This is a genomic window from Saccharopolyspora sp. NPDC003752 (genome assembly GCF_053605825.1).
Map to the genome: position 1 here is coordinate 113,103 of NZ_JBSGJZ010000014.1, position 57,402 is coordinate 170,504.

General features: G+C 69.7%; 48 protein-coding genes and 2 pseudogenes (2 of these 50 running past the window's edge). 22 read left to right on the forward strand and 28 right to left on the reverse strand.

All coding sequences use genetic code 11. From position 1 onward, the window contains the following. A protein-coding gene (locus ACWEV3_RS20065; protein WP_452615337.1) for a toll/interleukin-1 receptor domain-containing protein crosses the window boundary here: on the forward strand, positions 1-351 show its 3' portion. Its footprint begins 2,400 nt before the window's first position; 351 of the gene's 2,751 nt are visible here — the last part of the coding sequence; its start codon lies beyond the left edge, outside the window; its stop codon occupies positions 349-351. 122 nt (positions 352-473) lie between these two features. Here ACWEV3_RS20065 and ACWEV3_RS20070 read toward each other — a convergent pair whose 3' ends face one another. Together ACWEV3_RS20070 and ACWEV3_RS20075 are read right to left on the reverse strand one after the other, a co-directional pair. After that, entirely contained in the window at positions 474-2,132 is a 1,659-nt protein-coding gene (locus ACWEV3_RS20070) for a pyridoxal-dependent decarboxylase (RefSeq protein WP_452615338.1), read from the reverse strand. 19 nt (positions 2,133-2,151) lie between these two features. Further along, a complete protein-coding gene (locus ACWEV3_RS20075; protein WP_452615339.1) occupies positions 2,152-3,510 on the reverse strand; it encodes a M20/M25/M40 family metallo-hydrolase in 1,359 nt (452 codons plus the stop codon). A 707-nt stretch (positions 3,511-4,217) separates the two neighbouring features. Here ACWEV3_RS20075 and ACWEV3_RS20080 point away from each other — a divergent pair. Further along, complete coding sequence (locus ACWEV3_RS20080) at positions 4,218-4,562, forward strand: hypothetical protein (RefSeq protein ID WP_452615340.1); 345 nt, start codon at positions 4,218-4,220, stop codon at positions 4,560-4,562. A gap of 136 nt (positions 4,563-4,698) precedes the next feature. On the opposite strand, the gene ACWEV3_RS20085 is transcribed toward ACWEV3_RS20080, so the two are convergent. The 11 genes from ACWEV3_RS20085 to ACWEV3_RS20135 all read right to left on the reverse strand — a co-directional run bounded on the left by ACWEV3_RS20085 (position 4,699) and on the right by ACWEV3_RS20135 (position 17,646). Continuing rightward, positions 4,699-5,916: a cytochrome P450 gene (locus ACWEV3_RS20085; RefSeq protein WP_452615341.1), complete on the reverse strand. Its 1,218-nt coding sequence runs from the start codon at positions 5,914-5,916 to the stop codon at positions 4,699-4,701. Between the two features lie 13 nt (positions 5,917-5,929). Then, on the reverse strand, positions 5,930-7,114 hold the full coding sequence (locus tag ACWEV3_RS20090; RefSeq protein WP_452615342.1) for a cytochrome P450: 1,185 nt from the start codon (positions 7,112-7,114) through the stop codon (positions 5,930-5,932). Beyond that, positions 7,111-7,950, reverse strand: a complete 840-nt coding sequence (locus ACWEV3_RS20095; RefSeq protein WP_452615343.1) for an SAM-dependent methyltransferase — start codon at positions 7,948-7,950, stop codon at positions 7,111-7,113. The genes ACWEV3_RS20090 and ACWEV3_RS20095 overlap by 4 nt, the downstream gene beginning before the upstream one ends. Before the next feature lie 196 nt (positions 7,951-8,146). Continuing rightward, on the reverse strand, positions 8,147-8,950 hold the full coding sequence (locus tag ACWEV3_RS20100) for an SAM-dependent methyltransferase (RefSeq protein WP_452615344.1): 804 nt from the start codon (positions 8,948-8,950) through the stop codon (positions 8,147-8,149). Next, entirely contained in the window at positions 8,947-10,353 is a 1,407-nt protein-coding gene (locus ACWEV3_RS20105; RefSeq protein WP_452615432.1) for an NAD(P)/FAD-dependent oxidoreductase, read from the reverse strand. The genes ACWEV3_RS20100 and ACWEV3_RS20105 overlap by 4 nt, the downstream gene beginning before the upstream one ends. Beyond that, positions 10,350-11,612: an FAD-dependent oxidoreductase gene (locus ACWEV3_RS20110; protein WP_452615345.1), complete on the reverse strand. Its 1,263-nt coding sequence runs from the start codon at positions 11,610-11,612 to the stop codon at positions 10,350-10,352. Before ACWEV3_RS20110 ends, ACWEV3_RS20105 begins: the two co-directional genes overlap by 4 nt. Beyond that, positions 11,605-13,290 (reverse strand): prenyltransferase/squalene oxidase repeat-containing protein, encoded by a 1,686-nt coding sequence (locus tag ACWEV3_RS20115; RefSeq protein ID WP_452615346.1) that lies wholly within the window; start codon positions 13,288-13,290, stop codon positions 11,605-11,607. The genes ACWEV3_RS20110 and ACWEV3_RS20115 overlap by 8 nt, the downstream gene beginning before the upstream one ends. Next, the gene (locus tag ACWEV3_RS20120) at positions 13,287-14,327 is read right to left on the reverse strand and encodes a polyprenyl synthetase family protein (protein WP_452615347.1); all 1,041 of its coding nucleotides are present in this window, start codon (positions 14,325-14,327) and stop codon (positions 13,287-13,289) included. The genes ACWEV3_RS20115 and ACWEV3_RS20120 overlap by 4 nt, the downstream gene beginning before the upstream one ends. A gap of 43 nt (positions 14,328-14,370) precedes the next feature. After that, positions 14,371-15,420, reverse strand: coding sequence for a prenyltransferase (locus ACWEV3_RS20125; protein WP_452615348.1), 1,050 nt, complete (start codon positions 15,418-15,420; stop codon positions 14,371-14,373). A gap of 28 nt (positions 15,421-15,448) precedes the next feature. Next, positions 15,449-16,576, reverse strand: coding sequence for a 4-hydroxyphenylpyruvate dioxygenase (gene hppD / locus ACWEV3_RS20130; protein WP_452615349.1), 1,128 nt, complete (start codon positions 16,574-16,576; stop codon positions 15,449-15,451). 446 nt (positions 16,577-17,022) lie between these two features. Continuing rightward, positions 17,023-17,646, reverse strand: a complete 624-nt coding sequence (locus ACWEV3_RS20135; RefSeq protein ID WP_452615350.1) for a TetR/AcrR family transcriptional regulator — start codon at positions 17,644-17,646, stop codon at positions 17,023-17,025. A gap of 313 nt (positions 17,647-17,959) precedes the next feature. Between ACWEV3_RS20135 and ACWEV3_RS20140 the strand changes: the two genes are divergently transcribed. The 3 genes from ACWEV3_RS20140 to ACWEV3_RS20150 all read left to right on the forward strand — a co-directional run bounded on the left by ACWEV3_RS20140 (position 17,960) and on the right by ACWEV3_RS20150 (position 21,439). Next, positions 17,960-19,822 carry an alkyl/aryl-sulfatase gene (locus ACWEV3_RS20140; RefSeq protein ID WP_452615351.1) on the forward strand — a complete coding sequence of 621 codons (1,863 nt, stop codon included), beginning with the start codon at positions 17,960-17,962 and terminating at the stop codon, positions 19,820-19,822. A 397-nt stretch (positions 19,823-20,219) separates the two neighbouring features. Then, positions 20,220-20,516 (forward strand): hypothetical protein, encoded by a 297-nt coding sequence (locus tag ACWEV3_RS20145; protein WP_452615352.1) that lies wholly within the window; start codon positions 20,220-20,222, stop codon positions 20,514-20,516. Positions 20,517-20,884: 368 nt separating this feature from the next. Beyond that, a complete protein-coding gene (locus ACWEV3_RS20150; protein ID WP_452615353.1) occupies positions 20,885-21,439 on the forward strand; it encodes a hypothetical protein in 555 nt (184 codons plus the stop codon). Positions 21,440-21,451: 12 nt separating this feature from the next. Here the strand turns inward: ACWEV3_RS20150 and ACWEV3_RS20155 are convergent, their stop codons facing one another. Then, entirely contained in the window at positions 21,452-21,694 is a 243-nt protein-coding gene (locus ACWEV3_RS20155; protein ID WP_452615354.1) for a hypothetical protein, read from the reverse strand. A gap of 576 nt (positions 21,695-22,270) precedes the next feature. Between ACWEV3_RS20155 and ACWEV3_RS20160 the strand changes: the two genes are divergently transcribed. Further along, positions 22,271-23,785, forward strand: a complete 1,515-nt coding sequence (locus tag ACWEV3_RS20160) for a sugar transferase (protein ID WP_452615355.1) — start codon at positions 22,271-22,273, stop codon at positions 23,783-23,785. 15 nt (positions 23,786-23,800) lie between these two features. Here ACWEV3_RS20160 and ACWEV3_RS20165 read toward each other — a convergent pair whose 3' ends face one another. Then, positions 23,801-24,943 carry a glycosyltransferase gene (locus ACWEV3_RS20165; protein ID WP_452615356.1) on the reverse strand — a complete coding sequence of 381 codons (1,143 nt, stop codon included), beginning with the start codon at positions 24,941-24,943 and terminating at the stop codon, positions 23,801-23,803. A 2-nt stretch (positions 24,944-24,945) separates the two neighbouring features. Further along, positions 24,946-26,247 carry an O-antigen ligase family protein gene (locus ACWEV3_RS20170; RefSeq protein ID WP_452615357.1) on the reverse strand — a complete coding sequence of 434 codons (1,302 nt, stop codon included), beginning with the start codon at positions 26,245-26,247 and terminating at the stop codon, positions 24,946-24,948. 208 nt (positions 26,248-26,455) lie between these two features. On the opposite strand from ACWEV3_RS20170, the gene ACWEV3_RS20175 reads away from it, so the two are divergent. Beyond that, a complete protein-coding gene (locus ACWEV3_RS20175) occupies positions 26,456-27,634 on the forward strand; it encodes a DUF1972 domain-containing protein (RefSeq protein ID WP_452615358.1) in 1,179 nt (392 codons plus the stop codon). After that, positions 27,631-29,289 (forward strand): hypothetical protein, encoded by a 1,659-nt coding sequence (locus ACWEV3_RS20180; RefSeq protein ID WP_452615359.1) that lies wholly within the window; start codon positions 27,631-27,633, stop codon positions 29,287-29,289. The genes ACWEV3_RS20175 and ACWEV3_RS20180 overlap by 4 nt, the downstream gene beginning before the upstream one ends. 291 nt (positions 29,290-29,580) lie before the next feature. On the opposite strand, the gene ACWEV3_RS20185 is transcribed toward ACWEV3_RS20180, so the two are convergent. Genes ACWEV3_RS20185 through ACWEV3_RS20195 form a run of 3 tightly spaced genes read right to left on the reverse strand, consistent with a single transcriptional unit; the run spans position 29,581 to position 32,548 of the window. Beyond that, positions 29,581-31,335 carry a right-handed parallel beta-helix repeat-containing protein gene (locus ACWEV3_RS20185; protein ID WP_452615360.1) on the reverse strand — a complete coding sequence of 585 codons (1,755 nt, stop codon included), beginning with the start codon at positions 31,333-31,335 and terminating at the stop codon, positions 29,581-29,583. After that, the gene (locus tag ACWEV3_RS20190; protein ID WP_452615361.1) at positions 31,332-31,784 is read right to left on the reverse strand and encodes an adenylyltransferase/cytidyltransferase family protein; all 453 of its coding nucleotides are present in this window, start codon (positions 31,782-31,784) and stop codon (positions 31,332-31,334) included. Before ACWEV3_RS20190 ends, ACWEV3_RS20185 begins: the two co-directional genes overlap by 4 nt. 2 nt (positions 31,785-31,786) lie before the next feature. Continuing rightward, complete coding sequence (locus ACWEV3_RS20195) at positions 31,787-32,548, reverse strand: CDP-alcohol phosphatidyltransferase family protein (RefSeq protein ID WP_452615362.1); 762 nt, start codon at positions 32,546-32,548, stop codon at positions 31,787-31,789. A 296-nt stretch (positions 32,549-32,844) separates the two neighbouring features. On the opposite strand from ACWEV3_RS20195, the gene ACWEV3_RS20200 reads away from it, so the two are divergent. Then, entirely contained in the window at positions 32,845-34,347 is a 1,503-nt protein-coding gene (locus ACWEV3_RS20200) for a cell shape-determining protein (protein ID WP_452615363.1), read from the forward strand. After that, positions 34,344-35,582: a hypothetical protein gene (locus tag ACWEV3_RS20205; RefSeq protein WP_452615364.1), complete on the forward strand. Its 1,239-nt coding sequence runs from the start codon at positions 34,344-34,346 to the stop codon at positions 35,580-35,582. Before ACWEV3_RS20200 ends, ACWEV3_RS20205 begins: the two co-directional genes overlap by 4 nt. Before the next feature lie 134 nt (positions 35,583-35,716). Here the strand turns inward: ACWEV3_RS20205 and ACWEV3_RS20210 are convergent, their stop codons facing one another. The 3 genes and pseudogenes from ACWEV3_RS20210 to ACWEV3_RS20220 all read right to left on the reverse strand — a co-directional run. Next, positions 35,717-36,679 (reverse strand): PDR/VanB family oxidoreductase, encoded by a 963-nt coding sequence (locus ACWEV3_RS20210; protein WP_452615365.1) that lies wholly within the window; start codon positions 36,677-36,679, stop codon positions 35,717-35,719. Positions 36,680-36,692: 13 nt separating this feature from the next. Then, the gene (locus tag ACWEV3_RS20215) at positions 36,693-37,319 is read right to left on the reverse strand and encodes a hypothetical protein (protein ID WP_452615366.1); all 627 of its coding nucleotides are present in this window, start codon (positions 37,317-37,319) and stop codon (positions 36,693-36,695) included. 130 nt (positions 37,320-37,449) lie between these two features. Beyond that, positions 37,450-37,616 (reverse strand): annotated as a pseudogene (locus ACWEV3_RS20220) (IS200/IS605 family transposase); the annotation flags it as partial. 11 nt (positions 37,617-37,627) lie between these two features. On the opposite strand from ACWEV3_RS20220, the gene ACWEV3_RS20225 reads away from it, so the two are divergent. Further along, positions 37,628-38,842, forward strand: coding sequence for an RNA-guided endonuclease InsQ/TnpB family protein (locus ACWEV3_RS20225; protein WP_452615367.1), 1,215 nt, complete (start codon positions 37,628-37,630; stop codon positions 38,840-38,842). A 69-nt stretch (positions 38,843-38,911) separates the two neighbouring features. On the opposite strand, the pseudogene ACWEV3_RS20230 reads toward ACWEV3_RS20225, so the two are convergent. Beyond that, positions 38,912-39,721, reverse strand: a pseudogene (locus ACWEV3_RS20230) (alcohol dehydrogenase catalytic domain-containing protein); the annotation flags it as partial. A gap of 6 nt (positions 39,722-39,727) precedes the next feature. Between ACWEV3_RS20230 and ACWEV3_RS20235 the strand changes: the two are divergent. Beyond that, positions 39,728-41,152, forward strand: a complete 1,425-nt coding sequence (locus tag ACWEV3_RS20235) for a helix-turn-helix transcriptional regulator (RefSeq protein ID WP_452615368.1) — start codon at positions 39,728-39,730, stop codon at positions 41,150-41,152. Positions 41,153-41,236: 84 nt separating this feature from the next. On the opposite strand, the gene ACWEV3_RS20240 is transcribed toward ACWEV3_RS20235, so the two are convergent. Beyond that, complete coding sequence (locus tag ACWEV3_RS20240) at positions 41,237-41,620, reverse strand: winged helix-turn-helix transcriptional regulator (protein ID WP_452615433.1); 384 nt, start codon at positions 41,618-41,620, stop codon at positions 41,237-41,239. A 176-nt stretch (positions 41,621-41,796) separates the two neighbouring features. Between ACWEV3_RS20240 and ACWEV3_RS20245 the strand changes: the two genes are divergently transcribed. Further along, positions 41,797-42,354: an SRPBCC domain-containing protein gene (locus tag ACWEV3_RS20245; RefSeq protein WP_452615369.1), complete on the forward strand. Its 558-nt coding sequence runs from the start codon at positions 41,797-41,799 to the stop codon at positions 42,352-42,354. Between the two features lie 41 nt (positions 42,355-42,395). Further along, the gene (locus tag ACWEV3_RS20250; protein ID WP_452615370.1) at positions 42,396-42,809 is read left to right on the forward strand and encodes a PPOX class F420-dependent oxidoreductase; all 414 of its coding nucleotides are present in this window, start codon (positions 42,396-42,398) and stop codon (positions 42,807-42,809) included. Positions 42,810-42,914: 105 nt separating this feature from the next. Here the strand turns inward: ACWEV3_RS20250 and ACWEV3_RS20255 are convergent, their stop codons facing one another. Then, the gene (locus ACWEV3_RS20255; protein WP_452615371.1) at positions 42,915-43,544 is read right to left on the reverse strand and encodes a TetR/AcrR family transcriptional regulator; all 630 of its coding nucleotides are present in this window, start codon (positions 43,542-43,544) and stop codon (positions 42,915-42,917) included. 12 nt (positions 43,545-43,556) lie between these two features. On the opposite strand from ACWEV3_RS20255, the gene ACWEV3_RS20260 reads away from it, so the two are divergent. Together ACWEV3_RS20260 and ACWEV3_RS20265 are read left to right on the forward strand one after the other, a co-directional pair. After that, positions 43,557-45,119 carry an MFS transporter gene (locus ACWEV3_RS20260; protein WP_452615372.1) on the forward strand — a complete coding sequence of 521 codons (1,563 nt, stop codon included), beginning with the start codon at positions 43,557-43,559 and terminating at the stop codon, positions 45,117-45,119. A gap of 21 nt (positions 45,120-45,140) precedes the next feature. Then, positions 45,141-45,818, forward strand: coding sequence for an SGNH/GDSL hydrolase family protein (locus ACWEV3_RS20265; RefSeq protein WP_452615373.1), 678 nt, complete (start codon positions 45,141-45,143; stop codon positions 45,816-45,818). Between the two features lie 72 nt (positions 45,819-45,890). On the opposite strand, the gene ACWEV3_RS20270 is transcribed toward ACWEV3_RS20265, so the two are convergent. Further along, positions 45,891-46,652 (reverse strand): SDR family NAD(P)-dependent oxidoreductase, encoded by a 762-nt coding sequence (locus ACWEV3_RS20270; protein WP_452615374.1) that lies wholly within the window; start codon positions 46,650-46,652, stop codon positions 45,891-45,893. Between the two features lie 46 nt (positions 46,653-46,698). Then, a complete protein-coding gene (locus tag ACWEV3_RS20275) occupies positions 46,699-47,391 on the reverse strand; it encodes a DUF4386 domain-containing protein (protein WP_452615375.1) in 693 nt (230 codons plus the stop codon). A 79-nt stretch (positions 47,392-47,470) separates the two neighbouring features. Between ACWEV3_RS20275 and ACWEV3_RS20280 the strand changes: the two genes are divergently transcribed. From ACWEV3_RS20280 to ACWEV3_RS20305, 6 genes are all read left to right on the forward strand, one after another. After that, positions 47,471-48,010: a MarR family winged helix-turn-helix transcriptional regulator gene (locus ACWEV3_RS20280; protein WP_452615376.1), complete on the forward strand. Its 540-nt coding sequence runs from the start codon at positions 47,471-47,473 to the stop codon at positions 48,008-48,010. 114 nt (positions 48,011-48,124) lie between these two features. After that, positions 48,125-49,609 (forward strand): NCS1 family nucleobase:cation symporter-1, encoded by a 1,485-nt coding sequence (locus ACWEV3_RS20285; RefSeq protein WP_452615377.1) that lies wholly within the window; start codon positions 48,125-48,127, stop codon positions 49,607-49,609. 127 nt (positions 49,610-49,736) lie between these two features. Then, positions 49,737-50,423: a GntR family transcriptional regulator gene (locus ACWEV3_RS20290; RefSeq protein ID WP_452615378.1), complete on the forward strand. Its 687-nt coding sequence runs from the start codon at positions 49,737-49,739 to the stop codon at positions 50,421-50,423. Then, positions 50,420-51,244, forward strand: coding sequence for an aspartate/glutamate racemase family protein (locus ACWEV3_RS20295; RefSeq protein WP_452615379.1), 825 nt, complete (start codon positions 50,420-50,422; stop codon positions 51,242-51,244). The genes ACWEV3_RS20290 and ACWEV3_RS20295 overlap by 4 nt, the downstream gene beginning before the upstream one ends. Further along, entirely contained in the window at positions 51,241-52,770 is a 1,530-nt protein-coding gene (locus tag ACWEV3_RS20300; RefSeq protein WP_452615380.1) for an amidohydrolase family protein, read from the forward strand. The genes ACWEV3_RS20295 and ACWEV3_RS20300 overlap by 4 nt, the downstream gene beginning before the upstream one ends. 219 nt (positions 52,771-52,989) lie before the next feature. Next, positions 52,990-56,841, forward strand: a complete 3,852-nt coding sequence (locus ACWEV3_RS20305) for an amino acid adenylation domain-containing protein (protein ID WP_452615381.1) — start codon at positions 52,990-52,992, stop codon at positions 56,839-56,841. A gap of 73 nt (positions 56,842-56,914) precedes the next feature. Here ACWEV3_RS20305 and ACWEV3_RS20310 read toward each other — a convergent pair whose 3' ends face one another. Next, positions 56,915-57,402 carry the end of an SUKH-4 family immunity protein gene (locus tag ACWEV3_RS20310; RefSeq protein ID WP_452615382.1) on the reverse strand. 508 nt of this gene lie beyond the right edge of the window, so the window shows 488 of its 996 coding nt (coding positions 509-996); the start codon falls outside the window, past its right edge — the gene reads right to left on this strand; the stop codon is at positions 56,915-56,917.

Sequence of the window (57,402 nt, forward strand, 5' to 3'; positions counted from 1 at the left end):
GCCCGCCCGCTCGCCTGGGTGCCCGGCACGCCGTTCATCGGTCGCCTCCGCAACGACGGCGCACTCGTGGTGATCGACATCGACGCCGGCACCATGCTCGGCGAGCTGCTCCTGCCGGACTCCAACGGCTCCATGGCCCGGTCACCGTGGGAAGCGACCGCCATCGCCGGGGCGGGCGCGACCGGCGAGCTGCTGACCGCGACGCCCAACGGCGAGCTGGCCAGCTGGGCGATCAACGAGAAGTCCTGGCTCGGGCTGGCCTGCGAGTTCGCGGGCCGGGACCTGCAGGGCGCCGAATGGCGCGAGGTGACCAGCTCGGAGCCGCCATCGGACCTCCGCTGCCGGCGGTGAACCCGGACGATCCGGTGGTTTGTGACGTGGCGTGCGTTCGTCCTCGAATTCCGTCGGCTGTCGGCCGCGGGTTTGCGGCCGGGGCGGTCGCAGCGCGGTCCGCCCCGGCCGGGGTCAGCGGGTCACATGAACCCGCGGTTGGTGCCCAGCAGGGCCTGCCAGTCGGCGGTGTCCGACGCCTGGTACTCCTCGGGCGGTGCGGCCTGGCCCCCGGCGCCGTCGTGCTCGAACGCCGTGCGGTCGGTCTCCAGGTCCTCCAGGAGGCTCTTCAGCGCGCCCTGCTCGGTGACGTGCGGCATGACGAACAGGTGGCACAGCGTGGTCGTCTTGTCGATCGGGACGCTCGCCAGCGAGTACTTGCGGACGATGTGCTTGTTCGGTTGCAGGAACTGCAGGCTGAGCGTTTCCGGCGTGTAGCCGGGGCGCAGGTCCTTGCCGAGCCGCTTCCCGAGTTCCTTGAGCTTCTGGTAGGTCTGCCGGGCGAGTTTGACACTCGCGGCGATGCGGCGGACCTGCTCCTCCTCGGAGTACCTGGCGAGCTGGTGCCACAGCACGATGGGTGAGAAACCGTTGCGCGATCCGCCGAACGTGGTGTCCGGCGAGGCCACGTAGGCGGCCATCGGCGGTGGCTGGATCTCGAACTCGCGGCGCGTCATGTAGACCCCGCACGGCCACGGCGATCCGGGATACTTGTGGCCGCTGGTGACGATGGAGCTGACCTGCGGGATGCGGAAGTCGAAGTCCGGGATGTCGACCTTCTCGTCGCCCAGCATCCCGGCGTCGTGCGCCTTCTTCAGGTACGGCAGGTAGGAGGCACCCAGCGCGCCGTCCACGTGTATCCAGAACGCCCGCCGTTTGTCCTTGACCGGCGTGCCTTTCTTGGTGTTGACGGCGAACTCCCGCTCGCCCATCGAGTAGCGGTCGAACACCTCCTTCTGGAGCCGCCGGGCGATCTTCCCCACGTTGTCGTAGGCGCCCTTGAACGTGGTGCCCAGGTTGCAGACCACCAGTACCGGGTGCCCCCTCCGGGCGAAGAAGTCCACAGTGGTCACGAGCCGGTCGATGTTGACGCTGCCGTCCGCGTTGGACGGGATCTCGGCGGGCCAGCCGTCGTGGTAGCCGCAGGTCTGGTACTCGTGGGACTTGCTGTAGTACTTGTTTCCGACCTCACCGAAGGTGGGGATGGCGAGCGTGTGCGCGGCCTTGGCGACCGAGTAGTGGCTGTCCTGCGAGAAGAACGCCACCGGCTGCAGTGCGTTGGCCCGCTTGGCCGGCGTGTCCAGGTAGGGTGCGCTGGCCGTGGCCTGCGACATGAGCAGACCCGGGTCGTCGCCGGGGTTGGCGAGCAGGATCTTGCCGGACAGGTAGTCCCGGGCGTTGAGCAGCCCGTAGACGTTGCCCTCGGAACTGCCCATGGACAGCACGTAGCCCCACGCGCTCTTCCACGCCTTTTCGCTGCTGGACCGGTCGTACGGGCTGATGCCCCACAGCTCCGCGTACCGCTTGAGCACCGCCTTCTCCAGCGGCTTGGTGTGCGTGGCGAGGTTGGAGTCGACGTAGGGGTCGCCGATGTTGTTGGTGTGCACGCCGAGGAAGTGCGACAGGTCCTCCCGGACCGAGTGCAGGTCCTGGTTCACCTGGTAGCCGAGGAAGCGCTCCTGGTAGTAGTCCAGATAGTTCTTCAGCTCCCCGAGCCGGGCCTTGCGCGCTTCGTCGCTGAGCCCCTTGCTGGTCAGCTCGAACGACTTATCGTCCAGTTCGGGTGGTTTCTGCTCGGTCATCTCATCCTCCTCGTGATCACTACTGGGACAGGGCTTTGAGGAACAGGGCCTGGGCGAGCGTCATCCGCTGCAGTTCGCCGAGGTGGACGCTCTCGCCGGGCGCGTGGATGCGGGCAGCGGGCTCCTCGCAGCCCCACAGGAGCACCGGCGCGTCAGGTTTGCGGGCCTGGAGCAGGTTGACGAGCGGGATCGAGCCGCCTTGGCCGAGCGTGGTGGGGGCCTGCCCGTACGCCTCCTGCAACGCCGCCTGGGCCTTGGCGAAGGTGGCCGAGCCGGTCTGGGCCTCGAAGCCCTCGCCACCGCCGGCGTAGGTCACCTCGACCGGCAGGGACCACGGGCGGTGCCGGTCGATGTGCCTGCGCAGCGCCGCGACCGCGTCGGTGGGCTTTTGCCCCGGCGCCAGCCGGATGCTCACGCGGGCGGTGGCCGCCGGCTGCAGCGCGTTGAGAGACCGGTGCACGGGTGGCGGAGCCCCGTCGAGCCCGGTCACGTTGATCGACGGTTTGAAGTAGAGCCGTTGCGCCACGGACCCGGTGCCGATCAGCGGCACGCCGCTGCGCACACCCGCGTTCTGCCGGTAGGTCGTCTCGTCGGGATAGCCGGCACCGGTCCACGGCTTGCTGAGCAGTCCTTCGACCGCCACGTCTCCCTTGTCGTCGTGCAGCGTCGCCAGGATGCGGGTCAACGCCATGAACGCGTCCGGGGCCGGACCGCCGTACATCCCCGAGTGCACGGGCGCGTTGAGCGTCCGCACCGCGACGTCGGCCTGGGCGATCCCGCGCAGCGTGGCGGTCAGCGCCGGCCGCCCGACCGCGATACCACCGGTGTCGGCGACGACGTAGGCGTCGGCCTTGAACCTGCCCTTGTTCTCCGGCTTCGCGAGGTACTCCTCCAGCGAGCCGGTGCCGCGCTCTTCCTCGCCCTCGATGAGGATCTCCAGGTTCACCGGCGGGTTGTTGTCGAATGCCCGCAGCGCGCCGACGTGCATCATGATCCCGGACTTGTCGTCGGCCGCGCCACGCCCCTGCAAGCGGTCGTTCACCTCCGTGGGCGTGAAGGCTTCCGTCTCGTTCCACGACCCGGCCGGTTGCACGTCGTAGTGCGCGTAGAGCAGGACCGTCGGCTTGCCCGTCCGGCCGGTGACGCTGCCGTGCACCAGTGGTGCCTTGCCGGACCCGAGGTCAACGGTCGTGGCGTTGCTGACCCCGGCCCCCTTCAGCAGCGACACGACCTTGTTGGCCGCTTCCGTGGTGGCGCCGTCCGCCGTGGACCTGATCCTGACCAGGTCGCACAGGTCGGACTTCAGGGTGCTCATGAGCGACGACACCTTCTGCTTCAGCGCGGCGTCGCCGGACGTCGTGGCGGTATCAGTGAGCATCGGACTCCTCGTGTCACACGCGCGGGACCACGCCGTCCGCGCACGGCGCGAACGACGGCGAACCCGTCTGTTCTGGGAAGATCCCCGGCCGGGGTGGTAATCGGGTCAGGTGCGCCGCACGGTCATCAATGCGATCATCCACAAAGGATTAGTCCTTGCCGTGCGCGGCGACGTTGGAAGACCGGCTTGCCATGGGGAGGATGTGGGCAACTCGCGCACCCTGACCTCTCGAACGTTGGCGAAGGGGACAACTCCTGTATCCCACAGCCGCGGAACCACTGGCGACCGGAATGGGACACCTTCACTCCCCGGCGGTCGAGAACCCGCGTTCGGCCCAGAGCTATTTCACGATCCGTGTCTCTCGACTCCGACGAATGGTTGATCATGCAGCGGCAGACCGGTGGTCAGTTCGAGGCGGTAGCCGCCGCAGGGCGAGGGAGATCAGGGCCTCGGGGTGTTCGAACCCGGAATGCCGGAGCTGGTGAGGTTTCCGTGAAGCTGGCCCGGGGGCGCGGCGGCGACGTTTCATCGGAATTCCGGGGAGCGTCAGCGGCGGCGTGGGCGCAGTGGCTGAAGTCGTAGGCGAAGGGGGACGATCGGGCAGCCGTACGTTCCCGAACGTCGTCGCATGGTGGCGTTTCTCTTTTTCGGTGGAAGTTCTCGGTTGAATCGGTGGTGCGATCGACATCCGATGAAGGGATTCGCCAATGAAGCAGTCAACCAAGCGTCGGGCCGGCCGCGGTCTCGTGCTGGTCGCAACCCTGGGTGCGGCGCTGGTCACGGCGACGGCCGGCACCGCCGCAGCCGCCACCCCGGGCCAGTTCACCTTGTGCTCAAAGGGAGGCTACGACTCCTACGCCGCCTTCCCGGATTCGCACTCGTCCACTGTGATCGTCCCCGACGGGCAGTGCATCACGCTCGGCATCAGCGGCACGGAGCGGTACGAGATCCGCATCGCGAGCAGCGATGAGACCATGGGAGGCGGCACGTACGACCCGCGCGAAGGGGTGACCGTCACCACCGTCGAAGGGCCCGGCTTCTTCTGGTCCTGACGGCTAGGCGGGGCAGTGCGGACATCGTGCGCGCGGTGTCCGCACTGCCCCGTTCGCGTCCGGCCTGGGCCAGGCGGGGATATCCCTGTACTGGTCGAGAACCCGGTTATCCGGCCTGGACCTTCATGCGGCGGGCTCAGTCCCAGGCCACCGGGAGCGACAGCACGCCGAAGATGCCTTCGTTGAGCTTGTAGCGGAGTTCTTCGGCGGGAACGGCCAGCCGCAGGCCCGGAATTCGCCGCAGCAGCGTGGGGAAGACGATCTGCAGTTCGGCCCGGGCCAGCGACTGGCCCACGCACTGGTGCGGTCCGAAGCCGAAGGCGACGTGCTGCCTGGACTTCCGGTGGATGTCCACTGTGTCCGGATCGGGGAAGGCCGTCGCGTCCCGGTTGGCCGACGGCGTCAGGGCCACGATCCCGTCACCGGCGCGGATGAGCCGGCCGCCCACTTCCAGGTCTTCGGTGGCGACCCGGGTGGTGGCGAACTCCGAGATCGACAGGTAGCGCAGCAGTTCCTCGACCGCGCGGGAGGCGAGACCTGCGTTCTCGCGCAGCGCGGCGGCCTGCTCCGGGTGCTGCAGGAGGGTGAGGACACCGAGCGAGATCATGTTGGCGGTGGTCTCGTGCCCCGCCACCAGCAGCAGCATCGAGGTGGTGAGCACGTCGGGCCGGGTGAGCTTGCCGGCCTCGTGCTGCCGGACGAGCCGGGAGACGATGTCGTCGGCCGGTTCGCGCTGCTTGATCGCGATCAGCTCGTCGAAGTAGCCCAGGATCGCCGCGTTGGCTTCCTGGGTCTGCTCGGGGGTCGTGTCGGCGTCGACCACGGCTCGGGTCCACTCGTTGAACTTGCCGATGTCGGCGACGGGCACCCCGAGCAGCCAGCAGATCACCGTGCTCGGCACCGGCAGCGCCAGCTCCGCGACCAGGTCCACCGGCTTCGGGCCGTCGATGATGCGGTCCACGCGCTCGTCGACCAGCCGTTGGATGGCCGGTCGCAACGCCTTCACGCGCCTGATGGTGAAGTCCGCCGAAACCATCCGGCGGAGCCGCCCGTGCTCGGGCGGGTCGGTCCGGATGAACCCGGGGTGGAAGCCGACGTCGACCAGGGTGCGCTCGGCCGCGGAGATGATCGGGAAGCCGGGTCTCCGCAGGTCGGCGCTGACCCGCGGGTCGCGCAGCACCGCGCGCACGTCGGCGTACCGGCTGATCAACCAGGTCCGGCTGCCGTCGGGCAGGACCGCCGGGGCCACCGGGGCCTCGGCCCGCATCCGTCCGTACTCCGCGGGTGGGTCCAGCGGGCAGCCCGGTGGCCGGGCCATCGGGAACGCCGGGGCCTCGTGCTGGACGTCGGTCATCGCGCCTCCCGTTTCACCACGCCACCGGCAGGGCGCGCACGCCGTGCACCAGGGACCGCGGCAGGTACTCGATCTCGTCGAACGGCACGTCCAACCGCAGCGCGGGGAACCGCTTCAGCAGCGCCGGGAAGGCGATCTGCATCTCCAGCCTCGCCAGCGGCGCGCCGAGGCAGTGGTGGATGCCGTGGCCGAAAGCCAGGTGCGCGCCGGGAGCGCGCCCGATGTCGAACTCGTCGGAGCGCTCGTGAACCGCGTCGTCCCGGTTGGCCGAGCCCAGCGAGACGAGCACGAACTCCCCAGCGCGGATGAGCTGCCCACCAACGGTGATGTCTTCCTTCGCCTGCCGCATCGCCGCGTTGTTGACGACCGTCAGGATCCGCAGCAGTTCTTCCACCGCGCGGTCGACCGCGGGCCCGTCGCCCGTGGCGTCGCGCAGCCGGGCGAGCTGTTCCGGATGGCGCAGGAGCAGCAACGTGCCCAGCCCGAGCATGTTGGCCGTGGTTTCGTAGCCCGCGCCGAGCAGGAAGACGCCGATACCGGCGAGCTCGGTATCGGAGAGCTCCTCGCCGTGCTCGGCGACGAGCCGCCCGAGCAGGTCGTCGGTGGGATGGGCGCGCTTGTCGACGACGAGCCGCGCCATGTACTCGGTCGACTCGGCCCACAACGCGGCGGCGTGTTCCTCGCCCATCGCCAGGTCCACCTGCGCGGCGGTGCGCCGCTGGAACTCGGCGCGGTCCGCGTACGGCACGCCGAGGAGTTCGCAGACCACCAGGGAAGGCACCGGTAGCGCGAACGAGCGCACGAAGTCGGCCGGCGAACCGGCTCGCGCCATCTCGTCGAGCTGGGCGGCGACGATCGACTCCACCATCGGCCGCAGCTGGTTCATCCGCCGACCGGTGAAGTTCCCCGCCAGCATGCGCCGGAGCCGGGTGTGCTCCGGCGGGTCGTGGAACAGCAGCACCCCGGGGCCGGGCGGCGCGACCTGGTCGTCGCCCGCGCCCGGCCGCATCAGCCGGGACGCGTCGACGCTGCTGAGCCGCTCGTCGGTGAGGACGTGGCGGGCATCGGCGTGCCGGGCGACGAACCACGCCGGTGTTCCGCTGGGCAGCTCGATGCGGGAGACCGGATCGTCCTCCCGGAGCCGCCGGAACTCCTCGCCCACGTCGAACGGGCAGAACCGCTGCTCGGCCGCGGTCATGCCGGCACCGCCTTGCGCGCGGTGAGCACGACGTAGCCGGTGTGCTCCTGGGCGTGTTCGACGATCAGCGGTATCGCCTGCTGGACCTGCTCGGCGATCCGCTTGCCCTGCACCGAATCCACCGCGGGCCGGTAGGAGCCGATCGCGGCCAGGATCGCCTCGCCGGAGCGCCGGGTCTGCTCGGTGATGTCGAGGACCTCGGTCACCTCGAACCCGGCCTCGCGCACCAGGCCGGTCATCTCGTCCAGGGGCGGTGGCACGTGGTTGGGCAGCACGTCGACCGCCGCGTCCGGCACCGTGCCCGGCGGCAGCGGCTTTGTCTCGAAGAAGTCGGCGATGACCAGGATCCCGCCGGGCCGCAACACCCGGTGCTCCTCGGCCAAGGCGCGCTTCTTGTCCGGCATGTGCAGCAGGGATTCCAGGGCCAGGACGGCGTCGAACTCGTCGTCGGCGAACGGCATTCCCATCGCGTCGGCGAACTGGAAGCGCACCCGGTCGGCGACCCCGGCGGCAGCGGCGCGCTGGTCGGCCGCCTCGATCTGGCGCTCGGCGATGGTGATGCCGGTGATGCCGCAGCCGAGGGCTTCCGCGAGCAGCGTGGCGGGGCGGCCGGTCCCGCAGCCGACGTCGAGCAGCCGGTGCTCGGGGCCGAGCGCCAGCTTCTCCCCGAGCAGCGCGGTCAACCGGTCCTGGGCGTCGGTCAGCGATGGCGAATCGATGCCATCGGGCCAGTACCCGTAGTGGATGCTCTCACCGAGCACGGCGGAGAAGAACTCCTCCAGCTGGTCGTAGAACATCGCGACCTCGTCCGCGGTGAACGTGCTCTGGTCGGTCAAGTCGCTTCTTCCTTCCATTCCGGTTTTTCCATGCTCGTTCTGCGTGGCGGTGCTGGTGGCGGCATGCGTGTGCGGCACCGGGGTCGTGAGTGGTGGTGGCCGTGATAACGACCATCGCCACTCACGACTGAGGTGGCGTGGCCTCGTGAGCGGTGGTGGTCGCTGGAACAGCCATCGCCGCTCACGACTGAGGCTTTCAGCTCCTGCGGAGGGTGAGAATCGCGTATCCGGTGTGCTCTTGGGCGTGTTCGACGATCAGCGGGATGGCCCGCTGGACCTGCTCCGCGATCCGGGCGTCCCGGATGGAGTCCAATGTGGATCGCTGTGCGCGCACCGCGGCGAGCAGCTCCGCGTAGGTCGGCCGGGTGGCTTCGGTGATGTCGAGGACGTCGATCACCTCGAATCCCGCAGTCCGGATCCGGTCGGTCAGCTCGTCCAGCGGCGGCGGCGGGTTGAACGGGATGCCACCCGGTGGCGCCGACGCCTTCGACACCTCGAAGAAGTCGGCGACGACGAAGCGGCCACCCGGTCGCAGCACGCGCCGCACTTCGGCCAGGGCCCGCTCCAGGTCGGGCATGTGCAGCAGCGATTCCAGCGCCATCGCGGCGTCGAATTCGCCGTCGGCATAAGGCATTTCCATCGCGTTGACGAGCTCGAAGCCGACCTTGTCCGCCAACCCGGCTGTGCGCTCCCGAGCGGTCTCGACCTGCCGTTGGCTGATGGTGATCCCGGTGACCGCGCAACCCGAGGACTGGGCGAGCAGCGTGGCGGGGCGGCCGGTTCCGCAGCCGACGTCGAGCAGCCGTTGCTCGGGGCGCAGCGCGAGGCGGTCGCCGAGGAGGTGGGTCAGCCGGTCCTGGGCCTCGGTGAACGAGCCACCGGCACCGCCGGGCCAGTAGCCGTAGTGGATGCTCTCGCCGAGCCAGGAGGAGAGGAACTTCTCCAGGCCGTCGTAGAACTGCGCGACTTCGTCCTCGGTGAACGCCATCTGATAGGTCAAGCCTTGCCTCCTTCGGGCGGGTCCTGCGGTGCCAACACGGCTCGTTCGGCGGGGGTGAACGGCGGGTCGCCGTGGTCCGGGCGGGCGCCGCCGCGGAGCAAGCCCCGGACGATCCGGGGGATGACCAGCGGAGACGGCACTCCGGAGAGCGTGTGGCCCTGCAACAGCGCGTCGAAGACGGTCGGGTCCTCGGCGGCGACCCGCTGCAGGCGGTCGGTCAGCCGTTTCTGCACGAGCAAGGTGCGGCTGGGCCCGCCGCCGACCACGTCCGGGTAGAGCCGGTCCTGGCTGGTCGCCATCATCCAGGACGCCTGCGCGGCGGCGGTGATCCCGCGCTGGATGCGGCGGCAGCTCCCCGGGCGCAGCTGATGCCGGTGCAGCCCCCGGTGCAGGGCAACGGCTGCGCCGGCCGCCACCGACATGCCGTGCCCGTAGGTCGGGTTCGTCGTCGCCACCGCGTCGCCGATCACCAGGAAGCCGTCCGGCCACCGGCGGAGCCGGTCGAAGCGGCGACGGCGGTTGGCGTTGTTGCGGTAACCGCGGGCGCGGCCAAGCGGCTCGGCGGCGGCGATGAGCTCGCTGATGACCCGGTGCGGCAACCCCCGGGCGAACTGCTCGAAACCCGCGTCGTCCACCGGAGGTTCCGCGCCCCTGGTGCCGGAAAGGGTCACCAACCACTGGTCGCCCTCGATGGGGAAGATCACCCCGGCCCGGCCGGGACGACCGTTGCCGGGTTCGGCCTGGATCGAGACGTTGGGGAAGTCCGCGGGTGCACCGGGCGGCACGCGGTAGAGGCGGGTGGCGTAGGCGAGCCCGGGATCGACCAGCTCCTCGCGCACCTCCGGTAGTCCCAGCAGCCGCAGCCACTCCGGGGCCTTCGAACCGCGCCCGGTCGCGTCGACGACGAGGTCCGCTTCGAGCAGCCGCGGCTGCCCGGACGCCCGGTCCCGTACCAGCACCCCGGTCACCCGCGCACCGTCGCCGCACAGCCGCAACGCGGTGGTGTCCTCCGCCACCCGGATCCGGCCGTCGCCGAGCACCCGCTTGCGGACGACCCAGTCCAGCAGGGCCCTGCTGCAGGACAGCGCGAAGCGCATCTCGCGGAACCGCGGCATCCAGCCCTGCGCGGTCAGCGACACCACGTCGCGGGGCAGCCCGAGCCGGCGCGCGCCGTGCCCGAGCAGCTCGTCGACGACGCCGGGCAGCAGCGCGTCCAGCCGCCGGGCCCCGCCGGTCAGCAGCAGATGCCCGTGCTGCGCCTGCGGAACGCCCTTGCGGACGACCGGACCGTCGGGGTACCGGTCGCGCTCGACCACGACGACCGAATCCAGGTGCCGGGCGAGCACGGACGCCGCCAGCACACCCGCCAGGCCACCGCCCAGCACCAATGCTCGTCCGTTCACGCCCAAGCCGGCGTCCTTCCCGATCGCGGATCTGGCAGCCCGAGCTGGTGCATGCGGTCCAGCACGGTGAACGGGCGGATGCCCAGCCCGGCCATGTTGTAGGTCGCCACGTAGCGCAAGCGGCTGTTCCGGCTGGTGTGGCGCAGCATCCGGCGGCCGATCACCTTGCCCGCCCACGACGTGTCGGTGATCATCCGGGTCGCATCGTGGCTCATCCGGTCGATGTGGCGGACCCAACCGGCGCGCGCCTTCTGGTAGCCCGCCAACGCCGTGTCCACCGCGGACTTCTGCAGCGGGCCGTCGCCGACCAGCCCGGCCAGGGCGTGCGCGTCGGCTATGGCGGTGTTCATGCCCTGCGCGGCCATCGGGTGCACGGCGTGCGCCGACTCGCCGACCATGGCCAGTCCGGGCACCGACATCCTGGATGCCGTGAACCGCCACAGCTTCAGCAACTGCCGGGTGTCGAGACTCGCCCGCAACGTTTCGAGCAGCGGCCGGAGCGACGGCGCATCGGCCGCCAGCCCGTCGCACCACGCGGTCAGCTCGTCCTTCTTGATGCCGCGCAGTTCGTCCGCCCCCACCTGCACGTAGAGCCGAATCCGGTTGCCGGGCAACGGGTAGAGCAGCCGCAGGCCGCGGTCGGTGAGGTAGGCGGACACCTCGCTGGGCAGCTCCGGTCCGCCGGAGAGCTCGAAGGACGCCAACCGGTGGGCGTATTCGACGGGGTCGGTGGTGATCCCGGCCAGCTTGCGCAGCCGGGAGGACAGGCCATCGGCGGCGACGACCAGCGGTGCGCGCACCTCGTAGGCCCGGTCGCCTTCGGCGACCACGACCCCGTCCACCCGCCCGCTCGCATCCCGGCTCAGGTCCTTGACCAGCGCACCGCGCCGCCACTCGACCTCGTCGGCGAGGCCGTCCGCGAGCACGCCGAGAATTTCCGGGTAGTCGTGGCTGAGCAGGTGGTGGCCTTGACCGGCGAGCGCGGCGTAGTCGAAGACCATCACCTCGCGGCCGTCGGCTTCGCGGATCACCAGCCGGTCCAACTGCACCGCGCCGCGGTCCCGCAACTCGGGCAGCACGCCCCATTCCCGCAGGATGCGGATCGAACTCGGTTGCAGCACTTCGCCTTTGGGGATCGCCACCGGATGCCGCTGCTTCTCCAACAACAGCACCCGCAAGCCCCGCGCGCCGAGCGCGTGCGCGGCCGCCAAGCCGCCGACACCGGCCCCGGCGACCACGACGTCGTAGGTCTCAGCCATTGCCCACCTCCCGATACGCCGCGAGCGCACCGATCGCCAACCCCTGCGCGATCAGCGGATCCGAGTAGTGCACGTAGTCCCGGATGTAGATGCAGGTCTGGCCCGGCTCCCACCGGCCGTCCGGCTGCTGGGCGGCGACCAGCCACTCGGCGCCGCGCCGCGCCGCTTCGTGCTCGCCGCAGGCCACCAGCGCGCGGGTCGCGTGCCCGGTCTCGTCCGGGGTGCCGTCCTGATCACCGCGCCCGGTGCTCCACGAACCGTCGTCGAGCTGCGCGGCCAGCAGCCAGTCCCGGGCCTTGGTCGCGACCGGATGCCCGCGCATGCCGAGCTCGGTCAGCGCGTGCACCACGGCGGCGGTGGCGGGCACGCCGCCGCGATGCCACCTGGCCTCGAACGACCCGTCAGGCGCCTGGTGCCGCTCGAGCCAGCGCAGGGCGCGGCGGATCGGCGGGTCCGAAGTGGCGACGCCGACGCCGTGCAGGATCTCGATCGCCAGCGCGGTGATGAACGGGCACGGACCGTCCAGCGGCACCAGGGTGTTTCGCACGAAAGTGCTCCACGAGCCGCGCTTGTCCTGCTGCGCGATCAGCCACGCGATGCCGCGCCGCATGATCCGCTCGGTGTCCGGATCGAGTTCCGCGCCGGCCACCAGGATCCGCAGCACCAGAACGGTTTCCAGTGCGTTCGGCCAGCCCTTGCGGCCGGTCCAGGCCCACGCGCCCGCCGGGCTCGCGTACACCTCGGACGGTTCGAGCTGCTGGCACCCGGCCAGCCAACTGCGGGCCCGGAGCAGCCGCGGATCGGCGGCGTGGCCCGCCAGCGCCAGCCCGTGGACGCTGAAGGCCATGCCGGTGACTTCCACCCGTTCGGCCTCGACGCCGTGGATCAGGTGCCAGGAACCGCCGGGCTGCGCCGTCATCCGCAGGTACTCCACCGAACGCCGGGCCGGCCCCGGGGCGGCGCCGGCCCGGGTCAGCGCCGTGCACACCAGGCCGGTGAGCCATGGATCGCCGCCATAGGAGCCGACGCGGCCCTCCTGCTGGTCGAACGCCTCCAGCAGTCGTGCCGCGACCGGTCGGGCGAGCCGGTCGACGGCCCGGGTCAGCGGATTGTGCTTGCGCTGCCGGGATTGCATGAACGACAGGGCCAGGAACGGCGGGGTCAGGTAGGACAGCAGCCGCCTGCGCAGCGCGGCGGGCAGCAGGACCAGCTCGACCGGAACCCGTCGCAACCGGTTCGCGTCCTGCAGGCCGGCGATGGACAGCACCAGGCCGCACAGCTGTCCCATCATCGGGTCGTCGAGTCCCGCCACGCCGCCCCGGCGGTCGATCCAGCCGCGTGCGCGGGAGACGCTGTCCGCGCCGTCCGGACCCGCCGCCAGGTGCAACGCCGCCGTGGCCATCGCGGTCGCGACGAAGTCGCTGGGGAAGCCTTCGAGGGTGCCCCAGCCGCCGTCGGGGTTCTGCACCCGCAGCAGCCACGCGACGCCGCCGGAGATCAGGTCCGCCGACCGGTCGGCGTCGGCGAAGTGCAGGGCCAGGACCGCGCCGGCGGCACCGGAGACCGCAGCTCGGCGCGGATTCGGCCAGGAGCCGATGCCCGCAGCGCCGAGCACAACCCGTTCGGCGGCGTGGATCGCCTGCTCCACCCGGTCCGTTGTGGACAGTTCCCGGGTCACCGCGTCCTTCCGATCAGCGTGTTCGCCAGTGCCTCGAAGGACTTTCGGACGGTGTCGGGCATGTCCAGCGAGTCCAGGCACTCGCCAACCCCGGTGAGGTGCCTCGCCGCCTCCTGCTCGGCGAACTTCCGGCCGCCGGCCTCTTCGACGAGCTCGGCGGCCAGCCGGAGCCCGGCGTCGTCGCGCAGGCCCTCGGTGAGCAGCGGCGCCAGCCGCGCTCCGGCGGGCGTGTCGGTGGTCAGCGCGGCGATGACCGGCAAGGTCTTCTTGCCCTCGCGCAGGTCGCCGAAGACCGGCTTCCCGGTGACCGCCGGATCACCCCAGATGCCCAGCACGTCGTCGGTGCATTGGAAGGCCAAGCCGAGGTGGCGGCCGAGGACGTCGAAGGTCCGCACGGCGCTGGGCGGAGCCTCGGCGAGTTGCGCGCCGCCCGCGGCGGCGAAGGCCAGCAACGCGCCGGTCTTCGCCTCGGCCATCCCCTGGTACTCGTCGAGCAGCACCGCCTGCGGGCCCGACCAGGGGCGCCCGGCGAACTCGATGTCCTGCACCTGCCCGATCACGATCTCGCGCATCGCCACCGCGAGCCGCTCCGCGACCGCCGCCGCGTTCGGCCGGCCGGTGCCGAGCAGCAGCTCGAACGCGGCGGCGTGCAGCGCGTCGCCGATCAGGATCGCCGCCGGCACGCCGTGGGCCTTCCACACCGAAGGCCGCCCACGCCGTTGCTCGTCGCTGTCGATGATGTCGTCGTGGATCAGGCTGAAGTTGTGCACCAGCTCGGCGGCGGCTGCGGCCGGCAGCGCGGCCGAAGGCGGGGCGCCGACGGCCTCCGCGGCGAGGATCGCCATGGTCGGCCGGATCGCCTTGCCCGCGGCGTAGGGCTCGTCAGCCTGCCAGCCGAAGTGGTAGGACCCGATCGCGGCCAGCGACGGGTCCAGCGCTTCGACGATGTTGCGCAGCAGCGGTTCGGTGAGTCCGCGTGCCCGGTTGGTCGCGCTCGCGATCAGGTCGTGATCGGCGGTGACCGGAGACGTCGTCATGGTCGACCTCGCTCCTCGTGGTTGGGCGGGTTCGGGTGGGGTCTCACCCAGCTGGACTCGGCGCGCTGGCGCGGTTGGTCTGCGCGGCGCGGACCAACCAGGTGCCGAAGATCAGGAAGGTCGCGCCGACCACCGCCAGCCACGGTTGCCACAGCCGTCCACCGTGGACACCCAGGTCCACGAGGAGGCCGACGATGATCGACGAGGAGGTCAGCGGCATGTGCATCGACGCCCAGAACGTCACCGCGTTGGCCCGCCGCGGCTCGGCGAGCGCACCCGTGGTCAGCTGCCGGGTCACCCAGATCGGCACCGGAGCGGTGGCCAGCATCAACAGCCCCGCCGACATCGGGATCACGCCGGTGACCAGCAGCAGCGCGATCGTCGCGTACCCGACGAGCTGGCCGACGGCGAACAGCCGGACCAGCCCGGCCGCGCCGAGCAGCACCGCGAGGGTGCGCTTGCCGGTGGCCCGGTCCCCTTCGATGTCGGAGAGGTTCATGATGGCCATCCGCAGGAACTGGAACACGAAAAGCACGCCGACGTAGCCCAGCCCGGCGGTGTCGATCGTCCCGGCCTGCACGACGCACGCCAGCAGCGGTCCCAGCCCGTACAGCACCAGCGCGCAGCTGACCTCGCCCAGGCCGTGGTAGTTCAGCCGCAGCGGGGGAGCGGTGTAGAGCCAGGCCAGCGCGATGATCGCCGTCGCCACCAGCCGGGTCTCCAGGCTCGGCAGCAGCGCGAGCAGCACCACCCCGACGAACAGCAGCACGAACGCTGCGCCGAGGCTCACCTCGGGCCGCAGGTGTCCGCCGACCAGGATCCGGCTGCCGCCGGTCCAGGACGTGGGTGCTGCGTTGGCGCGGTCGGCCTCCAGGTCGAAGTACTCGTTGCAGTAGTGCGTCATCAGGTGCGTGCACCACGCGAACAGCAGGGTCACCAGGTACCAGCCGAGGCTCGCCTGGTGGCCGCTGTGAACGGCGATCGTGACGCCGGCGGCGACCACCAGCATGCTCTGGAAGAGGAACTTCGGGCGCCCCAGGCGCACGAACGCCAGCAGCGGTCGCGGCGCGGTCTCAAGTGGGTTCGATGTCATCGGGTACGGGCCCTCCCGCCGAGGCCGATCAGAGGTTTCCGCGCCGGGCCTGCTCGCGCTCGACCGCCTCGAACAGGGCCTTGAAGTTGCCCTTGCCGAATCCCTGCGAGCCGTGGCGTTCGATCAGTTCGAAGAACAGCGTCGGCCGGTCCTGCACCGGCGCGGTGAAGATCTGCAGCAGGTAGCCGTCCTCGTCGCGGTCCGCGAGGATCTTGAGCTCCCGCAGTTCGTCCAGCCGCACCCGGGTTTCCCCGACCCACTCGTCCAACGTGTCGTAGTAGGCATCCGGCGTGTCCAGGAACTGCACCCCGGCCGCGCGCATCCGGCGCACCGCCGCGGTGATGTCGTCGGTGGCCAGCGCGATGTGCTGCACCCCGGGGCCGCCGTTGAACTCCAGGAACTCCTCGATCTGCGACTTCTTCTCGCCGGCGGCCGGCTCGTTGATGGGGAACTTGACCTTGCGCTCCCCGTCGGCGACCACTTTCGACATCAGCGCCGAGTACTCGGTGGCGATGTCGTCGCCGACGAACTCCTTCATGTTCGTGAAGCCCATCACCCGCCGGTAGAACTCCACCCACTCGTTCATCCGGCCGAGCTCGACGTTCCCGACCACGTGGTCGATCTCGCGGAAGGCGCCCTCGGCGGCACCGGTCGATTCCCGCGCCTCGAAGCCCGGCAGGAACACCGCGTCGTCGATCCGCTCGACGAGCGTGTGCCGGACGTCGCCGAAGGTCCCGATCGCCGCGAGCCGCACACCGTCGGCGCCTTCAGCGTCGTGCGGCGCCTCCAGCCCGGTCGCGCCGCGCAGCACTGCGTTCTCGTACGCGCGGTCCACATCGGCGACCCGCAGCGCGATGTCGACGACGCCGTCGCCGTGGACCGCTAGGTGGCGGTCGATCTCGGTGCCCGCACGCGCCGCGCCGGTGAGCAGGAACCGGGTTCGCCCGGCGACCATGAGGTACTCGGCCCGATCGCGATACCCGGTTTCCGGTCCCCGGTACGCGGCGCAGCGCATGCCGAAGGCCGTCGCGTAGAAGTGGGCGGCCTGCTTGGCGTTCCCCACGACGAATCGGAGGTGGTCGATGCCGAGGACCGGGAACGAATCGAGCGACCCGGGTGCCGCGGCGGTGGCGTCGAGGGCAGTGCTTTCGAGCAAGTCTTCGGAAGGCAACATGTTTGGCGAAGTCCCCTTTCCGGCCGTCGGTCGGGTCAGCGGCAGGAAGCCTCCACCACCGGAACAGGGCTCGACAATCCTTTCACCGCAGCGTGAAAGGTATCCCCGGAAACCGTATCAAATATCACAAAACGCCGGCTCCGCGCGCGGAGCTCTCACGCGGTCCGCGCTCCCGGCGTCGTGCCCGACCACAATGGACGTGTCAACTCCTCGTTTCGCACTGGCCGGCCAGGATTTGGCACGGCCATGAGCGAAACGTCGCGGTCGGCGTGACGAAGGGGCGTTCACGATGTGGATCTCGGGTGATCGTCCCGACGGGCGCCGTCTCGACTTTCGGCAATCCCGGGAGGATGGGTTTCGCGGGTGCGAAAATGGGGTCGCGTTCGAGCGCCGAGGAGGAAGGAAACGTCGGTGTCGAAGGCGATCCGCTACGTGGTGGTCCTGGCGGTGAGCAGGCCCTCGGCGGCGTCGACCAGTCCGGTCGCCCACTGCTCGTGGTGATCGTCGCCACTGGGTTCTCCGGCGCGTTCGTGGTCGGCGACGGTGTGCAGCACGAGGTGTTGGAGCATGCGCAGGCGGGCCTGCACGGTCGACTCCGGCAGGTGCGACAGGCAGCGGCGCAATCCGCTCCACACCAGTCGCAGGCTTGTCGCGGTCTCCCAATTCCATGACGGCTGGCAACGGGGGTCGGCGGCGAACTGCGCCAGGAAGCGTGCGTAGTAGCTCTCGGGCTCGGCGACGCTGGCGGCGAGCGGGAACACGAAGGCTTCCAGCAGTGAGCGCAATTCGCTGTTGCGCCCATCGACGTGCAGTGTGGCGAGGTGGTGCATGCGTCGCTCGTTGATCTTGTTCATGCGGTAGTCGAAGATCGCTTCGATCAGTGCGGCCTTGTCGCCGAAGTGGTACTGGGCGGCGGAGGTGTTGCGCTGGCCGGCGGCGGCGCCGACTTCGCGCAGTGACACCTCGCCGATGCCCCGCTGTGCGAAGAGCCGCTCGGCAGCGATGATCAGCCGCTCGCGCGTGCCTCGCTCCGGCGTGATCGAGCTGTCCATGCCGTCCTCCCCGGCTCTCCGGTCGTGGTCCCGTTGTCGCAGGGTCTTGTGTAATTAAAGCAGCTAACTTACTGTTTGGATCGTAAAAATTACAGCAGATCAGGATTCGATTCGTCCCCGATCTGGTCGCTGACGTATGAGTCCTGGTGAACCTGCCCGTCGGCCTGGTGTCGTCGCCGGAGGGGGCAACGAGCGATGGACCAGATCTCGGACTCCTGAACGTTCCCGCCTCGTCGCGTTGCCCGAGGTAGGACACCCACCCGCCCCCTGCTTTAACGCCCACATCCTCATCGTCTGCTGGAGGAAAGCTGCCATGGCTTCGAAGTCTGAGCTGGACCGCGATGACACCGCCGACATGCACGATGCTGTTCGGGGCCTGGTCGGGCGTCTTGAGCCCGGGATCATCCGCGACGCAGCGGGTCGCGTGGTGTGGGACAACGATCGGTGGTCGTTCCTGGGGGCGGATTGCCCGGAGACAGCGAATCCGAGTCTGTGGCGGCAGGGCCGGCTCAACGCGGTGGATGGGCTCTTCGAAGTGGTGCCGGGCGTGTACCAGGTCCGCGGTTTCGACGTATCCAACATGACCTTGGTGGAGGGGGAGCAGGGGGTCGTGGTCATCGATCCGCTGATCAGCGAGGAGTGCGCGGCTGCTGGTCTGGCGCTCTACCGCGGGCATCGCGGCCATCGGGCGGTGACCGGTGTGGTCTACACGCACAGCCACACCGACCACTTCGGTGGTGTGGGTGGGGTGGTGGACGAAGCTGATGTCTCCGCAGGCAGGGTTCCGGTGATCGCGCCCGCGGGCTTCATGGAGCACGCGGTCAGCGAGAACATCTTCGCCGGGCCGGCGATGCTGGCTCGGGCGCGCTACATGTACGGCAGCCACTTGGTGGCGGGACCGGGCGGGGCGATCGGTTTCGGTCTCGGTCAGGGGACTTCGACTGGTCGAGTCGGTCTGATCGCGCCGACCGAGGTGGTCGACCGGACTGGTGCGGAGCTGGTGGTCGACGAGGTTCGGATGGTCTTCCAGCTCACCCCGGGAACCGAGGCGCCGAGCGAGATGAACTTCCTGCTGCCCGAGCAGCGGGTGCTGCTGGTGGCCGAGAACGCCAGCCACACGTTGCACAACGTGTTGACGCTGCGCGGCGCCGAAGTTCGGGATGCACGTGCGTGGGCGGGATACCTGACCGAGACAATCCAGCTCTTCGCCGACCGGGCGGAGGTGCTGGTGGGCTCGCACCACTGGCCGACCTGGGGGCGTGCGGAGCTGACCAGGTTTCTGTCCGAACAACGCGACGCCTACGCCTACCTGCACGACCAGACCGTGCGGTTGATGAACCGCGGGCTGACCGGTGCCGAAATCGCCGAAGAGCTGCAGGAGTTCCCGCCGTCGCTGGCCGGTGCCTGGCACGCGCGCGGCTACTACGGTTCGCTCAGCCACAACAGCAAGGCCGTCTACCAGCGGTACATGGGATGGTTCGACGGCAATCCGGCCCATCTGTGGCAGCTGCCGCCGGTCGAAGCCGCGAAGCGGTACGTGGATTTCATGGGTGGCGCGGACCGCGTGGTCGAGAAGGCCCGGGAAGCCTTCGAATCCGGTGACTTGAGGTGGGTCGCGGAGGTGGTGAATCACGTGCTGTTCGCCGAACCCGACCACGCCGAGGCCAGGGAGTTGCAGGCCGCGACATTCGAGCGGCTCGGGTACGGGGCGGAGAACGGCACGTGGCGCAACTTCTACCTCTCCGGCGCGCGGGAGCTGCGCCAGCCCGCTGCGGAGCGGCGCACCACCACGGGCGGGGTCAACCGGGCGATGGTTCCGGCGTTGTCCACCGAGCAGCTCTTCCAGTCCTGGGCGGTCCGTCTGGACGGACCTACCGCGGCGGCGCACCGCATGCAGCTGCGTTGGGAGTTCGCGGAACCGGCGGAAGTGTGGACGCTGCAGCTGGCCAACGGTGTGCTCACGCCGATGCGCGGAGAGGCCGCTGGTGATGATCGGCCGAACGCGGTGCTGCGGCTCGAGCGCGCGGTGTTCGACCGGATCATGTCCGGCCGGACGGCCTTCCCGGACGCGATCGCGGCCGGCGAGGTGACCATCGAGGGCGACGTCGAAGCGTTGACCACGCTGCTCGGACTTTTGGAGGAACCCGCGCGCGCTTTCCCCATCGCACTGCCCTGAGCATGCTGTCGACTGCCTGCCAGGCACGCAGGTGGCCAAGTCCTGGGCGCTGTCTTCGAACGGTCCGATCCAGGGCAGGTGACGCCATCCTGGTAGGACTCGCGGGTCTCTTGGGGACCGGCGTCGGCCGGTCCGGGCAGGTGCGACGGTGGTTGGCCGTACGGACGGGTCGAGAAGGATGGATGTTCGGGCAGCGTTCCGCGCTGCGAATGGCTTTCGCCCTGGCGCACGTGAAATCTTCACCGTCAGTTGCGGTCGCTGGGCGGTGCGGGACTGCGCATCCGTCAAGCCATGGGGGAGTCGGGGCCGGTGCTGCTGCGTCATCGACATCGGCACCGATCAATCCCAGTCGGCACGACGGTTGGTGCGGCACTCCCGCTTTGCCCGCGAAAGAGAGATGACGGCCGATGAGGACGCGTCGTGCGTCTCGATTCGGCTGGAGCGCAACTGCATGATGGTCAACGGGAGGATTCTGGTGAAGAAGTTCGCAATCGGCGCCGTTCTCGGGCTCAGTGTGCTGGCGGCCACCGCAACGCCCGCGGCAGCGGAAGGTTGGACCTACACGGGGCATTGGTACTACACCGAGGGCCAGTGCGAGCAGGCCTGGGAAGACATGACCGGAGGGGGCCCGAATCTGCCGCACGAGTGCCGGCACAACAACGGCGTGTACGAGTTGTGGACGTACAGCCTGTGACGACCCGGCAGTAGTCGTGCGATTCGGCGAGGCCCTCTTCGGCGACGAACCGAGGGACTCGCCGAATTCCGTTGGGGCAGCGCATTCTTGCAACGCCACCGGCTGGGCTTCCTGTGCCGGGCCGACCAGACGCCACTGTGGACGGTCTGCGCTGATCTCGATGACAGCGCAACTGATCTGCGGATTTCTTCTTGCGGGAACTGGGTTCCGGGACCGCCGTTGGTATCGAGGGGATAACGGTTGGCTGGAACTCTGAACCGCCACCGGGTGGGCCGCATCTGAACAACAGCCGCACCGGCAGCTGGAACCGACTCCTCCGGCGCGCCGGCGGCACGCGGCACCGCACCCCAAGAGGAGAAACACCGATCATGACCTACGCCCCCACCACCGCGCCTGCGCACGCGCCGAAGCGACCGGTGACGCTGCTCATCCTGCAGATCTTCGCCGGACTGTCCGGACTGCTGCCGATCGCCGCCGGGATCCTGAACTTCGCCGGCGGCCGCCAGCTGGCGGAGGACGAGCTGGTCAACAACATCGACCGCCTCGAGCCCGGCCTGTTGGACGACGCGGGCCTCAGCGAGGACGCGTTCGTCGAGCTGATGCGCAGCACCGGCCAGTGGGACGGCTTCGTCGCCGAGTTCCAGGGCGCCATGGCCACCTGGGCGGGCATCGAGATCGGCTTCGGTGTCCTGGTGCTGGTGTGGACGATCTTCGCCCGCACGATCTGGGCCCGGGTGCTGCTCACCGTGTTCTCGGTGCTCGCCTTCATCGTCCACTTCGCCGCCATCGGCACCTCGGCCATGGGATCGGACGCGGTCGGCGGGACGCTCATGGCCGCTTGGCCCTGCTGCCTGCTGGCGCTCGTGTTCTGCTGGCTCCCGCCGATCAACCGCTACGCCAAAGCGGTGAAGCAGGCTCGCTGACCGCGGCCGCCGTCAGCGGAGATGGAGGCCCGTCGCGAAACCGGCGGGCCTCGCCGCCCGACGACCGGTGACCGTCGCGGTGGCGTGGAACAGCAGCACCGTGCCGTCGCGCAGCGCGTTCGCGAACCGAATCAGGTCCGGCGCGGTGGGAGGCGGTGCCAGCGGGGCCGAACCCGGCGCCCACCAGCGGCGCGCCGGCCGCCACGCCGGCGGCCGCCAACCCGCCCCATCCGAGCCGCCGCCGGTCGATGCCACGTGCGGAATCCGGGTCCACGATCATGGTCCTTTCCCGATCGACGAACCGACCCATGCGCCACCCAGGTACGGATGCGCTGTGGTCCATGCCCTCACTGAAGACGCACGACTGTTGCGGCGGTGTATGCGATTTTCGATACGCCCGCGATACACCCGACCGGCCTAACGGCGCGGTCGGTCGTCACCACAGCCCGCTACCGCGGATGAACCGCGGGCCGAGGTTCGTGTCCGGAACCCGTATGGTCCTTTTAGGACATTGGAGTTGTCTCGGCAGAGCACCACATCGACTGTCACGGTGATGGCTGGCGAGGCCGGGTCCTGGTAGGTGGCCACCCGCGCGAGGAGCACCACGCCGATGCCGCCCCGCCAACAGCGCCGCGTGCGAACTGGCCGGCATCGCGGCTACGGAGCGGGCCGTCGATGAGTCCGACGAAGCCGCAGCACGACGCTCTTCCAGTCCGCACGGCCGTTCACCTCTCGTCGGGGAACGTGTAACGGATTCGTGATGGCCCCGATAGCTCTGACGTCCGATCGCCTCCGCCGCGCGGACGTTTCTGCCAACTGGAGAGGGGTCCGATGCAGGAGCCGATGCGCGCACCGATGTCATTGCCGGACGGGGTGGGGTCGGCCGGATTCGTCCGGGCTCCGCGGTTGAACGCGACGGCGCCCCCAGTCCACCCGATCCCCGAACTTCCCGCGATGGTGTGGGAACGGCGATACCGGCTCGCCGTGATCGCCAGCGACGCCATCGCAACTGCGATGACTTCGGCAGCCGGGGCGGTCTGGGTGGCAGTGCTGGACATCGCGGTGCTGCCTCCGCCGGTGCTGGCGTTGCTCACCGCGGTGGCCGTGTTGTGGGCCCTGGGCGGTTCCTGGAACGTCAGGGTCCTGGGGCAAGGGCACGAGGAGTACCGGCGCCTGGGGCGAGGGATCTTCTCCGCCGGCGTCGTCCTGGCGGTCGCGGGGCTTGTGGTACCGCCGTTGGACGTGCGGCCGTGGGTTCTCGGTGTCCTACCCGCGCTTGCGCTTCTGGTGCTCGCGCAGCGGTACGTGCTGCGCCGCTACTTGCACAGCGCCCGCAGCGACGGCAGGTGCCTGCTACCGGTGATCGCGGCGGGCAGTACGCGCACGCTGCGCGACCTCATCGCCCGCACCCGTCAGCAGCCGCATGTCGGATGGCAGATCCAAGCGCTGTGCCTTCGTCCCGAGGCCGGTGAGGGACTGATCTGCGAGGTGGACGGCGTTCCGGTGATCGGTGATGTCGACGAGCTCGCGGAGCACGTCCGGCGCGGCGGGTACCGGGTGGTCGCCATCACCGCCGATTCCTACTGGACGCCACGTCGCCTGCAGGAACTGGCGTGGAAGATCGAGGACACCTCCGCCGAGATGGTCGTCGCCCCGGTGCTGATGGAGATCGCCGGGCCCCGGCTGCACGTGTCGTCGGTGCTGGGGATGCCGATGCTGAAGGTGAGCGAACCCTCCTTCACCGGTGGTCGCCGGGTCGTGAAGGCTCTCGCCGACCGGGTGAGCGCGCTGCTCCTGCTGGGCCTGATCGGGCCGGCGATGCTGGTGATCGCCCTCGCCGTCAAGTTGTCCGACGGTGGACCGGTGATCTACCGGCAGCGCCGGACCGGGCGAGGCGGCACCACGTTCACGATGCTGAAGTTCCGCACGATGGTGGTGGGTGCGGACGCGATGCGAACCGCGTTGCGCCCGGCCAACGATGCCGAAGGGCCGTTGTTCAAACTGCGCCGCGATCCGCGGGTGACCAAGGTCGGTGGACTGCTGCGCCGGTACTCGCTCGACGAGCTGCCGCAGCTGTTCAACGTCCTCGCCGGGCACATGTCGCTGGTCGGTCCGAGGCCGCCGCTGCCGGAGGAGACCGAGACCTACGACTACGAGGTGGGGCGCCGCTTGCTGGTCAAGCCGGGGCTCACCGGGCTCTGGCAGGTCAGTGGCCGCAGCGACCTGTCGTGGGCCGAAAGCGTCCGGCTCGACCTGCGGTACGTGGAGAACTGGTCGCTGGCGATGGACGCCGTGATCCTCTGGAAGACCGTGCGCGCGGTGCTGACCAAGCAGGGCGCGTACTGACGGCCGTTGGCTCCGTCAGCGGCAGCGGGCGATGTCGGTTGCGATCGCGGCGATGTCGTCGCGGTAGCGCTGCGGTGAGAACACCGCCTGGGCGTGCTCGCGAGCCTGCGCCGCGGTGTCGAGAGTTCCTTGCCATTCGGCAAGTGCATCGCTGATCGCTTCGGCGAGCGCGTCGGGGTCGTCGGCAGGCACGACGCGGCCGTAGCGCCCCTGCGCGACGGTCTCGGGCAAGCCCTGCACATCGGTCACGATCACCGGGGTTCCGGCCAGCTGCGCCTCCACAGCGGTGTTGCCGAAAGGCTCGAACCGCGACGGGACCAGCGCGATGTCGGCGTCCCGGTAGGCATCCCACACGTCCGCGCGGAAACCGCGGATGGCGACCACCCCGGCCAGGCCGTGACGCCGCACGAGGTCCTCCAGTTGCCGCTCGTACCACTCGTAGCCGGTGAACGCGGACCCCAGCAATTCGAGGACGACGTCGTGCCCATCGGCGCGCAAGCGGGCGATCGAGCGCACCGCGACGTCGGTGCCCTTGCGCGGTGACAGTCGACCGACCAGCACGATCCGGACCGGATCGGGTCGCTCGCCGCCACGGGCCGCGGCATGCGCCGGCCCGGCAACACCGTTGTAGACCAAGCGGATCCGGCGACGCAGCCAGGGCAGCGGTCGCGTGATCGCGCGAGCCGTGGCCTCGCTGTTCACCACGACCGAGGCAGCGCACAGCAGGGGAGCGGCGAGTGCGGTCCTGACCAGGCGTGGTGCGCTTTCTTCAGCCTCGTGGACGTGGGCGATCACCGATCGCCGGGTCGAGCGGGCGAGCAGGAGCCACAACGGCACGGTCACGGTGTTGACGTACACGACGTCGGGGCGGGTCCGCCGCAGCATGCGCAAAGTCGGTGCCACCGCTCGCAGGCCTTCCAGCAGTAGCCGCAGGAACCCGGCCGGGCGCAACGCCGCCTTCCGCAGCACCGGGGTCGGGCACCGGACCACGTCCGCGCCCCGGTCGCGCAGGCGGTCGGCGAGCGGCCCGCGCTCCGGCAGCGCGACCACCACCCGCCAGCCCGCCTCGGTCAACGCGATGACCGATTCCAGGAATATGCGGTCGGATCCGTACAGCTCGGCACCGGGATGGACCATCAGCGCGGTTCGTCGGGCCAAGGTCACTCCAGCTCTTCGACGGGGATGTGGGACGGCGGCATCGATGCCGAGTTCCGCGTGCTCGCCATGCTCGTCCACGCGGCCAGCAGGAAGAGCCAGACGCAGGCGACGTTGGCCGGAGCGCCGAGCCCTTCGGTGAACATCGAGTTGGCGAGCAAGCCCGCCAACGTCGCGAGGATCAAAATGCGATCCAGTCGCGGCTCGGGCCGGAGGTTCCGCAGCGCGACCGCGGCGGCGAAGGTGCAGCCGAGCAGCACGAGCCACACCACCGCGCCGAGCAGTCCGGCGTCGACGAGCAGGTTCACCAGCCCGTTGTGCCCGCCGCCCAACCCGATCTCGTCGAGGAACAAACCCTGCGAGGCGGTGAGACCGTGGCCGTACAGCGGGCGTTCGAGGAACGCGTCGAACGCGTAAGCCCACAGGTCCGTTCGCGAGTTCAAGGACGCGAGCCGCTCGGCGGACTCACCGCGGACGAAGAAGGCCTCGACCAGCGGCCCCGCGGCGAGCCACGCGGTGATCAGGAAGAGCGCCAACGCCACCGCGATCTCCAGCCGCCGGCGGCCGCGCCATCGCAAACCCGCGATCACCAGGCAACCCACGATCGCCCCGAACGCGGCCCCCCGGGTGTTGCTCCCGATCAACCCGGCGGCGCAGATCGCCAGCAGCACGAGGTAGACGGGCAACGGCCAGTGCGGGCCGGGCCGGGCCAACCGGTGGCCGAAGGCGTACGCCACCAGGATCACCACCGCGAGCGCGAGGAACTGGCCCGCGTCCACCGGATGCAGGTGCAGCCAGGTGAACCTGTCGGGCTGTGACGGAAGCCGGGGGAACGGCACGACCACGCCGAAGACGACCGAGACGCTGACCAGGACCGCGAAAGCGTGGGCGATGCGGTGCAACGCATCCCGGGCGCAATGGCGGGCGATCGAACGGCTCAGCGCCAGCACGACCACGACCTGGCAGGCCCGCACGAGGGCGAGTTCGCGGTACGGCGAGTACAGCGCCGAAAGCACCAGGACCGCCGCGTAGGCATAGGCCGAACAGGTGATCCAGTCGGCACGCCGCACCTGGGACGTGGGGCGGAAGCGCAGGAACAGGAAGCACGCCACGGCCGCGTAGACGGCGATTTCGGCCAGCACGAACAGGTCCGGCGAGCCGGACACCGACTGGTCGTCGGAGCGAACGCGGAACTTGTATTCGCTGGCCACGATCAGTGCGAGCACGCACACGACGGGCCAGCGCTCGGCGTCGAAGGCCCGGCGACGCGCGACGCCGTAGCGGCGTCGAAGGGCATTCCAGCTCACGGCCGGTCCTCGGATCAGGTGGGTTCGGGCGCGAATGCGCCGAAGACGGGTTGCGGAATCGGTGTAACGACTGCCCGCCGTCGACATATTACAAGCTGGGCGCCGAATCGAGTGAGCCGCACGAAAACAGCTGTGCGGCTCCAGGGCCGCCCGTCGTGATCCGATGCCGCCCCTCGACGAAACGGTAGAACGAAACATGCGGATTTCGATGATCGGAACCCGCGGCGTGCCCGCGCGCTACGGCGGCTTCGAGACGTGCGTCGAGGAGGTGGGGAGCCGACTCGTCCAGCGCGGGCACGAAATCACGGTGTACTGCCGCAACCTCGACGCGCACGGCCCCCGCCCCGAGCGCCACCTCGGGATGCGCCTGGTGCATCTTCCCGCACTGCGCCGCAAGACACTGGAAACGCTGAGCCACACGGCCCTTTCGGCGTTGCACGCGGCGGTGCGGCCATCGGAGGTTGCGGTGGTGTTCAACGCCGCCAATGCGCCGCTGCTGCCCCTGCTGGGGATCCGCGGAATTCCCACGATCACCCACGTCGACGGCCTGGAGTGGAAGCGGTCCAAGTGGGGACCTGCGGGATCGGCCTACTACCGCCGGGCCGAAGCGCTCGCCGTCCGCTGGTCCGACGCGCTGATCGCCGACGCCCGGGGAATCCAGGACTACTACCGCGATCGCTTCAACACCGAGACCGACTACATCCCTTACGGGGCACCGGTTCTCAGCGAGGTCGGGACCGACGGCATCACCGGACTCGGGCTCGGCCCCCGCCGCTACCACCTGGTCGTGGCCAGGTTCGAACCGGAGAACCACGTGCACGTGGCAGTCGAGGGCTACCTCCGCAGCAACGCCCGCCACCCGCTGGTCGTGGTGGGATCGGCGCCCTACGCCGACGAATACACCGCGACCATCGCGCGCGCGGCGAAGGGCGATCCCCGCGTGCGGCTGCTCGGCGCGGTGTGGGACCAGCGGCTGCTGGACCAGCTCTACGGCAACGCCTTGACCTACATCCACGGTCATTCCGTCGGCGGCACCAACCCCTCGCTGCTGCGCGCGATGGGCGCCGCCGCCCCGACTTCCGCGTTCGACGTGCGGTTCAACCGCGAAGTCCTCGGCTCGTTCGGCCGCTACTTCCGCGATCCCGGCGATCTCGCGGCGTTGTGCGACGCGGCGGAAGCCGACCCATCGGGCACCTTGCTGCGCGGGCGAGAGCAGGTGGCCTCGCTCGACCGCTACACGTGGGACGGGGTAGCGCAGAAGTACGAAGAACTGGCCGCCCGGGTCCTGCTCGTGGGCAGGCGCAGACCCGCGCCGCGCGGGCTGCCCGGCGCGCGGGCTGCCGTCACAGCGGCCGTGTCCATGCCGGAAACCAAGGAGGTCCGATGAATCGCGCGCGGAAGCTGTCGTGCGTCGCCGCAGTGGCCGTCGCCGCGTTGTCGGCATCGGTGGTGCCGGGGCCGGCGGCGGTCGCCGCGGAGTTGCCGCAGCCGGTCACCGCCGGGGCGCTGCCGACGCCGCAGACCGACGGTGTCGTCTTCGCGGTAGCCATCGCGGGCAACACCGCCGTCGCCGGCGGGAGGTTCAGCAAGGCGCGCCCGGCCGGCGTGGCGCCGGGGGGACCGGGTGAGGTCACCCGCAACAACCTGCTGGCCTTCGACGTGACCACCGGCGAACTCCTGCCGTGGGCACCGGTGGTCAGCGGCAGCGTCTTCTCCGGCGCGGACCCGGGACCGTTCTGCAAGCCCGCCGACGCCGGGCGTTGGATCTGCGACACCGTGTTCCGGATCGAGGTTTCGCCGGACGGCAAGAAGGTCTACGTCGGCGGCGACTTCGACAAGATCGACGGTCAGTGGCGCTCGCGCGTGGCCGCCTTCGACGCCGCGACCGGCGTGCTGGATCCGGATTTCAAGCCCCGCGTGGCCGGCCGGGTCCGTGGCCTGTCGATCACCGCCGACACCGTCTACCTCGGCGGCGGCTTCAACGCCGTCGACGGCGTGCCGCGCACCCGGCTCGCCGCGGTGTCCACCGGCAATGGTGCGCTGCTGCCCTGGGCGCCGACCGCGGACCGGGAGGTCTTCGCGGTCCTGGCCGCCCCGGCCCAGGGGCGCACGGTGATCGGGGGAGCCTTCGACAACATCAACGGCACCTACCGGCACGGACTCACCGCGGTCGACGCGGCCAGCGGTGCCCTCGTGCCGTGGGAATGGGTCACGCCCTCGCCCGATGACACGATCACGGACCTGGCCACCGATGGCACGGGAACGGTCTACCTCGGCTCCTACAACTGGCGCGGTGGCGATCCCCGGCTGGAGGGCAGAGGCGCCATCGACATCGCCACCGGCAAGCCGCGCTGGTTGGACGGCTGCTACGGCGACACCCAAAGCGTCGCGGTGGCAGGGGGTGTGCTCTACAGCGCCTCGCACACCCACAACTGCGCGGCCATCAACGCCGTCCCCGAGAACGGACCGATCGACTACCACCGGCTGCTCGCCGAAACGACGACCGCCACCCGGACGGCCCAGCGCAACGTCAACCACGTGCGCTTCGGCGACCCGGTTCCGGAATTGCTGCCGTGGCTGCCCAACACCAACGGCGGCCCCGCCGGCAGCCCGTGGTTGAACGGCCCGTGGGCGGTGGACGCCGACGGCCGTTACGTGGTGGTCGGCGGCGAGTTCACGATGGTCAACGGCAGCGCCCAGCAGTCGCTGACCCGGTTCGCCGCCCGGGGCGTGCCCGGCGCCGTCAACAACGGGCCGCAGGTGCCCTTCCCCGCCCCGGGGCTCAACCGGCGCCTGTTCGGCGGAATCTCCATCAGCTGGACGGGAACTTGGGACGCGCAGAACCGGGAGATCCGCTACGAGGTGATGCGCGCCGGAACCGCGAACCCGATCTACACCACCACCAGCAGCGCCTGGCCGTGGTCGGTGACGACGATGAACTTCACCGACGACCAAGCGCCCCAGGGCAGGGTCGAGTACTGGATCAGGGCGGTCGACGCCGACGGCGCGGTGCTCAGCACCCCGCGCAGCAGCATCGGCTGATCCAGCGGGGATTGATTCCGAACTCGTTTTGGGTGGCGGTGCGGGTAGCGGAACCTGAGCGGCCTTCTCGGCTGTGGGAGCCCCTCCTTATGTATGTCCAATACGCGGCGGAGGGGCTGTCCTCGCGAGAAGACCGCTCAGAACCCGCGGCGGTGCACGCTGCGAGGGTGGGTTAAGCGCTGCGCGCTTGCGGCAGCTCACCTCGTCGTCGCGTGGAGTACCGCGGCTGCGGCCCAATTAGGAATCAAGCATCCAGGGGACGCGGGGACGTCGGTGCAGGCGTCCCCGCGCTCACCCGCGTGGGCCGGTGAGCACGCCGATGTCGGGGTGGTCGCGCGGTGGAACACCGACGATCCGGGCGACATCGCGCGGCAGGGCCTGACCGGCGCGGACACCCGGCGCGGACGGGCGGAGCGAGTAATCGCCCCGGTCCGGATCGCGGAACGGGGCGGGCGGCGGTGCCACCGCCAGGCTGTGCAGGTCGAGTCCCGTCCGTTCCCGCAGCTGAGCCAGCGTGTGGATCGAGACGACCCCACCCGAGCCGAGCGACCACGTGCCCAGCGGTGCCGAGCCCGCCGCCCGCAGGAAGGCGTTGCCATCGCTGGCGGAGAGGAACGGCGACGCCGGTTTGGGGTGCGGTTTGTAGTCGGCGGACTCGATGAACGGCTCGGTGTCGTGCTGCCTGATCAGGAGGTTGTTCACCAGCTCGGTGCCGGACGTGATCCAGGACAGGCCCAGTTCCGCGCTGTAGGGGTCCGAACTCGCAGACCGCTTGTCGTTGTACAGCCCGAGCTCGATCGCGTTGTCGGCGAAGGTGTTGTGCACGAGCCGGACGTGGTCGGAACTGGAGACCTTGATGCCGCGCCCGCCGTTGGAAACCACGACGTTCGACGCGATCAGCGCCCTCGCCGAAACCTCGTAGTACAGGCCGTTGACGGCGTTGCCCCGCGCGATGTTGCGGACCACCACGGCGTCGGTGCACCCCAGGTCGCACCACCAGCCGGTGCCGATGTTGTCCGCGAACGTGTTGTCGGACACCCACGCCCGCTTCGTGCGCGTCACCTTCGCGCCCGCCGCACCGATGGCCTCGCCGGTCAAGGCGAAGTGCTCGTTGTTGTTGCGCGCGAAGGTGTTGGCGGTCAACCGGAGCCCGTCGGCCCGGTTGGCCATCAAGCCGACCAGACCGTTGTCGAGGAACTGGTTGCCGGTCACGTTCGCATCGGGTTGGAAGACCGCTGCGCCGCTGGAGGCGGAGGCGGCGAAGGTGTTGTTCTCCAGCACCACCGATGGCGCGTTCACCACGACCATCGCGCCGCGCCGACCGTACTTCTGGTTCGAGCCGTAGTGCGCGATCCCGATCCCGCGCAGTGAACTGCCCGCGGCTCCCGCGCCGTCGAACTGCAGCAGCCAGTCGGACTCGGTCGCCTCGACGAACCGCCCGGCCGGGTCCTCGCCGATCACCAATTCCTCGCGCGCGACGTCGACGTAGAACGTGCCGTCGGTGACCGAGCTCCGCTCGCCCACCTGCCGAAGTGGCCTGCCGTCGACGAAAACCATGTCCGGAAGCCCGGCCAGCGGATGCGCCGGGTCGATGATCTCAGGCAGGAAGCAGGTCCGGCACAGCGGTGCGTTCCAGCCCGCGTGCCGCCACACATCGCCGTCGCGGGACCACTGCGCGACCACCCGGCTGCCCTTGAGCCAGGCGCGCTCACGCGGATACGGCTGGATGGACAACTTCTTGCCGATGATGCCGACCGTCTCCCGGTACGTCCCTTCTCGCAGGACGATCGTGGCGCCGGGCTGCGCTCGGCGCACCGCCTCGCCGAGACTGCGCAGCGGTCGCGCTTCGTCGCCCTGCGCGGAGTCTTTCCCGTTGGTGGCGACGAAGAGCGCGCCAGCGGGCACCGGGTAATCCGTCGTGGTGATCGTCGCTTCGACGTGATGCGCTGCGGTTCTGTCGTCGGTGTTCGCGGTGCAGGCCGCCAGCAGCGCGGTCACGATGGCGATCGCGGGCACGAGCCGGTTGCTCCGACGCGGTCGGCTCATGTCGGCCCGGGCTCCAGCTCGCCGAGCATGCTGGGCGAGGGGAGCGAGATCCGTTGCCGCAGCAGGGTGCTGGACGTGTGGGTGGTGTAGCTGAAGTAGCGGATCCGCGCCCCGACGGCGGACAGCTTGCGCTCCAACGCGTCGGCGCGTGCCGTGCCGCGCCAGTCGCTGCCCTTGAACAGCACGTCGAACCGGAGGTGTTCCCACATGCGGAACTTGTCCTCGTGCTGGTCGGCGATGGCCTCGGCGACGCACCGGATGTTGCGCACGATCTCCAACCGCTCCTCGAAGGGGATGACCGGCTTGCGGCCCTTCACCTTCAGCAGGACGTCGTCGGTCACCACACCCGCCACCAGGTGGTCGCATTCCCCGCTGGCCCGCCGCAGGATGTTGAGGTGTCCTATGTGGAACATGTCGAAGGCGCCGGGCGCGTACCCGATGGTGGGCATCGTCACCGCACCCGTTCCGCGGCAGCGCCGTCGAGGCGCGCCATGTCGCCGAACCACTTCGGCAGCGCCGCGGCGAGGAAGACGGTGTTGAGCAGGAAGAGCGCGCCGTAGACCGCGGCGAAGGCCACCGGGGATCCCAGCAGCAGGAAAGCCAGGCACAACACCCCGTAGTCGGTCGGCAGGACCAGCAACGACCGCAGGACCGAAGGCGGCGTACCGGCGGGCGCCGGTGCGCCGGAATGACGGCCGCGGCGCAACTGGTCGTTGAGGATCATCGCGAAGAACATGACGGTCTCGACGGCGGCGTAGCCGAGCGGAACCAGCAGGAAACCGCTGGGGAGGCCGAAGAACCGGAACGCGCAGACGAGCACGGCCAGGTGCAGGGTGGCGATCTTCGCGCTGTCGATCACGTGGTCCAGCCACTCGCCCGCGATGCTGCTGGTGCCCCGCAACCGGGCGAGTTGCCCATCGGCCGAGTCCAGCGCGTACCCGACGACCAGCGCCAGGCCCACCGCGATGCCCAGCGGCCACGACGGCGCGGCGGTGGCGACGGCGGTGATGCCGGCGAAGGTGAACAGCGCGCTGACGGCGGTGACCTGGTTCGGAGTTGCCTTGAGCAGGTAGGCGGCCGCCGCGAGGTAGCCACCCGCTCTGCGGTTGACGAACCGCGAGTAGGCCGGCGCCCCCTTGGCCGACTTCTGCGCGGACGGCAACCGGCGCAACGCCGCCGCGAAGCCGGATTTCGGCATGTCGGTGGTGGTCATCGAAGCCTTTCGTTCCTGCGCAACACGCGCGGAAATCACTGGGTGGGCCAACGGGCGGCGCCGCCGGGAGGGGGAACTTGACAGGCGATCACCATCGTCTGAATACTGAAAAATATCGGTAGTTCTCCTCCCGGGTGGCCAGACCGGTTGATTTGCCTCATCAACCGCGATCTTCCTAGCGGTTTCCGATCACTGCGCTCACGCGGTATTCGCCGCAGGGGCCCGGTGCGTTACCGATGAGCGCCGGACTGCCCGGAGGAATCCCCCTTTTGGCACAGAGAGCGGAATGACGGTCGATGGACGACGCCCACCCGGCACCGACGATCTTCGGTTCGTTGTGGCGGTATCGCTGGATCTCGTTGGGGATCGTGGCAGCAGCGGTGCTGATGAGCCTGTTGGTCCCGCTGGTGGCGGGCGACGGCCGCAGCGCCCACGCGCGCATCGTGCTCAAGGCACCCGACCAGACCGGCGTGCTCGGGATCGAGATGGCCAGCGAGTCGAGCTTCCTCCGATACGTGAAGCAGCGGGCCTTGTTCGTCACCTCCGACGAAGTGCTCGACGACGCGCGTGCCCGGCTCGGCGGCGACGAGACCGTGCTGCAGCTGCGCGCCGCCATCACCGCGGACGCCTCGTCGAGCGGTGAGTCCATCGAGATCAACGTCGACGGGCCGGGATTCGAGCGTTCCGTGCTGATCGCCAACGCCGTCATCGCCGCCTACCAGGACCGGTCCAGGGCAGAGGTGGTCGCCACCACGGACAAGGCGTTGGAGACGCTGAACGCGCAACGCGCGGCGATCGTGGCCGATGCCGGCACGGTCCCGCCGGGCAGCCCCGTCGGCTCGGCCGCCGGCCCGACGCTCAGCGATCTGGACAAGCAGATCACCCGGATCCGGGTGGTGGCGGCCCAGTTCGCCGACGGGGTGTCGTTCGTGGATGTCGCGTCGCCGGACGGCACGAGCCCTTGGCGCGGGGTCCTGCGCGATTTCGCCATCGGCACGGCTGTCGGCCTGATGCTCGCGGCCGCGCTGGCCTGGTTCCGCGCCGATCGCGATCACCGGGTGCGAGATGCCGACGAGCTCACCCGCGTCGTCGACGAACCGGTGCTCGGCGAGATCGAGACGCTGCCCGCCCAGGCCATCCTGGCGCTGCGCAGACCGGGCGTCCCGCCGCTGCGCTCCTACCAGCTGGTGGCCTCAGGTCTGCGGTCGACGGTGGGCAGGGGAGTCGTACTCGTCACTGGCCCGTCCGGAGGCGAGGGAGCGACGACGACCACGCTGCAGATCGCCGGCGCCGCCGCCCGGGACGGCCTGCAGGTGCTGGTGGTCGACGCCGCGTTCCGCTCCCGCGACCTGTCGCAGATGCTGGGGCTGGCCGACTGGCCCGGGCTGACGTCGATCGCCACCGGCACCGCGTCGCTGGCCCAGTCGGCGCACCCGGTGCACCTGGGCAACGGGGTCGGGTTCAGCGTGGTGCCCGCGGGGCACGGACAGCCCTACTCCAGGGAGCAGCTGCGTTCCGGACTGCTGCAGCAGGTGATCGCGGAGATGCGGTCGCGCTACGACCTGGTGCTGGTGGACCTGCCCCCGCTGATCTCCCAGCCGGAGACGACGTCGCTGATCAGCGCGTCCGACGGGGTCGTGGTGACGGTGCGGCGAGACGGTGATCTCGGTTCGCTGCGCAGGTTGCGCGAGCAGCTGCAGCTGTTCGGCGGGACGATCACCGGGTACGTGCTGACGTTCGCCGGGGCGGCCCCGGCCTGGCGCGCCGGCGAATCTCCCGCCCCGCAACCATCCCGATGACCACGACCGGCGCGCGAGCGCCGAAACGGCGCCTCGTCGCGAAGGTCGCCGCCCCGGTGTTGTCGCAGGGAATCACCGCGGGCACGAGCCTGGTGCTCCAAGTGCTGGCCGCCCGCACGCTGGGGCTCGCCGAGTTCGGATCCTTCGTGCTGCTGCTGGCGTTGCTGGTGACGGCGATCGCGCTGTACACGGGCTGGGTGGGTGACTCGCTAGCGGTCCTCGACCGCCACGAACCCCGCACCCGGGCCGGCATCGTCACCAGCGCGCTCGCGGGCTGGGTGCTGTGCTTCGCCGCCGCAGTCGGCACGGCCCTGCTGCTGCGCGACGGCGAGCCGGCTACCGCACTGGCCTTCGGGACGATGGTAGTGCTGCGACTGGCCGCGGAAGCGGTGCGGCGGTTGCTCATGGCCAGATTGCAGTTCTGGCACCTCGTGGGGAACGACATCGTGCACGTCACCGGGACGCTGCTCGCGCTCGCACCAGCCGCGATGGCCGGAGTCTCGCTGCCGGCGCTGTTCCTGTCGATGGCCGTCGGTGCGGCGGCAGCGGTGTTCGTGGGCGTTGTGCAGCTGCCCGCAGCGGAATTGCGGCAGCTGCGGGCCGGAACCGCCGGTCTGCCCGCGGTGATGTCGTTCGCGGCCTGGAGATCCTTGCAGGCCGCGTTGCGTCCGGCCGCGCTCCTCGGTTCACGCGCCCTGGTCGCGCTGCTGGTGTCCACGGCCGCGGTGGGAATGCTCGAAGCCGGTCGCCTCGTCGTCGCACCGCTGCAGGTCGTGATCAACGGTGCGGGCAGTTTCCTGCTGTCGAACTTCGTCGCCAAGATGAGGCGGGACGCCGTCGCCGCACAGCGGCTCGTCCACCGCGCGACGTGGCTGCTGATCACCGGCACCGGAGTCGGCGGCGTCGCGCTGACGTTGCTCGCCAACCCCCTGGGCATCTTGCTGACCGGTCAGGCCGTGGACCCCCTGCTGGTGCTCGGGTGGGTCGCGTACTTGATGATCTGGGCAGCGGGACTGCCCCATGTCACCGAGCTGGTCGCCCGGCAAATGTCGCGCCACGTCTTCCTCGTCCGGCTTGCGGATTCGGCGCTGGGCCTCGTGCTGGTCGCGATCGCAACGGTCCGGTCGGGCTCGGTGATCGCCGTCCCGTGGCTCATGGCATGCGCAGGAATCTACTCGGCATGGCACGTGCGACGCCTGGCGATCCGCTCACGACGCGAGGCACGAACCGCCTGACCGGACTGGAGCGCGGGACGACCCGGGGCCGGGGGCAAGAGTTCGAAGCCGGTGCGCGTGGAAGGAGAAGTGACCGGATGAAGGCGGCGTTCAGCGCCGTACCTGCTGTGGCGCTGAACGCCGCACGGGAGAGGTCAGAGGTCGAGCACCAGCACGCGGCCCCGTGACCGGGACACGCACGGCAGCATGATCTCGCCGCTTTCCCGCTCCTCGTCGGTCAGCACGTCGTCGCGATGGTCCGGCTCGCCCGAGACCACCCCGACGGCGCAGGTGCCGCAGATCCCCGCCCGGCACGAGTTGTCGAGTTCGACGCCCGAGGCCTCGAGAACGTCGAGCAACGGCTCGTGCTCGGGGACCGCCAGCCGTAGGCCACTGCGCTTGAGCACCACCTCGAACGACCCGGAATCCGCGTCGAGCGGAGGAACCTCCGCCGAGAAGCGCTCCCGGTGCAGCGACCCCGCGGGCCACGCCCCGCAGGCCCGTTCCACAGCTGACAGCATGGGCCCGGGGCCGCAGCAGTAGACCACCGTTCCGTCCGCAGGCACCGCCAGGTGGCGGTCGAGATCGGGAAGGCCGAACTCGTCCTGCGGCACGATGATCAGCTGGCCTCCCGGAAGGGCGGTCAGCTCGTCGAGGAACGCCATCGAGGATCGCGTCCGCCCGCCGTAGAGCAAGGTCCACGGCCGGCCGAGCGCGGCCACCTCCGTCGCCATGGCGAGGATCGGGGTGATCCCGATTCCGCCGGCGACGAAGAAGTACCTCTCGGCGTCGGCGAGCGGGAACCGGTTGCGCGGCCCGCGGACCCGGAGCCGGTCGCCCTCGCGGACGTGGCCGTGGACCCGGGCGGATCCACCGCGCCCGCGTGGTTCCCGGAGGACGGCGATCCGCCACCGGTCGGCGGTCCGCGGATCGCCGCACAGCGAATACTGCCGGATCAGCCCCGGGCCGAGATCCACCTCGATGTGCGCTCCCGGCTCCCAGGCCGGAAGGTGCTGCCCGTCGGGGTCGCGCAGGGTCAGCGCGACCACGTCATCGGCGCGGCTGTCCGTGGCCTCGACCACGACGGTGCGCCAGACGTCGATTTCCTGAGCGATCATCTCCGGCGGCCGATCAGGTGTCGCGGCCGGCCGCGACGGACTCGGGGCTGAACGTGCGCCAGGCGATGTCGCGCATGCCGCGCATGGCCCGCAGGATCTCATCGCGGTCCTCGTCGGTGTGCACGTAGGTCGCCATCATCTGCAGGCCCAGGCCGACGTGGAACTTCTCGTCCTTCTCGATCTGCTTGTAGATCCGGGTGACCTCGTCGAGGCCGTGCCGTTCCGCGCCGCGGAAGGTCGGTTCGAAGCTTCCCGACGCCGACGTCTCCGACAGGTTCCACGCCGCGACCGCGGACAGCGGGTGGCGGTCGAGGCATTCCCAGAGGAACCGGCTCCACGGCTCGGCTTCGGCGGGAACGGTCGTGGGCACCTCGCCGCCGAGGGACTCGATCGCCTTGCCGACCATGTCGTAGTGCTCGGCCTCCTGGAAGGACTGCTTGGCCAGCAACGTGATGTGCCGCCGCTCGAACTGCATCCCGTAACGCCGGATCTCCTCGTTGAGGAGATGGACGTAGTCGATCTCGCGCCAGCAGCGGGGGATCAGCCACGAGGCCAGCCGGGCCGGGTCCGGGTCCTCGTCGTAGCTGGCGAAGAAGGCTTCGGTCGCCTGGGCCGTGGCCACCTGGACCGAGTCGAGCAACTCGTCGAGTTCGGCCCTGATCGGATCCGCAGGTTCACAGGAAGAACGTAGCGCGGATGCCCCGTCCTTTAGGGCGGGGAGGAAGCGCGTCAACTCCTGCTCGGGGTGACCCATTAGACGATGGTTCGGATTGCCGTTCGATGTACTGGCGCACCACGGAGATCGGCGCACCTCCAACCGATCCCGCAAAGTACGCCCCCGACCAGAGGCGAGCACCTTGCCGGTATGCGAACCGTGGGGTCTTCGAACTCCTTGTGCAGCAGCCGAGACGAGACGCCCCTTGAGGCTGTTGACCAGACCAACACTCTATGGTGATCTTCGTGGGAGCGGGTGGCGAGGTGGCGGGTTCAGGGCACGCAAGGTACACCTATCGTCTCCGTCTTTCCCGCACTGCGTTGCGATCTCTGCTTGGTGAGTGGGATCGGTGCCGGTGGGTGTGGAACCAGTGCGTGGCCACCTCCCGGCAGGCGCACCGTGACGGCGAGAAGTGCGGGCCCGCGCACCTGGACAAGCTCCTGACGGGGTGGCGTGGCGAACACGAGTGGCTTCGTGCGGGTGCGTCGGTGCCGCAGCAGCAGATCATCCGGGACTTCGCGAAATCCCGGGCCAAAGCGCTCAAGGACATCGAGGCACGGTTGCCGGTGCGGCGACGCGCCGGGATGCCCCACTTCAAGAAGAAGAGCGTGGCGCGGCCGAGCTTGAACTACACGCTGCGCGGATTCCGGTTCAAGGACGGTCGTTTGCGCCTCGCGGGCGGGATCGTGGCCACCGTGGTGTGGTCTCGTGAACTTCCCGCTGACCCGTCGTCGGCGCGGGTGTACCAAGACGCTCTGGGGCACTGGTATGTGTCGTTCGTGGTCGCTACCGAGGTGCAGCCGCTGCCCGGAACGGGCAAGGTGATCGGGATTGATTGGGGTGTGGCAGAGTCCGCTACCACCACCAGCGATGACCATGACCTACCCCACGCCGAGCACGGCAAGAAAGCAGCTGCGAAGCTGGCGCGTTATCAGCGGATGATGGCCCGACGCAGGCCACCCAAGGGAAAACGGTCGTCCAAGGGCTACCGCCAGGCTCGCAAGCAGGCCGCGAAGGCCCACGCCAAGATAGCCCGGCAACGCCAGGACACGGCCCGCGTCTGGGCCAAGCGGGTCGTGACCGATCACGATGCGATCGCGGTCGAGGACTTCCGGCCGAAGTTCCTGGCCAGGACCACGATGGCTCGCAAGGCCGCCGATGCCGCGATCTCGGTGACGAAGAACGAACTTGTGATGATGGGGCGCAAGCACGGCCGAACGGTTGTGCTGGTGGACCCGAAGAACACGACGAAGGACTGCGCGGTGTGCGGGGCGAGAGCCAAGCACGCACTCCCGTTGTCAGAACGTACCTATGCCTGTACTGCGTGCGGAACGGTCTCCCCGAGAGACAAGAACTCCGCGCACGTGATGCTGGTCCGGGCTGGGCTGTACCCGGCTGGCGCTGAGAGCAGAAGACCTGACCAGGCGAAGCCTGGTCAGGCAGCTTGAGCCAGGAATCCCCTGCATGCCCTGAAGGGAACGGGACCAAGAATCCCCTTTCCTTCAGGGAGGGGAGCAGTCAAGTGCGTAGAAGGCCTGCTTCCAGGTCTCGGGACGGCCCACCGCGTCGATCACGACGTCGGCGCCGAACCCGCCGGTCAGTTCCGCGATCGCTTCGACCGGGTCGATGCCGGAGGCGTTGATCACGTGCGTGGCGCCCAGTTCGCGGGCCCAGTCGAGCTTCCTCTCGTCCCGGTCGACCGCGATGATCGTGCCCGCGCCGGCCAAGCGGGCGCCGGCGATGGCGGCGTCGCCGACACCGCCGCAGCCGATGACCGCGACCGAATCGCCACGGCCGACCATGCCGGTGTTGACCGCCGCGCCCAGTCCGGCCATGACCCCGCAGCCGAGCAGCCCTGCGACGGCCGGATCGGCGGCGGGATCGACCTTGGTGCATTGCCCGGCGTGCACGAGCGTCTTGTCGGCGAACGCGCCGATCCCGAGCGCCGGGGTGAGCTCGGTGCCGTCGGTCAGCGTCATCGGCTGTTCGGCGTTGCAGGTGTCGAAGCAGTACTGCGGTCGCCCGCGTTTGCAGGCGCGGCACTGGCCGCAGACCGCCCGCCAGTTCAGGATCACGAAGTCACCCGGCTGCACGGATTCGACACCTTCACCGACCATCTCGACGGTGCCCGCGGCCTCGTGCCCGAGCAGGAAGGGGAACTCGTCGTTGATCCCGCCCTCGCGGTAGGTCAGGTCCGTGTGGCACACGCCGCACGCCGCGATGTCGACCACGACCTCGCCGGGACCGGGATCGGGGATCACGATGTCGGTCAGCTCGACCGGGGCCTGCTTCGAACGGGCGATCACCCCGCGCACCTGCTGTGGCATGTGGGCTTGCTTCCTTGTCTGTCGGCGGAAAAGCATGCGCTTCGGCGCATACCGTTCGCGACCCTAACCGCGCCGCGCCGCTGGACGACCTGGTCGAAAGGCGGGCAAAACCTCGACTTCCGGCTAGCCGACCCGCAGCCTAGACTCGCTGGAATGGTCGATCCGAAGTCCCCGCGCCCGGACCGGCTGCGCGGTTTGCGAGAGGTCGTCGACGGCCCGCTGCACGGGATCGCCGGCCGGTTCTCCCGTTTCCTGTCCGCCCGGTGGCCGCACAGCGCCCTCGTCATCTTCACCCGGGAATGCACGGGCCGTCCACGCAAGGTCGCGGGGGACGCCGAGATGATCAACCGCGTCACCATCGACGAACTCGACCAGCTCAAAGCCCGGGTCGACCCCGGCGCCCCTGTCGCCGCGAACGCCATGATCGGCGGCGTGACACGCGCGGTGTGGGTGGTGCTGGATCCGGTCGGCACGCTGCTCGTGCTGGTGCCCCGCACGCCACGGAAGCGATTGCCGGAAGCCGAGGAGCTGGTGGGGTTCTTCGGCATCGTCGCGACCTCGATCAGGCAGCAGGTAGCTCAGGCCAGCCCGGACTACCTCGCCGAATCACGGGCCGCCTCGAGCGAGCGGGCGCGCACGATCACGGAGATGGTCGCCGCGCACGAAAGCGCGTTGCTGTCCATTCTGAACACCCTGCGCTCCTCCGGGCTCGATGACCGGCGTGCCCGGCTCACCGCGACCGAGACGGCCTCGGCGGCGCTGGTCGTCTTGCGGTCCGCGCAGGAATCGGATCTGTCGTTGTCGGAAGAACCCGCATCGGCCGCGTTCAGCAAGCTGCGCAAGAACATCCGGCAGCTGCTGAAGCACCACGAGGTGTGCCTGGAGTTCATCGCGCCCGGCAAGACTGCGCGATCGTTGCCGGGGGAAGTCGCCTATGCGGCGCGCGCGATGACGAGGACGATCGTGTTGGCCTTCGCCGCGCAGCCCAGGTTGGCCCGGCTGCGCATCGCGTGGAGTTGCGACGGTGGCTCGCTGCTGATCGACGTGCGTGATCAGGAAGCCGGAGAGCTGGGCGTGAGCACGTTGTCGCGAGAGCTGGAAGGCCGGGCGCGGACGCTGGGCGCCGCTGTCGACTTGGACGCCGTCCCGGGCTGGGGCAGCCGGGTCAGCATCGCTGTCCCGCTCGACTCGCCCGCCACGCGCTCCGGTGAGCCGCGACTGGCCAGCCTCAACGCCAGGGAGCACGAAGTCCTGCGCCTGCTCGCCGAGGGCAAGCGCAACAAAGCCATCGCCGACGAGCTCGGCGTCGCGGAAAGCACCGTCAAATTCCACGTCACCGGTGTGCTCCGCAAACTCGACGTCGGCTCGCGGGGCGAGGCGGCCGCGCTGGCCCGCAACGCCGAACTCACCCCGCCGGCACCGGCGCGGTGACCGAGATTCCGCGTGGCCTCCGCCTCGATCACACTGCGCCGAATCGCAATGGTGGATGTCTCTTGTGGACGGAGCTGGGTCGCCCTACGATGCCGCGGGTTCGGTCCCCCCGAACACCTCGCGGTTGCGGGCGATCTCGACCTGGTGTTCCTGAACCCAGCGCACCACGTGCGCGACCGTGTCGCTGAGCGATCGCCCCAGCGGGGTCAGCGCGTACTCGACGCGAGGCGGTACCTCGGCGTAGGCCGTTCGCGTGATCAGACCGTCGCGGGTCAGCGCACGGAGCGTCTGGCTCAGCATCCGCTGCGACACCCCGGCGATCCGCTCGTGCAAGGCGGTGAAGCGCAGCGGTCCGTCCGCGAGCGTCGTGACGACCAGGACGGTCCACTTGTCCCCGACGCGGGCGAGCACGTCGCGCACGAGCTCGATCGTCGCCGTGCACTCCGGGCTGACCCCGGCGGCCGCCAGCTGGGAACGCAGTGCGGAATCCAAGAGCCTGTTCCCCCCGAGTGCGTAGCTGACTTGAAAGTGCGTAAGCGCGAGACCTTGATCGCAGCGGCCGCGCCCCGTTACATACAGATCGTAACCAACGGGCGCTGCGCCCCGAACCGCTGCAAAACCACGTGAGGGAAAACATGGCCACCATGGGAGCCACTGCGCCGGAATCGGCCGCCGATGAGCACGTCGGCAGCTCGGTCCCGGGGGTGCGGCACGAGACCTTCACGGTCGGATTCCACCTGGCCGCGCCCCCGAGCGCGGTATTCGAGGCGTTCGCCGACACTCCGGTCCGGCACCGCTGGTTCAAGCTGCCGGGCCGTCACGTGTCGTACCACCACGACTTCGCGGTGAACGGCGGAGAAACGGCGTCCAGCGTCTTCACCGTCCCAGGCGCACACCCGGAACGGCTCGCGTACGAATCCCGGTACCTCGACATCACGCCGGACTCGCGGATCGTCTACGCGTACACGTCTCGCGTGGACGACGTCCCGCGATGGACCTCGCTGGTGACCGTCGAACTGCACCCGGAAGCCAACGGCACCCGCCTGCGGTGGACCGAGCAGGCAGCCTTCCTGACCCCTTCCGCGGAGCCGGACCACGACTTCCCCCACCTGCGCGGCGCCACCCGCCTGCGGTTGACCGGACTTGAGGTGGCCTTGACGACCGCGGGCCGCGAAGACGCCCGTCCGCAAGCGAACGGCTGAACCGTCGGACGCACCCACCGCCAAAGGATTGATCGACGTCAATGTCAAGCTCGCATGCTCGCCGCGCGGTCTTCACGCAGGCAGAACTCGAATACCTGACCGGACAGCACCTCGGTCGCCTGGCCACGGCCTCTCCGTCCGGCCAAGTCCAGAACAACCCAGTGGGTTTCTTCGTGGATGCCACCTCGGGCACGATCACCATCGGCGGGCACGCACTGGGAGCGTCCAAGAAGTTCAGGAACGTCCAGCAGGGCAGCACCGTGTCGTTCGTCGTCGACGACCTGGCCTCGGTGGACCCATGGGTGGTGCGCGGCATCGAGATCCGAGGCTCGGCCGTGGCCCTGACCGACCACGAGCCGCCGGTGCCGTACTTCTCGCGGGAGATCATCAGGATCACTCCCGCCAAGATCATCTCCTGGGGGATCGACGGGCCACGGTCGAGCCGCGAGGTGTGAAGGCTTGATCCGCAAAGCCGGCAGGCGCATCCAGGCCGGTCGCTGACGGCGATTCTGAAACGCGGGCGTCGGCGGGTGCGGGCTCGAACCGGTGGGGACCGCAGATCAGGCGGCGGCATCCAGCAGGCGGTCGACCACCTGCCGCGCCATGGTCACGCTGTCTTCGTCGCCGAGGCGCAGGGCCAGGTTGACGGCATTCAGCACGGCACTGACCTGGAAGGCGGCCGTCTCGGGATCGACATCGGCGATCTCGCCGGCGGCCAAGGCTCGCCGGAACTGCGTCGCGAGAATCGTGACCCAGGCACGCTGTTGCCGCAGCAGCGCATCCCGGACCTGCCCGGGCCGGCTGTCGAATATCGGCAGGTTCGCGCCCCAGAAGCAACCGCCGGGAAACAGCGGCTGCGCGGCGTAGTCGATCCATCCGTCGACGAGGGCGTGGATGCGCGCGACGCCCGCAGGGGAGGCCTGGGCGGGCCGGACGACCGCGTCGACGAATGCCTCCTGCGCCGCCTCCACGGTCGCGAGCTGCAGTCTCTCCTTGGTTCGGAACAGGGTCTGGATGCCGGCCTTGCTGATGCCGAGATCCTCGGCCAGACGTCCGAAGCTGAGTCCCTCGAGTCCGTCCAGCGAGGCGATGTCGACCGCGCGGCGGGTCACGGCACGCCGCGACCGCGCGCCGCGCAGCAACCGCTGATCGGTGCTTTCGTCGGCCGACTTGTGCCCAGAGGTGACCATACAGTCGATCGTATGCCGCTGGTCCGGTGCGCGAAAGGGTTGCAATCTAAATACGGTCGACCGTATTCTTTGATCGGTCGGCACCGCATTGGTGGAGATCGGCGCGCGTTGCCGAGCCCGGTGCCGACGAGAAGGGGATGCCTGATGGATGGCGTAGCAGCCAAGCGGACCGTGACCGCGGACAAGACGACGACGCTGCGGTCGGGCCGGGATCATTCGACGGCGATCGTGTGGATCCTGTGCTCGGCCGCGTTCATGGCGATGCTCGACGTGTTCGTCGTGAACGTCGCGTTCACGAAGATCGGTGAGTCCTATCCTGGTTCCTCGCTGGCGGATGTGAGTTGGGTCCTCAATGGATATGCGATCGTCTATGCGGCACTGCTGATTCCGGCGGGGCGCTTCTCGGACCGGTACGGGCGCAAGGCCGGATTCCTGGTCGGCCTCGGCATTTTCACGCTGGCGAGCCTGGCCTGCGCGGTGGCTCCGTCGCTGTGGGCGCTGGTGGCGTTCCGGGTCCTGCAGGCCATCGGCGCCGCTGCCCTGACCCCGGCCAGCCTGGGGTTGCTCGTCACCGTGCTGCCGCCGGCGCGGGTTCCTGGCGCGGTGAAGATCTGGGCGACAACGAGTTCCTTCGCGGCGGCCTTCGGTCCGGTGGTCGGCGGGGCACTGGTCGAGGCTTCCTGGCGCTGGGTGTTCTTGATCAATCTGCCGGTGGGCGTGGTGACCGGGGTCGCGGCCATGCGCCTGGTGCCGAATCTGCGTCAGCGGATAGCGGCCCGGGTGCCCGACCTGCTCGGGGTGGCGCTGCTGATCGTGGCGATCGGGGCGCTGTCGCTGGGCCTGGTGCAGAGCAGCGAATGGTCGTGGGCGAGCGCCGCGACATTCGGCGTAATGGCCGTCGCGGTGGTCGGCGTGGTCCTGTTCGTGGCGCGGATGATGCGGAATCCGGATCCGGTGGTGTCGCCCGCCCTGTTCCGGGTGCCGACGTTCGTGTGGGCCAACGCCACCGTGTTGGCGTTCTGCGCCGCGTTCGGGGCGTGGTTCCTCAGCATCGCCATGTGGCTGGAGAACGTGGCCCGCTTCAGCACCATCGAAACCGGGCTCGCCATCGTCCCGGGACCGATCATGGTGCCGATCTTCGCCGCCATCAGCCAGCGACTGATCAAGCGGATGCCGGTGGGTGTCGTTGTGGCCCTGGGGAATCTGCTGTTCGCCGGCGGCGTGGTGCTCGTGCTGACCACCGCTTCCACGCCCGTGCAGTACGCCGCCGAGGTGCTGCCGGGCTGGGTGATCTCCGGCGTCGGCATCGGCCTCGCCCTGCCCAGCATGATCGCCTCCGCCGTCGTCGATCTGCCGCCGGACCAGTCCGCCACCGGCAGTGCCGTGGTGAACACCGCCCGCCAGCTCGGCTATGTGCTGGGCGTCGCCGTTCTGATCGCCATCCTCGGATCGCTCGATGCCGCCGCCGACCGGATGCTGACCGCGTTCCAGCACGGCTGGTTGTTCATCGCCATCGTTGCCGCCGGCAGCGCGGCAACGGCATTCGGCATCACGCCCCGCTCTCGTCAGTCGTAATCGCAACCGAAGCAGGTGAACATGCTGATGCCGGCGATGACCGAACGCTCCGATCCGCTCTGCTTGTCCGAGGTAACCGCCGCGGCATTGCTGTTCGATGCTCCGTGGAGACGATTCGGCGTGGTCGGCGACAGCTTGTCGGCCGGCATCGGCGACCCCACGCCCGGGTACGCGAACAAGGGCTGGGCCGATCGGGTCGCGGACGTGTTGCAGCGGGTGTGCCCGGATGTGCAGTACCTCAACACCTCGGAGGTCGGGGCGACCACGGCCCGGACCGTGGCCCACCAACTCGACCGCGTGGTCGAGTTCGGCCCGGACCTCCTGCACCTGCCGTGCGGCCCGAACGATGTTCTGCGGCGCAATCCCGATTTCGACGAGATCGAAAGGACGATGCGGCGCATGTACGACATCGCGGCCCGCACCCGCGCCCTGCTGACGACATTCACGCTGGGGAGGGCGTATGTCGTGCCGGCATTTCCGGACTGGCACGAACGAATCCGGGCCATGAACGACATCACGCGCCGCCTCGCTGCCGAATACGAGGCCGTCGTCGTCGACATGTGGAACCACCCGGTCAACGACAGGGACGACCTTCTCAGCGAGGATGGGATCCACTTCTCGACATCGGGCCAAGCGGTGATGGCGACCGAGGTCGTCCAGCAGTTGGCGTACACGCTCTCGAACCGGACGAGCGAATAGCGCGGGTACCCGGGTCCTGCATGCTGGCAGCTGGCCGTCATGTCGCCGTGGGGCGGGAAGGGCTGGCCGGCATCACCCGGTGACTCGGCCGCCGGCGATGTCGATGGTGATGCCGGTCAGCCACGAGGCGGAGTCGGAGGCGAGGAACAGGGCGCTGCCTGCGACGTCGTCGGTGGTTCCCATCCGGCGCAGCGGATGCGTGGCCGCGACCTCGTCCTGCACCTCGGCGGGCATGTGGGCCGCTGTCCTATCGGTGCGGATCGCGGAGGGGGCCAGGCAGTTGATGCGGACTCCGCGCGGTCCGATCTCGGTGGCCACATGGCGGGTGAGCATTACCAGGCCGGCGTTCGCGACGCCGTAGGCGAGGTTGGCCTGGCTGGGCCGGCGCCCGGCGGCCGAGGACATGGTGATGATGCAGCCCTGCTCGCGCTCCAGCATTCCCGGCAGGAACGCCTGAACGGTCAGGAACGTCGAGGTGAGGTCGGCGTCGATGACCTGGCGCCAGCGCTGCTCGCTGAGTTCGGTTGTCGGCACGGGAAAACCCTGTCCGCCGGCGAAGGCGGCGAGTACGTCGACCGGGCCGAGCCGGGTTTCGGTCTGCCGACGCAGGTGCTCCAGCGCGGCCGCGTCGGTGACATCGGCGGTTTCGCTGATGGCGATGCCGCCGCTTTCGGTGATGCGGGCGGCGACGTCGGCCAACGCGTCCTCGTCGCGGCCCACGACGCAGACCTGGGCTCCCTGGGCGGCGAAAGCATGGGCGGTCTGCGCTCCGATACCTCGTGACCCGCCGGTGATCAGGACGGTTTTGCCTTTCAGTTCCGGGTAGGTGGCCATGTCGGAGGCTCCTGGGGTTTGGGGTAGGTGGGCTGGTAGCGGTGGGTCATTGGTGGTGGGATCGGCGGGTGCGCGGCAGCAGAACGGCGGCGAGCACCAACCAGATGAGGCCGCCGAAGCGGACGACCGGCAGCAGGTACGCGAAACCGTCGAGCAGCAGGGCGAGGGTGGAGAGCATGCCGGCGACGGCGAGCACCAGTCCTGCCCAGCTCACCGCGCGCGGCAGCAGCCCGGTGAGCAGTCCTGGCACCGACACGCCGGCGATGAGCAAGGCGAACATCACCGAGTAGGCGGGTCCGCCGGCGAGGAACGACAGGTCGGCCAAGGCGCGGGCCAGTGCGGGGCCGGCGTCTGCGGACAGGCGGCCGCTGCTCCATCCGAACATCGCGCTCAGCACCAGGGCGTTGGCCGCCAGCACGCCACCGACGAGGGTGATCGCCGAGCCGGGCGCGGTGATGCCCAGCGCCCGCAGCCGCCGGTAGAGCACTGCGGCGGTCAGCGCCAGCGGCACCCCGGAAGCGAAGAGCAGAAAGGCGCCCAGCTCGATGCTGGCGCCGTGGTCCTGGACGTAGGCGAGGACTTCCAAGCCCGGCGCGTCGGGATGCGGGGTGGACCGGTTGACGACGACGTAGCCGATGGTCAGCACGGCGAAGGCCAGTACCGGGGCCAGCAGCGGCGGGCCGGCCTGGGGGCGGCGCGCAGAGCGGTCGAGGCGCGGCGAGGCGGGTGTGGTTGTCATGACGTCTCCTCCGGTGAGTTCATCTACGAACAATAATGATTACAACTCTGAACGATTGTCAAGGTGGTATCATTCGTGCATGGCTACGAATGGTGTCGATGGGAGTCCGCAGCCCCAAGAAGGGGGAGCTGCTTTCTTGCTGGCGCAGCTGGGGGCGCACGCGGCGGAGCTGTTCGCGCAGCGGATCGAACGGCTCGACCTGACGCCCGCGCAGGCCGGTCTTCTGCGCCTGCTGGACAGGGCGCCCGGCCGAAGTCAGCGCCAGCTCGCCGAGATCCTGGGAATGCCGCCGAGTCGTTTCGTGCCGTTCGCGGACGGTCTTGAGGCGCGCGGACTCCTCGAACGCCGCAAGAACCCCGGCGACCGGCGTCTTTACGCGCTATTCCTCACCGACGAGGGCGTGGAGCTGCTGTCCAGGCTCCGTGCGGAAGCCACTGCCCACGAGAAGCAGTTCTGCACGGCGCTCGCTCCGTCCGAACATCAGCAACTGACCGCGTTGCTCCGGCGGTTGGCTCAGCAGCAAGGACTCACCCCGGGCGTCCACCCCGGTTACCGGTCGATGCGGACCAGTGGTGCACCCGCGGCGGGCCGCCCAGCGCCCGACGAGCCGAGCGCCTGACTGCGAGCACGTTTCGCCGGAATCCGGACGAAATGCGCATCCGTCATTGTGCGGCATCTGGGATCCCAGTACGGTATCCCAACATTGCCCCGGAGTCGGACGTAAGGAGTCGCTGTGCGCTGTGACTCGGCATCCCTGCGAGAACTCGATCCCTCTGGCCGGCTCTACAACGAGGACCTCGCGCCCGCGGCCGAGCGGAAGTGGAAGACGTACAACTTCTTCGCCGTGTGGATGTCTTCGGTCCACAACATCGGCACTTACACGTTCGTGGCCGGGATGTTCACGCTCGGGCTCAACGGGTGGGAAGTCCTCGCCTCGATCCTCATCGGCACCGGGATCCTGTTCGTCGGCATGAACTGGGCCGGGAAGATGGGCCAGGAGACCGGCGTCCCGTTCCCGGTCATGGCCCGCATCAGCTTCGGCGTCTGGGGAGCGAACCTCCCCGCGCTCGTCCGGGCCGTCATCGCGATCTGCTGGTACGGCATCCAGACGTACCTAGCGAGCATGGCGGTCGTCGTGCTCCTCCTCCGCATCGCCCCCGATCTGGAGCGCTTCCAGCACCAGTCCTTCCTCGGCCTCTCCTACCTCGGGTGGGCGTGCTTCCTCCTCCTGTGGGCACTCCAGCTCATCGTCATCACACGGGGCATGGAGGCCGTCAGGCGATTCCAGGACTGGGCCGGCCCGATCATCTGGGTCGTCATGCTCGTGATGGCCGTCTGGCTGTTCGCCGCGGCCGGGTGGCACATCCCCATGGACCTCTCGGTGCACCCGCTCGATGGCGGCGAGGCATTGCGCGGCGTCCTCACCGGCGCGTTCCTCCTCGTCGCGACCTACGCGACGATGCTCCTCAACTACTGCGACTTCACGCGCTTCGCGAGGTCCGGCCGCGATGTCGTGCGCGGCAACTTCTGGGGCATCCCCGTGAACTTCGCGGCGTTCGCAGCCATCAGCATCACGATGACGATCAGCACCGTCGTCGTGTTCGGGGACGCCATCACGGACCCAGCGCTCATCATCGCCGAGGTGCCGCACACCGCCGTCCTCATCGTCGGGGCGCTCATGTTCATCGTCGCGACCATCGGCGTGAACGTCGTGCTGAACTTCGTCTCCCCGGCGTTCGACCTCGCGAACGTGTGGCCCAAGCGCATCACGTTCAAGCGCGGCGGCGTGATCAGCGCCGTCCTCGCCCTGCTCGTCATGCCGTGGAACCTCTACTCGAACCCGGTCGTGGTGAACTACTTCCTCGGCGGGCTCGGCGCGTTCCTCGGCCCGCTGTTCGGCATCATGGCGGCCGACTACTTCCTCGTCCGCAAGGGCGTCGTGAACATCCGCGAGCTCTACCGCGCGAACGAGTCCGGGGAGTTCTACTACCGTCGCGGCGTCAACCCCCGCGCACTCGCGGTGTTCATCCCCACCGCGGCCGCGTCCGCCATCCTCGCCCTCGTGCCCGCGTTCACGGCGGTCGCCTCGTTCTCATGGCCGATCGGCGTGGTCACCTCGGCGGTGGCGTACTACTTCGTCGCACGCACGACGGCGGTCGGCGCGCCGTCCGGAATGAGCGAACGAGAAGAACTCGCCGGGGAGCCTTCCGCGGACTGATCCCGGCTCACCGGCTACGACATGGACACGAGGCCGAACGTGGGGACACGGCCGAGGAGCGTGGTCGAATGGGGCCAGAACCGCATGCGCTGCTCATCATGCGCAAACCGACCCGAGGGGAGAAGCCATGGCACGGCCGGCCGAGGAGCCGCAGCGTGACCGACCGCTGCGCGAAGTGATCCGCGATACGCTGCGGATCCGCATCTTCGAAGGCCACTACGCGCCGGGCACGCGGCTCATCGAGCGCGACCTCGCCGCCGAGTTCAACGTCTCCCGGCTCCCGGTGCGCGAAGCGCTGCGGATGCTGATCCAGGAGGGCCTGGTCGCCGAGCGGGCCTCGCGCGGCTCTGTGGTCGCCCGGCTGAGCGACAAGGATGTCGAGGACCTGTTCGACGTCCGGCTTTCGCTCGAGGTGCTGGCCTGCCGGCTCGCTGCCCAGCGGGCCACGCCGGAGGACATCGCGAGGCTCGATGCGCTCCTCGACCGGGCTGCGGACGCCTTGGCTCGCGGCAGCATCAACGAGGCGCATCGGGCCAACAGCGAGTTCCACGACGAGGTCACGCGGATCGCCGACAACGGCTTCCTCCGCGCGGCGCTGGAGCCCCTCCAGGGCCGGATGCACTGGCTCTTCCGTCATGTCACGGACTTGCCCGAGCTCGTGCAAGAGCACCGCGATCTCCTCGCGGCGATCGCGAGCGGCGACCTGGAGCGGGCGGCGGCCCAGTCGGCGCACCACATCGGCAAGTACAGGGAGCAGTACCCGGAAAGCGGCTTGAGCCCGCGCGAGCCGGCCCGAACCGAGGAACCACTATGAGACTTCTGGTCGTCAATCCGAACATCAGCGACGACGTCACCGAGCTGATCCGCGCCGAGGCGGAACGTTCGGCGGCCCCCACGACCGAGCTTCTCGTGCGCACCGCCGCCAGCGGCGTCGAGTACATCGAGACCCGTTTCGAGTCGCTGATCGCGGCGGGCGCCGTCGCGGAGCTCATCGCCGAGCACCGCGACGTGGACGGCGTTGTCGTCGCCGCGTTCGGAGATCCGGGCATGCCCGCGCTCAAGGAGCTCGTGGACGTGCCCGTCATCGGCATCACCGAGGCGGCGCTGTGCGCGGCGGCCCTCCAGGGCCACCGCTTCTCGATCATCGCGATCTCGGACCGCATCACGGCGTGGTACCGGGATTGCGTCGAGCGCTTCGGCTTCGGGAGTCGCCTCGCGTCGATCCGTTCGATCAAGGAGGCGCTGCGCGGGATTGGCACCGTCCAGGCCGATTTCCGTCCCACCCTCGTCGAGCTCGCGCGGCTCGCGGTCGTAGAGGACGGCGCCGACGTCGTGATCCTCGCGGGCGCGCCGCTCGCAGGGCTCGCCCGCGATGTCGCCGCCGATATCCCCGTTCCCGTCGTGGACGGCATCGGGGCGGGGATCCGGCTCGCCGAGGCCATCGTCGAGCTCAACCCCGGGCCGCACCGGGCCGGTTCGTTCGCGGCCCCGCCGCCCAAGCCGCGCTCCGGCCTGAGTCCGGCCCTCGACGCCGCACTCGAGGCCGCCCAGCTCGCGGCACACCCAGCGGCGCCCGCGTCCGCTGGCTCTCAGGCCGTTACCGCGGCCGCTTCGACCGAAGGGAGGGCCCGTTGAAGGCCGATCTCGTGATTGCGCACGGTCTTGTCGTCAACTCGTTCGGCACGCGAGCCGCGCACGTCGTCGTCGACAGCGGGCGCGTGACCGCCGTCCTCGACGCGTTGGAGCCCGTGCCCGCCGCCGAGCGCGTCATCGACGCGGCGGGTCGCGCCGTCATCCCGGGCGGCGTCGACGGACACTGCCACGTGGCCCAGGTGACCGGTCGCTACCGCACGCTCGACGACTTCGCGATCACGTCGACGGCTGCCCTGTGGGGCGGCACGACGACGATCCTCGACTTCGGCATCCCACGTGACGCCGGCGAATCCCCGCTAGAGGCCGCGAAGCACAAGCTCGCCCTCGCCCGCGAGGCCCGCTGCGACGTCGCGCTCCACGGCTCGGTCATCGAATGGGACGAGACCGTTCCGGCCCAGCTCGAGGAGCTTGCGGAGCTCGGCATCCGCTCGGTCAAGATGTACATGACGAACCGCGGCTCGACCATGGCGGACAACGACACCGTCCTCAAGGTCATGCGGGAGATGGTGCGCCTCGACGGCCTGACCTACATCCACGCCGAGCACGACGCCGTGATCGTCGACTGCACCCAGCGGCACGCCGAGGCCGGACGGACCGGGATCGCGCACCTCCACGAGACCCGCCCCGAGCTCGCCGAGGAGGCCTCGGTGCACGAGGTCCTCGCGATGGCCGAGCACACGGGCGCCCCGGTGTACTTCGTCCACCAGTCCACGCCCGGCGCCGTCGACCTGGTCGCGGAAGCCCGGGCGCGCGGGCTCGACATCCACTCCGAGACCTGCCCGCACTACCTCGTGCTCGACGACGGGGTGTACTCCTCGCGCTTCCCCGAGTGGTTCGCGTGCTGCCCGCCGATGCGGGCGCCCGAAACGGTGGCGGCGCTGCGCGAGCGCTTCGCGGACGGCTCGATCCACGCGGTCGCGAGCGACCACTCGTGCTACGACCTCTCGCAGAAGCGCGAGCGGTCTGACGACATCCGGCAGATGCCGCATGGGCTTCCCGGTGTCGAGACCCGCATGCCGGTCGCGTTCACGGCTCTCGCGGAGGCGACGGGGGCGTTCGGCTCGCCGTCGGGAACGGACGACGCCGGGGCCGCGACCCCGCCGCTGCCCGGGCTGCTGGAGCGTTTCGTCGAGCTGTTCTCCTCGGGGCCGGCCCGCATCAACGCGCTTCCCGGCAAGGGCGCCATCACACCGGGCTACGATGCCGATCTCGTCGTCTTCGACCCAGCCGAAGTCCGCGCCGTCGACGGCCCGGCTTTGCACATGGGCACGGACTTCTCGCCCTTCGAGGGTCACGAGCTCCGCGGCTGGCCGCAGATCGTCGTGGCAGGCGGCCGCGTGGTGCTCGACGAACAGGGCTTCCACGACCCCGGGCCGGTCGGCCGCTTCGTAGCGCGCCTCGGCTACCGCGAGGCGGCCGCGCTCGAGTTCCCCGGTGCTCCGCCGGCCGAGGCGCGGGGAGAGTTCGCCACCGCTGTCGGCCCACACGCTTCGCAGGAAGGCGAGTGACCCTGGTCGACACGCAGCACTTGACAGTGATGACCGCGGGTTGCGGCGTGCCGAAGGTGTTGTGCTGCAAGCGAAAGACGCAGAGCCCCGTGCCCGACCCCCGCGAGCTGGAGGTCATCACCCGGGAACGTGATCTGCAGGATTACAGAGGGTCATTACCCCTGGCGCGCAGGTCGTAGCGCTGTGTGATCTTGCTGTTCCCGTGGTACGCAGCGTGCCATGCCTAAGGAGATCGACCGCGGAACATTGCCGCTGACGGCTGCCCAGAGGGGGGTGTGGTTCGCCCAGGAATTCGATCCGGCCAACCCCATTTACCGGGCCGCGGAAGCGGTGGAGATCGACGGCCCGGTGGATGTCGCGCTGCTTGAGGCCGCGTTGCGCCAGGCCGTTGACGAGACGGAAGCGGTGCGGGCCCGATTCGGTGGCGACGGCAGCGGGCGGGTCTGGCAGGCGATCGAACCGTTGCTCGACTGGACGCTGCCGGTGGTGGATCTGCGCGGGGCCGCCGATCCGGCCGCGGCCGCCGACGAGTGGATGTGGGCCGATCTCGGCACGCCGGCGGACCTCCGCCGCTCGCCGCTGTTCTCGTTCGCCTTGCTGCGGACCGGGCAGCAGCGGTTCACCATCTACCTCGGACTGCACCACATCATCTTGGACGGCTACGGCTTCTCGCTGTTCATCCAGCGGGTCGCGGAGCTCTACACGGCGGCCGAGGAGAAGCACCCCGCTCCGCCGTGCCCGTTCGGCTCACTGGCGCAGATCCTGGCCGACGAGGCCGAATACGAGGCATCCGAGCGCTTCACCCGCGATCAGCGGTACTGGGCGGAACAACTGGCCGACTGGCCTGCGGCGCGCCGGTCGCTTCGGCCGTCGTCGATCGTGCCGCACACCTTCCTCCGGGAGACCGGTCATGTCACCCCGGCGGACACCGAGGGCCTGCGGGCGCTGGCGCGGCAGGCGCGCACGGGCCTGCCGTCGGTCGCGATGTCCGCGCTGGCGCTGTACGTGCATCGGTTGGCGGGCGACGACGAGGTCACGCTGGACCTGACCGTGAACGGCCGGTCGGGCAGCGTCGCGCGCGGCGTTCCGTCGATGGTGGCCAACGTGCTGCCGCTGCGCACCCGGATGACGCCGTCGACCACCGTGGCGGAGCTCGTGCGCACCACCGCGAACAGCGCGAAGGCCCTGCTGCGCCACCAGCGCTACTCCTCGACGCACCTGGTGCGCGATCTGGGGATCGGCCAGCACCGCGGGGGATACCTCGGCGACTGGGGCATCAACATCATGACCCACGACGCGCAGCTCCGGTTCGGCCGCCATCCCGCGGTGCTGCGCAACTTGTCGAACGGTCCGGTGACGGGCCTCGGTGTCAACGTCTACGACAGGCCCGCCGATGGATCACTGCGGATCGACTTCAACTCGGATCCGGCCAAGTACGACGCCGCGACCACGGCCGCGCACCACCGCCGTTTCCTCGCGCTGCTGCACGCGCTGGCGACCGCTGATCCGGAGCAGCAGGTGGGCGCGATCGACATGCTGTCCGCGGAAGAGCGCGAACTGGTCCTGAACACGTGGAACGACACCCGGCAGGAGATGCCGGCCACGACGTTGCCGGAACTGTTCGAGGCCCGAGTCCGTGCGGCGCCCGATGCCACCGCGCTGGTCTGCGGCTCGACGATGTTGTCCGCCGCCGAGCTCAACACCCGCGCCAATCGCCTGGCGCACCTGCTGATCGCACGTGGCGCGGGTCCGGAGACGCGCATCGCGCTGGCGTTGCCGCGCACCGCCGATTACATGGTCGCGGTGCTGGCGGTGCTCAAGGCCGGCGCGGCGTGCGTGCCGCTCGATCCGAGCCATCCACCCGCCCGCATCGCGACGCTGCTCTCGGACACCCGGCCGCTCCACGTGCTCACCACCGCGGCGATCAGCGCGACCCTTCCGGCCGAGCATCCGCTGCTGCTGCTCGACGACGTCGGGATCGGCCGGCAGCCCGGCACCGATCCGGTCGGCACCCACCGGCCGGATCACGCGGCGTACGTCAGCTTCACCTCCGGCTCGACCGGCAGGCCGAAGGGAGTGGTCGTCGAGCACCGCCACCTCGCCAACCTCTTCCACGACCACCAACGCGAACTGATCGCCCCGGCAGGGCGACGACTGCGTGCGGCGTTGACCGCGTCGTTCTCGTTCGACACCGCTTGGGAGGGTTTGCTGTTCCTGGCCGCAGGCCAGGAAGTCCACCTCGTCGAGGACGCGGTGCGCCTCGACCCGGCCGCACTCGTGCGCCACTTCTCGCAGCATCGGATCGACTTCGCCGACCTCACCCCGTCCTTCCTCCGCCTCCTGCTGGCCGAAGGCCTGTTGTCCGGACCGGAGAAGTTCCCGTGGCTGCTGATGGTCGGCGGCGAAGCGATCGATCCCGCGCTGTGGTCGACGCTGCGCGACTGCCCCGGTGTCGAGGCTTGGAACTACTACGGGCCGACGGAGTCCACAGTGGATGCCGTGTACTGCCGCATCGAGGGCGACCGACCGGTCATCGGCCGTCCTGGGCACAACGTCCGGGCCTACGTCCTCGACCGCGTGATGCGCCCCCAGCCGCCACTCGTGCCCGGCGAGCTGTACCTGGCTGGTGACCAGGTCGCCCGCGAATACCTGGACCAGGAGGAGCTGACCGCGCAGAGCTTCCTGCCCGATCCTTTCGGGCCGCCCGGCGCGCGCATGTACCGCACCGGCGACGTGGCCCGATGGACGGCGGACGGCATGCTGGAATACCTCGGCCGCACCGACGAGCAGGTCAAGGTCCGAGGCGTCCGCATCGAGCCGCGCGAGATCGAGGCGGTGCTCACCGCGCATCCACGAGCCGCCGAGGCAGTGGTGACGACGACGACGTCCGCCGAGCCCGAGCTGGTCGCTTACGTGGTACCGGGTCCAGGCCCGGTCGACGCGGCGGAACTCCGGTCGTGGACGGCGAAACGACTGCCCACCGCGATGGTGCCCGCATCGTTCGTCCTGCTCGACGAGCTGCCCCTGACGGTGCACGGCAAGCTCGACCACTCCGCCCTGCCCGCCGCCGACATCCGCCCCGGTCGTCCTGCCCGCACCCCCCGCGAGGAGCAGCTGTGCGCCCTGTTCGCCGAGGTGCTCGGCGTCGGGGAGGTCACCATCGACGACGATTTCTTCGAACTGGGCGGGCAATCGCTGCTCGCCGCCGAACTCGTCACCCGCCTCCGCGCCGACCTGGGAACCGAGGTGGCCCTCGGCGTCGTGTACGAGGCTCCGACCGTGGCCGACCTGGTGCGCCTGCTGGATCGCGAAACGTCGTCGAACGCGTTCGAGACGCTGCTTCCGTTGCGTGCCAACGGTTCTCGACCGCCGCTGTTCTGCGTGCACCCGGTGGGTGGGCTGAGCTGGTGCTACGCCGGCCTGCCGCGGCACCTGCCCGAGGACGTTCCGGTCTACGGCCTGCAGTCCGGCGGACTGACCCGGCCTGACGAGCTGCCCTCGTCGTTCCGCGAGATGATCGACGGCTACGTGCGCCAGATCCGCTCGGTGCAGCGGACCGGGCCGTACCACCTGCTGGGCTGGTCGCTCGGCGGCGCATTGGCGCACGCGGTCGCCACCCGCCTGCAGTCCGACGGCGAGCGCGTGGCGTTGCTCGCTCTGCTCGACGCGCGGCCGGTCGACCCGCAGGAACAGCGAGCCGCGCCCAAGCGCGAGGACGTCCTGTCGTTGTTGCTTCAGGCGGCGGGTCTGCCGCCTGACGCCGAGGCGCACCTCGCGTTGGGGGAGGAGCAACTGACGGCGCTCACCACCGTTCTCGTCCACGCCGCCACGCTGCTGCCGACCTACACCGAGTCCGTCTTCGACGGGGATCTGCTGTACTTCCGCGCGACCCGGGCCGACCAAGTCACCGACGGTGGCGCGTGGCGGTCGCGGATCACGGGTGAGGTGATCTCCCACGACATCGATTGCACCCACCACACCATCACGCAGGCCGAACCGATGGCCGTCATCGGCAGGCTGATCGCAGACCGCCTGCAGTGGGAGCCAGCGGCAGCCACCACGTCACCGTAGCGGGCCGCGAGGCTCGTGCGGTGGTCGACGAGGCGCTCTCGCTGCTCCCACTGCTACAGCTGGTTTGCGCGCCTCACGCGTCGACGAAGGTGGTCCCCACGTCGATCAGTTGCTCGACCACGTAGGCCGGATCGAGCAGCACCTCGGGGGTGTGGATGCCGGGCGCCACCGCATCGCCGCGCAGCCCGAGCAATCGTTCGACGCCCAGGGCGAGGCCGAGCGAGGTCAGCGGGCGCTGGCCGCCCGGGTGGACCACGTACCGGTTGATGCTCAGCGGTGCGCCCGTCGGGCCCACCCCTTCGAGATCGATCCGAACTTCGACGGACGGACCCTCGCCACGGCGCGAACCCGCGGATTCACCGACCGCGAAGGCGAATTCGACGTTCGGCGCGCCCGTCGCGAACGCCAGACTGGTCACGTCGAGGATCGGGATGGCCTGGCCGGTGACCGCGGTGCCGTCGAGGCTGCGCAGCTCCACCTGCGCCTCGGCCGCGCCGACCCAGGCGAACACGCCGTCGCGCCGCGCGTAGCCGGCCGAGGTGACCTCCGCCCAGCGCTCCA

Coding starts and splice junctions, on each gene's coding strand:
- ACWEV3_RS20210 (WP_452615365.1), bottom strand. CDS start 36,679: ATGATCGCTCAGGAAATCGACGTCTGGCGCACCGTCGTGGTCGAGGCC.
- ACWEV3_RS20205 (WP_452615364.1), top strand. CDS start 34,344: ATGACCACGACCGGCGCGCGAGCGCCGAAACGGCGCCTCGTCGCGAAG.
- ACWEV3_RS20265 (WP_452615373.1), top strand. CDS start 45,141: ATGCTGATGCCGGCGATGACCGAACGCTCCGATCCGCTCTGCTTGTCC.
- ACWEV3_RS20245 (WP_452615369.1), top strand. CDS start 41,797: ATGGGAGCCACTGCGCCGGAATCGGCCGCCGATGAGCACGTCGGCAGC.
- ACWEV3_RS20225 (WP_452615367.1), top strand. CDS start 37,628: ATGGTGATCTTCGTGGGAGCGGGTGGCGAGGTGGCGGGTTCAGGGCAC.
- ACWEV3_RS20305 (WP_452615381.1), top strand. CDS start 52,990: ATGCCTAAGGAGATCGACCGCGGAACATTGCCGCTGACGGCTGCCCAG.
- ACWEV3_RS20275 (WP_452615375.1), bottom strand. CDS start 47,391: ATGACAACCACACCCGCCTCGCCGCGCCTCGACCGCTCTGCGCGCCGC.
- ACWEV3_RS20070 (WP_452615338.1), bottom strand. CDS start 2,132: ATGACCGAGCAGAAACCACCCGAACTGGACGATAAGTCGTTCGAGCTG.
- ACWEV3_RS20175 (WP_452615358.1), top strand. CDS start 26,456: ATGATCGGAACCCGCGGCGTGCCCGCGCGCTACGGCGGCTTCGAGACG.
- ACWEV3_RS20140 (WP_452615351.1), top strand. CDS start 17,960: ATGGCTTCGAAGTCTGAGCTGGACCGCGATGACACCGCCGACATGCAC.
- ACWEV3_RS20250 (WP_452615370.1), top strand. CDS start 42,396: ATGTCAAGCTCGCATGCTCGCCGCGCGGTCTTCACGCAGGCAGAACTC.
- ACWEV3_RS20290 (WP_452615378.1), top strand. CDS start 49,737: ATGGCACGGCCGGCCGAGGAGCCGCAGCGTGACCGACCGCTGCGCGAA.
- ACWEV3_RS20200 (WP_452615363.1), top strand. CDS start 32,845: ATGGACGACGCCCACCCGGCACCGACGATCTTCGGTTCGTTGTGGCGG.
- ACWEV3_RS20110 (WP_452615345.1), bottom strand. CDS start 11,612: ATGGCTGAGACCTACGACGTCGTGGTCGCCGGGGCCGGTGTCGGCGGC.
- ACWEV3_RS20135 (WP_452615350.1), bottom strand. CDS start 17,646: ATGGACAGCTCGATCACGCCGGAGCGAGGCACGCGCGAGCGGCTGATC.
- ACWEV3_RS20150 (WP_452615353.1), top strand. CDS start 20,885: ATGACCTACGCCCCCACCACCGCGCCTGCGCACGCGCCGAAGCGACCG.
- ACWEV3_RS20280 (WP_452615376.1), top strand. CDS start 47,471: ATGGCTACGAATGGTGTCGATGGGAGTCCGCAGCCCCAAGAAGGGGGA.
- ACWEV3_RS20080 (WP_452615340.1), top strand. CDS start 4,218: ATGAAGCAGTCAACCAAGCGTCGGGCCGGCCGCGGTCTCGTGCTGGTC.
- ACWEV3_RS20255 (WP_452615371.1), bottom strand. CDS start 43,544: ATGGTCACCTCTGGGCACAAGTCGGCCGACGAAAGCACCGATCAGCGG.
- ACWEV3_RS20260 (WP_452615372.1), top strand. CDS start 43,557: ATGCCGCTGGTCCGGTGCGCGAAAGGGTTGCAATCTAAATACGGTCGA.
- ACWEV3_RS20295 (WP_452615379.1), top strand. CDS start 50,420: ATGAGACTTCTGGTCGTCAATCCGAACATCAGCGACGACGTCACCGAG.
- ACWEV3_RS20270 (WP_452615374.1), bottom strand. CDS start 46,652: ATGGCCACCTACCCGGAACTGAAAGGCAAAACCGTCCTGATCACCGGC.
- ACWEV3_RS20145 (WP_452615352.1), top strand. CDS start 20,220: ATGACGGCCGATGAGGACGCGTCGTGCGTCTCGATTCGGCTGGAGCGC.
- ACWEV3_RS20120 (WP_452615347.1), bottom strand. CDS start 14,327: ATGACGACGTCTCCGGTCACCGCCGATCACGACCTGATCGCGAGCGCG.
- ACWEV3_RS20075 (WP_452615339.1), bottom strand. CDS start 3,510: ATGCTCACTGATACCGCCACGACGTCCGGCGACGCCGCGCTGAAGCAG.
- ACWEV3_RS20085 (WP_452615341.1), bottom strand. CDS start 5,916: ATGACCGACGTCCAGCACGAGGCCCCGGCGTTCCCGATGGCCCGGCCA.
- ACWEV3_RS20125 (WP_452615348.1), bottom strand. CDS start 15,420: ATGACATCGAACCCACTTGAGACCGCGCCGCGACCGCTGCTGGCGTTC.
- ACWEV3_RS20160 (WP_452615355.1), top strand. CDS start 22,271: ATGCAGGAGCCGATGCGCGCACCGATGTCATTGCCGGACGGGGTGGGG.
- ACWEV3_RS20185 (WP_452615360.1), bottom strand. CDS start 31,335: ATGAGCCGACCGCGTCGGAGCAACCGGCTCGTGCCCGCGATCGCCATC.
- ACWEV3_RS20195 (WP_452615362.1), bottom strand. CDS start 32,548: ATGACCACCACCGACATGCCGAAATCCGGCTTCGCGGCGGCGTTGCGC.
- ACWEV3_RS20190 (WP_452615361.1), bottom strand. CDS start 31,784: ATGCCCACCATCGGGTACGCGCCCGGCGCCTTCGACATGTTCCACATA.
- ACWEV3_RS20180 (WP_452615359.1), top strand. CDS start 27,631: ATGAATCGCGCGCGGAAGCTGTCGTGCGTCGCCGCAGTGGCCGTCGCC.
- ACWEV3_RS20090 (WP_452615342.1), bottom strand. CDS start 7,114: ATGACCGCGGCCGAGCAGCGGTTCTGCCCGTTCGACGTGGGCGAGGAG.